Genomic DNA, 44,518 nt, shown 5'->3' with positions numbered 1-44,518 from the left:
CCATTATCAATCCGCCCTGCACTATAAGCCGGTGCTAAGAGAATTCCAGGTTCCACACCCAAATGCCCCCGCGCATGCGCTAAGGCATGCACACCGGTCAAGTGAGTATTGGATCCCACCATTTCGGTTTGTGTCTCAGCAATGGTTGACTTTTCTTCCACCCGCACAAGAATAATTTGTGCCTCAATCCCCTGCGCACACACGGCGTTAATCACATCAAGAGCTGTACCTCTTGTTCCAAGCTTTTGGATTTTCTCACCCTCATGCGTAAAGAGAAGGACAGGCTCGTCGAGGGGAAAAACTTGGTTATCAGCATCAGGGGCTGTAACAACCGCCCCAATAGCGGTCTGATCAAATGTTGCTAAAGGACGGGAATCCTCACCAGCCTCTACAATGCGAATCCCATGATTAAATTCTGTTGCCATCTTGCTCTCCAAATCAATGAAGAGACTATAACAACCATCATCATGCTCCATAAGACTGACACTGTCAGTCAAAAAGCTCTTTAAAGGGCTTTGAAAGAGCAATAAAAGGACTTAAAAACATATAAGCCTGCTCATACAAAAGCTATCCATTTGACTTGCGCTATTTTTGGTTTTGTATTTAATCTTTCCATAACCTTATAAGAACAGCGCCATCCGCTCCAGCACCACTTGGAGTCTCATGTCCATGAGCACCAGCACCGCCACCACCAAAACCACGCCCTGCTTTTCCTGAACTATAGGAACCTTTGCCGACTCCACCAGAGCCACCTCTTGATGTATCACCTCCAGCATCACCGCCATTACCGCTAGTCTCGCTCGTAATTCCGTTTGTCCCAGCATAACCATTTCCACCTTTGGAAAATCCTGGATGTTCATCTGTTGCCAAGCCAAAATTTCCCCCAACCCCTCCAATACCACCACGTCCTGAATAGTAGCCAGTAACATAACCGTTTCGTGAACTATAGTAACCAGCACTACCATAGTTTCCTCCTGTGGCGGTGATAAAATTATTGCCAATGATCGTTGTTCCTCCAGACTTACCGTTTACACACTGCTCTGAAACAGAAGCTCCTCCTTTACCAATTGTGATATTCTCATGTCCATTTAGACTGGCTTTGTAGCCATACCAGACTGAACAACTGGCACCACCACCACCTCCTCCTAATCCTGACGAATAAGCGCCACCACCACTGCCACCTCCACCCCAAGCTTGGATTTCGACTTTTGTGTTATCCGTGACCCAATCGGGCCATTGAATTTTTCCATCTTGCGTATAGAGCAATTCAGCATCAGCAAGTGCCGGCCAATTCGTGATTTTATCGGTCAAATCTTTTTTTAGCCTCTTTATTCCTGCCAAGATGGCTTCATCCACTTGCGCTTTCGTATAAACAAGATCTCCATCAACTTTTAAAGGTCCTTTCAAGGTGCTTCCGTTTGTGTTTAAATTGGTAACCACTTCACCATTATGGATAAGGTTAAACGACGAATTACCCAACAGTTCTAAGCCACCACTCATAGTGACTTTACTGGTAAATTTATTATAACTTTGCCATTCATTTGGGCTGGCTAAGCGACCATAGCTTGTGAGATCTTCATTGATCTTGGCTCTAAAATCATCAAGCCCCACGATATCTTCGGTTTTATGTTGATGTGCGCCTAACAGTGATATTGCACTGCCAAAAGTGAAGTTATTATTGCTTGATTTATAGAGAACATAATTGTTGGCAGCATCGTGTGCACCCTCGATATCGCTTAAATCAGCAAAAGTGAAGGTTTTATCCGCTGCCATCTTGGCTTCAAGAGCTGTTTTAAGACCATTAACATCACCTATTGTGTGTTTGTGCTGTAAAGGTGCCTTTTCGTCTATCTTTTCCTCAACAGCCAAAAGAGCTTGATCAATTTTGGTCAAGTTTTCCCGCAAGATTGGGAATTCAGAACTGATAAAACGCCCCTCTTTAGGCAATTCCATGTCGAGTTTTTTGGTTTTTGTCATCTCTCATTTTCCCATTATAATATGCCAGCGCCAAAATCACTCACCATGGACCGCGCAGCAGGTCCACCGGTAAGGGTCAATTTCAAACGTGCTTGTTTGGCTGTTTTATCGCTGCTCACAAATTTGCGCTCTGTCCAAAGGGGGTCGGATAACTGTTCTGTTTCGTCTAATGTGAGAGAGGTGAAACCACCGTTGCATCTCGAGTGTAAAGGTTGCACCGCCCGGTAAAAAGGTTTTGATATAGCTCGTTAACCTTGCCTTTTCCCCAAAGGCAAAAGCACGCGTGACATAAGTGGCTTCTTTATGGATCTTCCCCGCAATCAATTGAACAGGCGCAAACAAGACGGGTGAGAGCTTCTCTGTCCCTTTGAGAATAGCGCGGAGCTTTACCTTTTCACTGATATATTCAGTAAGACTGAGTAATTGAAAGGGAAGGAGTTGATAAACCGTGCCGTTGTTTCTTTCAATTTCAAAGATGACAGAACAATCGCTTGAAGGCAATTCAATGGCTGCGCGTATTTGTAAATCAGAGCAGTCCACAAGATCAAAAGTGCCAAGATCAATGGTTTTTTCTGTTTGTGTGTAGCGTGCCGCCAGCACCCTAAAAGCTAAAGCCTCATCTTGATGAGCGGTCCAGCTCCTAGCATTGACAGAAGAAAAGCGTGGACCGGTCACGTAAGGGTGGCTCGAGACGTATCTCTGGTGTTCTGCATCAAAATCTCCAAGCTTTGCTAAAGAGACGGAATGATCAGCATCATCGGTTTTAATGACAAAAGCCGTTAAACGGTCATCCATCACAAGGAGTGGTACATCATAGCGTGCCTCTGCCCACCCTAGCTTTGCGCCCTTCATAGAATAAAAGCTTTGCGCTTGAATATCGGCGGTCGGATAGCCATTTTCTGTGGTGACCAAATCAATCACCAGATCATGGTTCTGATTGCCGATTTTGCAAAGATGAAAGTCAATTCCGGTGATTTGCCGTGTTGCATCAGGGGTAAAGACTTGCGCTTGTGGGTCCACTTGCGTCCAGATCTTCACCGTGGTGGTGCGCCGCATCACTTTCACATCAATCACGCCTTGCCCTGTAAAAAGACCCGTAGCAATGGTTCTACCTTTTCCCCGTGCCACAACATTTTTTGTGCCAGCGGTGATATTTTGTGGAATCGTGAAAGTGCCTTCAAGGGTGCCTTTGCTATCTGCAACAAGCTTTGTTTTTGGTAAAACATTCACACCATCAAAGGTGAGGCTTGCTAATTGTTCTAACTTGCCAAAACCTTCAATTTTAAAGTGAAGAGTAATTTGTCTCAAAAAATCGATTTTCTCTTGGGTTGCACTCACCAAATCATCACTGATTTCTGTTTTACGAACGCTTCTCCCACGGTTCCAGCCCATATTGATTTGATTGGTCACGCTTGAGAGCCAATCAGTGCGCTGTTCATGCCAGAAGTCTGTCGCGGGTTCAAGGGTTACTGTACCAGGCAGGGGTGCAAAATTTTGATAAGGATTGATTTTTTCGCAAGCCGTTGTCAACTCTTGCGCAATGATCACTTCATTTGTCCAGTCAAGCGTAACAGGCGCTTTTAAAGGAGCTGTGTAAAAGGTTGGATCAATAGCGAGCTGCAAAATGCCGTTGCCTTATGCTGTTCTACAAGGATCTATTAACCTTGTCGCGCAGAAGGGAAAAATATCTACAACACATTTGGGTCTTGTCCGAACCTACGGGCAACTCTCTTTCACCCCCAAAGATATGCAAGACAGCAAGTAAGAGCATATTGAATAAATAGTCATTTCAACTCACCGCCGCCTATGGCAGTAAACAGCGTGACAATGGTTTCTATCTTGATACGCTTTTATCCTATGGGATAATAAAGGGAGATATCACCAATGCTCTCATTGGTAAAACTGCAAAATTGAAAAACGCCAAAATGTTGAGTATCTCCACCACTGTTGGCAAACAATTTGCAACGGGTATTCAAGCCGTAACATTCGAACCGCAGGCACAGCTTGCCTATCAACATTTGATGTTTGATACCATTAAAGATGCTGATAATCTGACCATTGAGATGCAAAATCCTTCTCAATGGATAATCCCGTGTTGGTGGACGTTTGACAAAAACCATTGCCACTGAAAACAGCCGTCCTATGTCTTTCTATGGAAAAGTAAACTTAATCAAAACCTTTGGTGATGATCAGACATTCCATATTGATAAGTATTATAAATGTGACCCCTCGGGAAGTTCCGTTGAAGGTGGGCTTGGTATTAGTGCATAATTGTCCGCTAACCTCTCCCTTCATGGTGATGTCAGCTATCAACAAAAGCTTCAAAAAACTGGTATAAGTGGTGCAAGCTTTTCAGGAGGAATACTCTATCAGTTTTAAATCAAAACTGTAAAAATAGCCTATTCAATTTAACAAAAAGGCAGCATATTGCTGCCTTTTTGGTTTATTATAAGCTGTTTTTAAGCGCTTTTTTAAATAGAGAACAGCGAAATATTTGAAGACATTCATTGACCATTGGATGTTTTTTACAAAAAATTCTTTTTATAAAGAATAAAATTGTAAAAAAGAGAACAACCAAAAACAAAATGATATTGTAAAATAATGAGAAGCTTTTCTAGAAAATACAACATTACTATCTTTTGTTATTTCTCACGAATTTAATGCTTAAAATGGTAAAATAACACTTTTGAACATAAAATGATAAGTAAAAAATAATGCAATAATATCAAACAAAGGGATGTATGTTATAAGTCACTCATATATTTCAAAATGGAAGTTCTAATAGGATTTAAAATATTACAGCTCAAACACTGCCCAGAAAATTCATACTGAAAAAATCCTATTATCCCCTTCCCTCTTAACAATGCCGCCAAACATCTCCAGAAACTTCAAAACAAATAAAATTACATTTTCTCTTCTGTAAAATTGATCATGCTCTTTGCTCTCTATGGACAATAGGCTCTATACTTGCTTCAAAAAACTCCTTTGTATAATCGTGTTGCGCATGTAAATTACGCAATTCATCATTGCTAAGCTCTTCAAGAATAATCCCTTTATGCATAATTCCAACACGTTCACAAATATGTGCAACAACAGCAAGATCATGGGATACCATTAAATAAGTAAGCTTTTTTCTCACGCGCAGTGATTTCAACAAGTTTAAAATTTCAGCCTGTACCGACACATCCAATGCAGATGTTGGCTCATCAAGCAACAACACCTCTGGCTCAATAATTAAAGCACGTGCAAGAGCAATACGCTGACGCTGCCCTCCAGACAACTCATGAGGATAACGATAAAGAAATGAAGAATCTAAACCAACGGAATCTAAAGCATCCTCCACCCGCTCTCTTTGATTATCCATTCCATGGATTTTGAGCGATTCAGAAAGAACCGTATGGACCATTTTTCTTGGATGCAGCGAAGCATAAGGATCTTGAAAAACCATTTGAATACAGCGTAAAAAATCCTTACTTCTTTTCTTTTCAACTTCTTGTCCAGCAAAAAGGAATTTTCCACTATAATCTGGAATAAGCCCCACCAATGTATTCAAAATAGTTGACTTTCCACATCCGGATTCACCAATCAAACCATAAGCTTCACCACGTTTAATATGAAAATTAACATTTTTAACAACTGTTACTGCCTTATGCCTGTGCCCAAAAGTTACAGATAAATTAGAAACATCAATAATATTCTCACAATTTGTCATGAGGAACCTCCTCAACGCCATTAACAATCGTAGGATTATACAACCAATCAGGATCACGCTCAGGAACAGCCAAAATATCAACTGGATTATCAAGCCGTGGCAAACTCGCGAGCAACGCCTTTGTATAAGGATGACAAGCGTGAGACAAATTAGAAGCAGGCAACTCTTCTAAGACACGGCCCGCATACATCACCAAAATACGATCACAAAAATCAGCAATCATATTTAAATCATGACTAATGAAAATAAGTCCGGTTCCAGATTTTGTCACAAGTTCATCTAATACAGATAAAACTTGTCGTCTGACCGTAATATCAAGTGCAGATGTTGGCTCATCAGCAATAATTAAATCAGGTTTTGGAATGAGCATCATTGCAATCATCACGCGCTGCCCCATCCCCCCAGATATTTCATGAGGAAAGAGACGCATCACATGTTCAGGATCACGAATATGAACAGATTCTAACATAGATATGGTGCGCTCCCTCGCTTCAGCTTTTGAAACACGGTAATGAATACGGTAAGCCTCCATAATCTGTTCCCCGATCCGTATTAATGGATTAAGTGAATATTTGGGATCCTGTAAAATCATTGAAATACGTTTCCCACGGATTTTTCGCATCTGAGGTTCACTTGTGGCCAATAAATCAACATCCTCAAAGCGCATTTTTTTAGCTTTAACAATGGCTGCTTTTGGACTCAACCTTAGTATTGCGCGCCCAGTCATCGATTTTCCAGATCCGGATTCACCAACAATTCCAATTTTTTCTTTTCCAACAGAAAAACTAACGCCACGCACAACTTCTGAAATGCCGCGCGTTGTAGGAAAAGAAATACGTAAATCTTCTACTTCTAATAATTTATTACCCATTGCGTGGATCCAATACATCACGAAGACCATCACCTAAAAGGTTGAAAGCAAGACTTGCAAATAATATTGCACAGCCTGGTATTGCCGCCAACCACCAATTTGTCATCATAAATTCCCGCCCTGAAGAAAGCATCGCACCCCATTCAGGACTTGGAAGTTGAGCTCCCAACCCTAAAAAACCAAGACCAGCAGCCGTTAAAATAATTCCAGACATATCCAAAGTTAATCGTACAATCACTGAAGGAATACACATGGGCGCAACATGAAACAAAATAATTCGCCAAGCAGAGGCCCCTTGCAAGCGAACTACAGAAACATAATCAGAAGAACGTATTGTCAAAGTCTCAGCACGTGCTAAACGTGCAATTGGTGGCCATGCTGCAATTGAAATTGCAATAGAAGCATTTTCAATCCCTGGTCCCAATGCGGCTGAAAATGCAAGAGCTAAAATCAAACCTGGAAAAGCAAGAAAAATATCGACAATGCGCATGAGCACAGTATCAACCCATCCGCCCATATAACCAGATACAGTTCCAACAATAAGCCCTATTGGACCTACAATAACTGTTGTAAGAAAAACAACATAAAGAGTAATACGGGAACCAAAAACAAGGCGACTAAAAATATCACGTCCCAATTCATCTGTTCCAAAATAATGCGCCATAGAGGGTGGCTGCAACCGATGCCCTAGATCATTGCTAAGAAAATCATGCGTAGCAATCCAAGGAGCAAAAAATGCACATATGATAATAATACAAATAATAAGCAGACCGAATACAGCCGAAAAGTTATGAAAAAACTTAGCCAGTGCGTGATAAATTCTTTGTATGTTCGCTTGAATTATGGAGTTTGGAACAGGATCGTTTAACCAACTACCTAAAGAAGATGATGATTGCGATTTATGATGATTACTTACTGTCATATTCAACGTGTCCTTGGATCAAAAATGCGATAAAGCAAATCAGAAAATAAATTAATGGCGACAAAGATAAATCCTACAAGTAAAGTACATCCTACAACTGCATTCATATCTCCGGCTAAAAGAGCATTTGTCAAGTAATGTCCAAAACCAGGCCAAGCAAAAACTGTCTCCGTTAAAACAGCCCCTTCTAATAAAAAAGCATAAGAAAGTGCAACAACAGTAATAATTTGAACAGCAGCATTTCGAAAGGCATGCCCCCAAACGGTTCGCGCCCACGATAACCCCTTTACACGTGCAGTAATGATATATTCCTGATTAAGCTGCTCAATCATAAACCCACGAGTCATACGGCTAATATAAGCCATAGCACCGAAAGCCAAGATCAAAGCAGGCATAATAACGTGACTAAAAACATTACCAAAAGCCTCCCATTGTCCTTGGCTTGCAGTATCCCAAAGGAAAAATCCTGTTTTTGGTTCAAAAGAATATTCATAAAGAAAATCAAGTCGTCCTGGGCCACCAACCCAGCCAAGCTTGGCGTAAAATATTAACAACGCCATTAATCCGAGCCAAAATGTTGGAGTAGAATAACTTACAAGTGTAAAAACACGGACAACATAATCAATAAATGAATCGCGATACATTGCTGCAAAAACACCAAATGGAATTCCAAGACTTGTGCCAATAACAATAGCAACGGTTGCAAGCTCTAATGTTGCAGGAAACACACGCATAATATCCGCTAGAACAGGTCGCCCAGAAGTTAAAGCATCTCCAAAATCAAACAAAAATACATTATGAAGATACTTCCAATATTGGACAATCAACGGCTTATCAAGACCCAGCTTATAATACATTGCATCATAAGCTTCCTGACTGATATTATCACCAAGAATAGACAGAACCGGATCTAGAGGAAGAAGATGACCAAGAAAAAAAGTGATCGTCACCAACCCAAGCAATGTGATAAAAACTGAAATAAGAAGTTTCAATCCTTTGCATAAAAAATCCCATAAAAATAATTTTTTCTGCTTTTCTGATACAGCTCTTTCAGTCTCTGAAAGTGGCAAAACCATTATAAAAATCCCCTCTGTAGCGACAAAACATAAAGCAAATACCTTTTTATATAACAAAACAATCTCTTATTAAGCATGTTCTACAATCCTTTTCTATAACATGCTTCTTTTTATTTTTCTGCTTCATTGTAATAAAGTCTATAACTGTTCCAAATCCATTTTTTGACATCAGGTCCCATACCAACGGTATAATATGTCTGAAATAAATAAACCATAGGACCATGCTCTAGCACATAATGCTGTAAAGTACGATATCGCACAATGCGCTTATTGGGATCTTGCTCAAACAAAGCATCCATCACCATGTTATTAATATTTTCATCATAATACCCAGCGCGCCAAGCTAAATACATATTGTGCTTTTTTGTAAATGTTGGATCAGGGTTAAACACGTGATTTAATGAAGCAGGATGTCCATCAGGATCGGCACTCCCCCACCCCATAATAGCAGTATCATAATTTCCACCACGTACACGGCTCAACAATTGATTTTGTGCCATTTTTTCAATTGTAAGCTCAACACCAATTTTGCGTGCATTGGCTTGAATAGACTGTGCAACAGACGACATATAACTAAGGCTTCCAACTAAAAGATTAGCTTTAAACCCATTAGGATAACCAGCTTCAGTAATCAGTTGTTTTGCTTTTTTCAAATCCAACTGAAAAGGCAAACCTTCTTTTTCATCTAAAGCACCTGGAACACCTAAAGACATATAAATTGCCCGTGGAATAGCAATCCCTTTCAAAACAGTTTTTCCAAGACCTTCATAATCAACCAAATAACGAAGTGCCAATCTGACCTTTTCATTCGCAAAAATTGCATTCTTATTATTTAACGATAGGTAAATAATCTGCGGACGCAAAACACGACTAATTTTGACTGGGCCTCCTTTTTTTTCAAGATCTAAAATATCCTCTGAAGAAAGATCACGCACTATATCCACATCGCCTTTTTCCAAAAGAAGTCTTTGACTTGATGAATCCGCTACATGCTGCACAACAATCTGCTTAATTTTAGGCACATCGCCCCAATAATGTTGTGTCGCCTCTAACACAACTTTATCTCCTGGAGACCAGCTCACCAATTTATAAGGTCCAACACAAGCTGTATGTGTTGCTAAATATTTATTCCCCATATCACCGTTAATACTCTGTGCTTCAATTGTTTTCCGATCAAGCAAAGCAGAAGCATAAGATTGTCCAATAACAGTCAATATGAGCTGAATAGGATAGGGTTTATCTAATTTTAATTGTAAAGTCTTATCATCAAGAGCCTGAATATTTGTTTCAATATTGTTTTTGGTAAACCCATAATCCATTAAAGATTGAGCATAGCTTAATCCTAATTTAATAATCCGTCGCATCGACCATACCAGATCTTGCGCTGTAGCCATCCTTCCATCATTAAACTTTAAATCATCACGAAGATGAAAGACTATTCTTTTGCCATTATCTAAAACGTCCCAAGATTTTGCCATAGCAGGGCGAATTTTTGTAGGATCATGCTCATCATATTTCACTAACGCGCTGCAAATATTCGTCAATAACTCACTCGTCACAACCTCAACAGTTTGCGCTGGATCAAAACTACTAATTGAATCAATATTCCATGCCATTACCAATATATCTTTAGATGAGGCACTGAATGCCGATGTTACAGCCCCATTAAAAAAAACGATTGAGCTTAATAAAATAGAAAATTTTTTCAATATTCTTTGTTTTCCCATTTTATCTCTTCCTTTTGTATTCTTCTACCTTTTCACACAAAGTGATTGTGATTTTGCTTAAATAGCATAGCATTAGACATCAATTTCATTTAATCAAACTAAGCATCTATAAAATAATTTTCTTATACATCAGTCTATATTCGGGATGCAGAGAATCTATAACCATAAACAAAGATCCTCCCCAATATAACTTTCTATATTCATCGCTCCCTATAAACGATCTTAATTATATACTGCTACTACACAAACATCCCTCACAGTTTTATCCTTAAAAAACTGAAGAGCTTTATATGGGAGAATACTTTCATCATGCAATTATGATTAAGCTCTTTTTAGCTTTGATAACACTAAAAAGACACACTTATTTTTCAATTTTACTATAAAAAATACGCGGCGCACTATTCCAAACCCACTTTTTGATATCAGGCGTCATCGCGACAACGCTATATTGTTGAAAGATAAACGCATAAGGTCCTTTTTGCATCAATTCACGTTGTAAATCAGCATAGAGTTGTGCCCGTTTTTGCGGATCTTTTTGAAATAACGCCTCTTCAACTTTTTGATTCATATTGGCATCAAAATACCCATGCTGCCAACTAGGATAGGCTGTATTTCTAGCCTCAAAACGATTATCTGGATTGAAAATAAGACGTGAAGCCATTGTATGAGGATCCACAGAATCATTATTCCATCCGATAAAAGCCGTATCAAAAGCCCGTGCATTAACTTTTGAAAACAACTGTGTACCTGCTACACGTTCAATTTTAAGACGCACGCCCGCCTGTGCAGCACTATCCTGGAGTGACTGAGCAAGTAACAAAGTATAAGGAGTGTTTGACACGAGAAAATTTGCCTCAAATCCGTTCGGATAACCAGCCTCTGCTAAAAGCTGTTTTGCTTTTTGAATATCAAGTTTAAAGGGTTGCCCCTCTTTTTCATCCAAAGCCCCAACATTGCCAAGAGGAATAAAACTTGCCCGTGGGATACCAATCCCTTTGAGAAGCTTCTTGCCAAGACCTTCATAATCTATGAGATAACGCATCGCCAAGCGCACTTTTTCCTTAGCAAAAATAGGATTCGTCGTATTGAATCCCCAGTACATCATAGTTGGCACTAACACTCTTTCAACTTTAACATCTGTTGTTTTTTGCAGATCTGCAAGATCTTCAGGTGTCAAATTACGAGCAACATCAATATCATGTTTTTGCAACAACAAACGTTGTGTTCCGGGCTCTGCAACATGGCGAATTAAAATCTGCTTCAGTTTAGGCGCTTGTCCCCAATAGTGAGAGCTTGCACGCAACAAAAGAGCTTCTCCAGGACGCCAACTTTTTAACTGATAAGGACCAACACAAGCAGCATGGCTTTTCAAATACTGATTTCCAAAATCGCCATCTTTTTCGTGTTTCATAATCGTCTTACGATCAAGCAAAGCTGTTGCACGACTCGCAACAATATTATTAAGAATAAGTTCTGCTGGATAAGGCTTATCAAATTTCATCACAACCGTTTTCTCATCGGGAGCTTGCAAAGCATCATCAACATTTTGTTCTGTAATTCCATATTCATTAAAAATTGCCGCATTACCCATCTTCAATTTGACAACCCGCTTCATACCCCAAACAAGATCATTGGCATTGGCTGATCTGCCATCATTAAACTTCAAACCATCACGTAAATGAAAAGTAATCACCGTACTGTGATCATCACCTGAAACATCCCAATGTGTTGCTAAAGCGGGAACCATTTTAGCAGGATCATCTGTCGCAGTACTCACCAAGTTATCACAAATATTGTAAATAATTTCACTTCCATAAACATCATTAAGTTGTGCGGGATCAAACGTACTGATTGCATCAAGATTCCAAGCCATCACAAGGGTATTAGCCGGTGTTTTTGCTGAAACTTGTTGTGCAACCATCGCCAATGCCATAAGAGCAGAAACAAGAGAGCTGCTACTTTTCAATATTGTTTTCTTCAAGTTCATAAACTTTTCCCTTTATTTATTTTTATCAATTAATGACGCTGAAATAATATAGCAAATTTATAATTATAGCATTGAATAAATACGTTCTAATCGCCTATATTTTTAATCACCTACACAGAGTCATCTACTTGATAAATTCATTGACTTACGTCTCAATAAACCACAGCGAACATGCAATATATGTTTTACTAACCAGTATTACATTCTTTTCATAACCTCTTTGCATATGATATATGCACTATATCAGTTCCCTATTAATCATCAATAAGCCTTGTCGCCCAAAAAAATAGTGAGCTTTAAAAAAATCATTACGCAAAAATTTATGAATTCATTATTCTATTCCTTTAGGCGACATTTAAAATAAAATATGCAAACTTTAAAAATAGTCATCCCCCTCAAACACTCAGTTTCAAGATGCGGCGCATCTTTACTACATGACCAAAACGGCACTGAAACAGGAGAAGGACATAAGAAAATATCTTTTCTAAAACGCTACCCCCTACAAAAATCTGCTTAATCTTTTGAAAACTAAGTGTCAAAAGTTTTACGTTTTTACCAACAAAACCAAACGCGTTAACAAAGATAAAGGAAAAATGAGAAGAATCATTCCTTCCACGCTTTATCTTTTGAAAAATAAAGCTTACAATAAAAGAATACACACTAAAATGCATTCTCTCATTGATAAAAATAAAATTCATTAGACGTTTCCCCCCTAAAGACATAACGAATATAAACCCTTCTAAACTTTAGTGTGCATCATTGCTTTACCACTATAAAAATAGAGCAGAAAACAACATACAGCAACAGAACTCTCGTTTCCAGCGGAAACATACAGAGATTCAACGAAGCAATGTAGTGGATACAAGTCTGCATGAGCTTAATCATCTTCCAAAAAATTGGAGCGCACACGCGGCAAGATCACTCTACTAATAGAGGAAAGCTATCAGATAATAAAACCCAACACAAGCAGCTTGAGTCATTTAACTTCAATTTTTCATCGCTGCATTTCATTTTATATTGCCTAGGTAAGCATTGGGCAATCAACCTACATATAAATAAACCAACAGTCATATAAGCAAAGAAAAACAATGCAACAACAGCACCCCATCTAACAACCACTTTGCATTCGTCAACAAACATGAATAAAATATTCAATTAATTATAACAGTCATGTTATTAACGGAAATAAAAAAACTCTTCTGAACCATTACAAATGCCAAAGACTGTTTCCCAACATTGAGAGCTAGTAAATGTGTGATGGTGCCGATTTGCTCCTTCATAAACCTAAAGATGGAGTGCATTATGGACTTATCTGTCATACCATTCACGGGCTGCGTCGCGAAATGGGCTTTGGTGTACTAAATGTTTCTTTAAAACATACAAGACATCACCATGATCTAACTTCAGATACATAACAGTTAAGATATCACTCCTTTTTGCGTCTGTTTTTTCATCCTCAAAATTATACCTTTATCGTTTTTAGTGCCAACAACAATAAAAAATCATTGATATTCTATAGTTTGTATATTTCAATTATCTTATACAGTGGAATTGTATAATTTATACATTTATTAAATAATTCAATTATTATCCTATTGATCATTACTCTTACAAAAGAAAATTTGCCAATTTATCGACAAAAACATCCTTCAAGATGATCATTAACAATCCCTACAGACTGCATAAAAGCATAACAAATTGTGGGGCCAACGAATGTCCAGCCACGTTTCTTCAAGTCTTGAGAAAGACGAAGAGAAGCAGGAGTTATGGGATGAGCCGACAGTGTTTGAAAGTCTATCTTTTCATAACGCTCTGATTGTGGTGGTTGAAAAGACCAAAAATAGTGGGACAAACTCCCCCACTCTGTTATAATTTCCTGTGCTCTCAATGCATTATTAAGCACCGATTGAATTTTTCCTTGATGGCGAACAATGTCTTTATTCTGCATTAACATTAGCACCTTTAGCTCATCATAATGAGCAATCTTTTCAAAGTCAAAGTGATCAAATGCAATGCGAAAAGAAGAGCGTTTTTTTAAAATTGTCAACCAAGAAAGCCCCGCTTGGAAACCTTCAAGACAAATTTTTTCAAACAAATGGATATCCTCAAAAACAGGCTTTCCCCATTCATTATCATGATAAGCACAATAAAGTGGATCCGTTCCAGCCCATGCGCAACGAACTTTTCCATCCACTCCCTTAAGAAGACCTTCCGCAAGCATGGCATTACCCCCCGTATTAAAAGAGCATTCCTTGATCATCGCTAGGCGATTTTATTTGCTTATGTTTTGAACGTTTAGCGGAAACAGGCTCTTGTGTTGCAACACGGATATCACCATCAAAAAAACGTAAATTTATGTGCCGCGTTTCAGGAAACTGAGCCAAGCGTTTAATGGGCTTATTCTCTTTCCCCAAAGCCAAAACAAAACCGCGCTCCAAAATATTCTGATATGAAGTGCTCCTTAAAAGCCTAGATACTACCTCTAACCCAGCACGTTGTTTTTCCACACTACGCACAAAAGCACGCTGAAGACGTGCCGTATATTCCTTTGTATTGCGTTGTGCTTTTTCAGTATTAAGCAAACGCGGTGAAAGACGCACACCAAGTGCATGAAAAGAAAAACGTTTTTTATCGTAGCTCACACAAAGAGCACGCTGTAATCGACTTGAAATTTCATCACAACCACGCCGTGGTAGAGCAAAAAGTTGATCGGCAGTCGGAAGAGCTCGTAGAGCAGCACGCAGTTTTTGTCGATAAAAATCAAAATAACGCGCAAGTCCCGTGCGCAAACGTGCACCAAGCGATGCCACCAGCACCTCGAGATCAAGCTTAACAGGAACAGCCCGTTCTGCTGCAGCAGTGGGAGTTGGAGCGCGCCAATCAGCCACATAATCAATCAAGGTCCAGTCCGTTTCATGCCCAACAGCAGAAATAACAGGAAGAGAAGATTCATAAACAGCACGAACAACAGCTTCGTCATTAAATCCCCACAAATCTTCTAAACTTCCCCCTCCCCGTGCAACAATAATAAGATCAGGTTTTGGAATAAGTCCACCTGGACCAAGAGCATTAAAACCTTCAACAGCAACAGCCACTTCCCTCCCACTTGTTTCCCCCTGAACACGTACAGGCCAAACCAAAATATGCAACGGAAAACGATCGGATATACGATGAATAATATCACGAATAACAGCACCTGTTGGTGATGTTACAACGCCTAAAATTCGAGGCATATAAGGCAAAGTTTTTTTCTTTTCTTCATCAAACAAGCCTTCTTCTAAAAACTTTTTCTTACGATTTTCAAGAAGTGTCATCAAAGCACCAACCCCCGTTGGTTCAAGAGCCTCAATGACAATTTGATATTTCGATGATCCTGGATACGTCGTAAGTCTACCAACAGCAACCACTTCCATCCCTTCTTCAGGAGGAAATTTGAGCTTTTCCATCACTCCACGCCAAATAACAGCTTCCAACCGCGCCTTATCATCTTTTAAAGCAAAATAAGCATGTCCTGAAGCATGAGCACCACGGTAACCTGATATCTCCCCACGCACCCGTACATAACCAAACTTTTCCTCAACAACACGCTTTAAAGCCCCTGCTATTTCGGAAACAGTAAATTCCGCAACATTCGTTGCACTTATTTTTTCATCAAACAAATTTGCCATTTTTCAATTCACGGAAATTGAAATATTCAGTCTTAACATTCACACAAACACATTTTTAATTTTAACGAAATTGATTTCCTCCCAACATCTCAAAGGATGGAGATTACTATCAGTCCACCGGACTAGCTTCTCTCGGTGGGGTTACACCTGCTGACCACTCCATGCGGTTTACTTCATAGGCGCGACAGCCAAGCCCTACCCTGAATACTGATCACGATATCTAAAAACACTTAATATGTAAAGCTTTTCATGCCTTATATCACCGCTCTAAACAACAGTATTTTATGGCGTAATAAGATAAAAGAGCTCTTTAAATAGCGTATCTTGAAATTACATTCTATACACAACATATCAATGCGCTACCGATAAGCTTCAACGTTTTGCAAAGTTCTTAACCCCCATACAAAACGCTGAAGTTATCATGATTTCATTCTTGTTGTATTTTACAGCATTAAAATCCACTTATTTTTCAATTGCACTATAAAAAATACGTGGAGCACTATTCCAAACCCATTTTTTGACATCAGGTGTCATCGCTATCGTGTGATACGTCTGATAAATAAAAGCATAAGGTCCTTTCTGCATAAATTCACGTTGCAAATCAGCATACATTTGCGCCCGTTTTTTGGGATCTTTTTGAAACAACGCATCTTGAACCTTTTGATTCATCGTTTCATCAAAATACCCATGGCACCAACTCGCATAGCCTGTATTTTTAGCCTCAAGCCGATTATCTGGATTATAAATAAGGCGTGAAGCCATTGTATGAGGATCCGCAGAATCATTATTCCATCCGAAAAAAATTGTATCAAAAGTACGTGCAGATAGTTTTGAAAATAACTGCGTGCCTACGAAGCGTTCAATTTTAAAACGCACTCCCACCTTTTTTGCATTGTCTTGGAGAGACTGAGCAATAGGCAACGCAAAAGGATAAGGAGAGGCACCGGCAAAAATACTGGCCTCAAAACCATCCGGATAACCTGCCTCTGTTAAAAGTTGCTTTGCTTTTTGGAGATCAAGTTTAAAGGGTTGTCCTTCTTTTTCATCCAAAGCTCCAAGATTACCAAGAGGAATAAAACTTGCACGTGGAATACCAACATCTTTGAGAAGCGTCTTACCGAGTCCTTCATAGTCAATAAGATAGCGCATCGCTAAACGCACTTTTTCATTGGCAAAAATAGGGTTTGTCACATTGAACCCCCATATGATCACGGATGGCTCTAACACTCTTTCAACTTTAATATCCGTTGTTGCTTGGAGATCTGCCAAATCCTCTGGCATCAGATTACGTGCAACATCGATATCGTGTTTTTGCAACAATAAACGTTGTGTTCCAGGTTCCGCAACATGGCGAATTAAAATCTTCTTCAATTTAGGCGCCTCCCCCCAATAATTGGAGCTTGCACGCAACAAAATTCCTTCTCCAGGGCGCCAACTCTCTAGCTGATAAGGACCAACGCAAGCAGAATGGCTTGCCAAATACCGGTTTCCCATATCACCATTTTTTTCGTGTTTCATGAGTGTCTCACGATCAAGCAAAGCAAGAGTACGACTAGTGGCAAAATGGCTAAGAATGAGCTCTGCTGGATAAGGTTTATCAAATTTCATCACCACCGTTTTGTCGTCCGGTGCTTGAAAAGCCTCATCAACGTTTTGTTCTGTGATACCATATTCATTAAATGTCGCCGCAGTAGCCATCTTCAATTGAACAACCCGCTTCATGCTCCAAATAAGATCATTAGCATTCGCAGGACGACCATCGTTGAACTTTAAACCATCACGCAAGTGAAAAGTAATCACCGTACTCTGATCATCACTTGAAACATCCCAACTCTTCGCTAAAGAAGGAACCATTTTAGCAGCATCATCTGTAGCAGAAACGACTAAATTATCACAAACATTAACAAGAACTTCATTACCATAACGGTCATTGATTTGTGCGGGATCAAATGTACTTATTGTATCAAGATTCCAAGCCATCACAAGCGTATCGGCAGGTGTTTTCGCTGAAACTTGTTGCACAAACATCCCCATTGCAAGAACAGCAGAAACAAAAGAACTGCCCTTTTTCAATATTTTTCTTTTCACGTTCATAGAATTTTCCTTTTAAGATTTAAGGTTATTGTATAACTTCCCATGAGACAACATGCAAAAATGATAAGATCATGATTAGAAAACACGCCTTCTAGAGGTAAAATATCAAAATCTCTAAAAGCAGCAGCCACTTTTCAAAAGCTCATTCCCTCCCAAACACGTATAGAACAAACGAACATATGCAACGCAAAACGATCTGATTAAAATGAAGCTATCACGCACGATAGCACACGACATCACGGCACTTATAATTCAGAGCATATCAGACCAAAATCCTCCCTTGCTTCATTAAAAAGATTTCTTTTTCAAGTTTCTCTTGCGATTTTCTAAAAAGTATCATCAAAGCGCTACTCTAATTGCTTCAAAAGCATCAAAACAATTTGATGTTTTGATGATCCTGAATAAATTTTTCGTAACCATTTTCACCCTTCTTCAGAAGAAAATTCGAACTTTGATTATAACTCCGTATCAAATAACAGCTTCGAACCTATAGATTATCATATTTTAAGTCATAAGGAATGTAACCTGAGGTATGAGAAGAGTAGCTTGATGTTTCCCCACGTACCCGCATACAACAGTTTTTCTCACCAAAACATTTTATAAAGTCCCCATTTTTTCAGAAACACTAAACTTTGCTTTATTCGTTACACCTGTCTTTTGCAACAAACAAATTTATTACTTTCTATACATATAAATTGAAATATCAAATATTAATATCTATACACGTAGAATTTATCGAGATAAATAACCTCTCTTCCCAATAGAATGTTTTGAAATAAAATTCTCTACACAACATAGTAATCCATTCCCGATAGAATTCAACGTATTGCAAAGTATTAAAGAGCTTTGCAATACATCAAATATATCATGACCATGTTTTTTATATTTTATAAACTTGATACCTTCTTATTTTTCAATTGCACTATAAAAAATACGTGGTGCACTATTCCAAACCCATTTTTTGACATCAGGTGTCATCGCTACAGAAACATATGTCTGATAGATAAAAGCATAAGGCCCTTTCTGCATAAAATCACGTTGTAAATCAGCATACATTTGCGCCCGTTTTTTGGGATCTTTTTGAAACAATGCATCTTGAACCTTTTGATTCATAGTTTCATCCAAATACCCATGGCACCAACTCGCATAGCCTGTATTTTTAGCCTCAAGCCGATTATCTGGATTATAAATAAGACGTGAAGCCATTGTATGGGGGTCCCCAGAGCCATTATTCCATCCGAAAAAAATCGTATCAAAACCACGCGCATAAAATTTTGAAAACAACTGCGTACCTACAAAACGTTCAATTTTAAAACGTACTCCAACTTTTTTTGCATTGTCTTGGAGAGACTGAGCAATAGGCAAAGCAAAAGGATAAGGAGAGGCACCGGCAAAAATACTGGCCTCAAAACCATCCGGATAACCTGCCTCTGTTAAAAGTTGCTTTGCTTTTTGGAGATCAAGTTTAAAGGGTTGTCCTTCTTTTTCATCCAAAGCTCCAAGATTACCAAGAGGAATAAAACTTGCACGTGGAATACCAACATCTTTGAGAAGCGTCTTACCGAGTCCTTCATAGTCAATAAGATAGCGCATCGCCAAACGCACTTTTTCATTGGCAAAAATAGGGTTTGTCGCATTAAATCCCCATATGATCATGGAGGGCGCCAACACTTTTTCAACTTTAATATCCGTTGTTGCTTGGAGATCTGCCAAATCCTCTGGCATCAGATTACGTGCAACATCGATATCATGTTTTTCCAATAATAAACGTTGCGTTCCAGGCTCCGCAACATGGCGAATTAAAATCTTCTTCAATTTAGGCGCCTCCCCCCAATAATTGGAGCTTGCACGCAACAAAATTCCTTCTCCAGGGCGCCAACTCTCTAGCTGATAAGGACCAACACAAGCAGAATGACTGGCCAAATATCGGTTTCCCATATCGCCATCTTGTTCGTTTTTCATGAGTGTCTCACGATCAAGCAAGGCAGTAGTGCGATTAGTGGAAATATTGCTAAGAATGAGCTCTGCTGGATAAGGTTTATCAAATTTCATCACCACCGTTTTGTCATCCGGTGCTTGAAAAGCCTCATCAACGTTTTGTTCTGTAATCCCATATTCATTAAATGTTGCTGCATTAGACAATTTCAATTTGACAACCCGCTTCATACCCCAAACAAGATCATTGGCATTTGCAGGACGACCATCATAAAACTTTAAACCATCACGCAAGTGAAAAGTAATCACCGTACTCTGATCATCACTTGAAACATCCCAACTCTTCGCTAACGAGGGAACCATTTTAGCCGCATCATCTGTAGCAGAAACGACTAAATTATCACAAATATTGTTAACCACTTCAATTCCATAACGGTCATTGAGTTGTGCAGGGTCAAATGTATTTATTGGATCGAGATTCCAAGCCATCACAAGCGTATCGGCGGGTGTTTTTGCTGAAACTTGTTGCACAAACATCCCCATTGCAAGAACAGCAGAAACAAAAGAACTGCCCTTTTTCAATATTTTTCTTTTCACGTTCATAGAATTTTCCTTTTAACGTTTATTGTATAAATTCTCCATGCAGCAAAACGTGCTTAATTTAAGTTTAGACGAACGATAGGCTCCTAAAGACCAAACTTTAAAATCTTCAAGAACAAGCACCTCTTGCCAATGACTCCTCTTGTCTACACTTATAAGCCAAACTAAAACATACAAATGAAAACACTCTGATATACAATGAACGCTCACCAACAACAGAGCTTAACCACGATATCATAACGCCTACTATTGAAGACTATAAAACCTGTATTTTTTCTATCTTGTTAAGCAAGCTTGTCTCGTATTTCTTCCGGCGTTTTCTATACCATCAAAGCACTACCCCTTTTAGCTCAAGTACCTTAATAACAACGAGCCTTCATAACAATTTGATGATTTGATAAAACAGAAAAATTCGTTAGTTTGCCAAATGCAACGACTTTTATTCCTTCTTCAAAAGAAAATTTAATTTTTTCATCACTCCCCGTAAAATAACACCCTCCAAATGACATCTCATCATCTTTCAAAGCAAAAGAAAATATAAACACCATAAAAAACTGATATCCCTTGTGTACCCCCATAACAAAACTTTCCTTCAACATCGCAAAACCTTTGCACCTTTAGCACCACTAAATTCCGCGATATTTGTTACACTTAGTTTTTTTATGTTACTCTCAGTTTTTTAACAAATAAATTGACCACTTTCTAATTCAGAAAAATTGAAATATCGATCTTAACATCCACTTAAATACACCTCTAATGAGAATGAAAAATATCTTTAAACGAATGTCTTGAAAAGACATTCAACAATATATCACGCATTACCTATGATCTTCGACGCATTGCAAAACTTGAAAATTTATACAATACGCCGAATATATCATGACGATGCCCTTTATCTATTGAACAGCATTGAAGACACTCTTATTTTTCAATTTTACTATAAAAAATATGTGGCGCACTATTCCAAACCCACTTTTTGATATCAGGCGTCATCGCGATAACAGTATATTTCTGAAAGATAAACGCATAAGGTCCTTTTTGCATCAATTCACGTTGTAAATCAGCATAGAGTTGTGCCCGTTTTTGCGGATCTTTTTGAAACAATGCATCCTGAACCTTTTGATTCATCGTTTCATCCAAATACCCATATTGCCAACTAGGATAGGCGGTATTTTTTGCCTCAAGCCGATTATCTGGATTATAAACAAGACGTGAAGCCATTGTATGAGGATCCGCAGAATCATTATTCCATCCGACAAAAATCGTATCAAAAGCCCGTGCATAAAGTTTAGAAAACAACTGTGTACCGGCCATCCGTTCAATTTTAAGACGCACCCCCGCCTTTGCGGCACTATCTTGGAGTGACTGAGCAACTAACACCCTATAAGGAGCATTTGATACGAGAAAATTTGCCTCAAATCCATTCGGATAACCAGCTTCTGCTAAAAGCTGCTTGGCTTTTGCAATATCAAGTTTAAAGGGTTGCCCTTCTTTTTCATCTAAAGCCCCAAAGTTGCCAAGAGGAATAAAACTGGCCCGTGGAACACCAACACCTTTGAGAAGCTTCTTGCCAAGACCTTCATAATCTATGAGATAACGCATCGCCAAGCGCACTTTTTCCTTAGCAAAAATAGGATTCGTCGTATTGAATCCCCAGTACATCATAGTTGGCACTAACACTCTTTCAACTTTAACATCTGTTGTTTTTTGCAGATCTGCAAGATCTTCAGGTGTCAAATTACGAGCAACATCAATATCATGTTTTTGCAACAACAAACGTTGTGTTCCGGGCTCTGCAACATGGCGAATTAAAATCTGCTTCAGTTTAGGCGCTTGTCCCCAATAGTGAGAGCTTGCACGCAACAAAAGAGCTTCTCCAGAGCGCCAACTTTTTAACTGATAAGGACCAACACAAGCAGCATGACTTTTCAAATACTGATTTCCAAAATCGCCATCTTTTTCATGCTTCATAATTGTCTGACGATCAAGCAAAGCTGTTGCCGGACTTGCAACAATATTATTAAGAATGAGCTCTGCTGGATAAGGCTTATCAAATTTCATCACCACTGTTTTCTTATCTGGGGCTTGCAAAGCATCATCAACATTTTGCTCTGTAATTCCATATTCATTAAAAATTGCCGCATTACCCATCTTCAATTTGACAATCCGCTTCATACTCCAAAGAAGATCATTGGCATTGGCTGATCGACCATCATTAAACTTCAAACCATCACGTAAATGAAAAGTAATCACCGTACTGTGATCATCACCTGAAACATCCCAATGTGTTGCTAAAGCGGGAACCATTTTAGCAGGATCATCTGTCGCAGTACTGACCAAATTATCACAAACATTGCGAACAATTTCACTTCCATAAACATCATTAAGTTGTGCCGGATCAAATGTACTAATTGCATCAAGATTCCAAGCCATCACAAGGGTATCAGCGGGTGTTTTTGCTGAAACTTGTTGTGCAACCATCGCCAAAGCTATAAAAGCAGAAACAAGAGAGCTGCTATTTTGTAATATTTTTTTCTTCAAGTTCATAGACTTTTCCTTTTAAAGTTTACTATATAAATTTCCCACACAACAAGCATATGCTTAATAATAAGGTTAGATGATCCATAAGCGCCTCAAACAAAGTATTATTAAAACCTTCAAACAACACCACTTACCAACCACGGACTTCTACCCATGGCTATAAGCCAAGACAAACCAAAACATGCAACAACAAACACTCTGACATACAATGAATGCTCCCCCCCATAACAGAGCCTATTCATGATGTCATAACGCCTACGATTGAAGACTATAAAACCACTATTTTCTCTCTTTTGTCGGGTAAGCTTGTCTCTTCTTTCCTCTCGCCTTTTTATGCCATCAAAAGACTCTTCTTTGTTAGCTTAAGCGCCTTAATAACAAAGAGCTCTACTAACAATTTGACATTTTAACAAAACAGGAAAATTCACCCATCAACCGACATGACCTCCTCCCCCTACAAGAGGAATTTTGAATTTTTCCATAATCCTCTGCCAAATAACAGCTTTTAAATTATATTTTATTTCTAAATAAAAGGAGCATAGGCTCCCCCTGATATTCCTTTACGCACCCACACATAACAAAACTTTTTTCCACATCGTATTTTTAATATCTTTGCTCCTTTAACAACACTCAATTCATTGCTTACATTTTTTCAGAAAAAAAGATCTTTTCAATGCACTAAGGTTGAAATATCTAAATATAATACCTATATAAGCATACCCTTATTAGAATAGATAGTCTTTTTTTAAGTAAACTGTCTTGAAATATTATTTCTATACACGACAATAATAAGTTCGTTACAAAATCTTCAATATACTAGAACTCTCACTCTGATAAGAAATGCTGAAACGTTATAAAATTTCTCTACAAATTCTCGAGACGAAAGGATATCCCTTCATTTAATAAAAGAAGCGCCATGAAAATATCGCAAAAAATGCAATAAAACATGTGTATATTTCAAAAACCAGCACCGTTAACCAGACTAAGGTGATAAACTCAAAAAGTAAGAAAAAATAAAAAAATGTTTTTCCTTTATGATAATAACATCGCTGTACCATGATAATACAATAAAAAACACGATCTTTGAAAGTATATTAAAATGAAGCGAAAAAAAAAATTATTAGATTCTTTTCATGCGTTTCTTGGAGGAAAATCACGCCGCGTTAGTCTAAAATTGCTTATCCTTTCATTCTTCATTGGTATCGTAATGAATTTTTTGGGATGGACACCTCGAAACCTCATACAAAAAATAGTCGATTTTTTTCAATCACTATGGGAAGCAGGATTTATAACGCTTACAAATTTCTTCCATATAACTATGACAGGAGCTATTGTTGTTGTGCCTATTTTTCTTATCTTACGAATTTTTCATAAAAAATAAAAGCCTTAACATTTTCCTTGCGTTAATCTTTTCGAAAAATCAAACGACACAAAAATCCTGTAGTAATAGCAATAATCACTGCAACAATACCGTATAAAAAACGATACTTGTGAGCTGCATAAAAAATTGTATAGGTGATATGTGCTTTAACAATTTCAAGAGTCGTTGTTGCACTATCAATAAACTGTCCATCACGAAAAAGATAAGCACGAACTTTATAATGTCCAACTGGGATATTTGCTGGCAAACGAAAATGCGCTGTGAAAAGTGTGTCAGAACCAAAACGAACCCCACCCACTTCCTCATAATAAAGGCTTTTAGCTTTTTGCAATTTTATAAGTTCATCGCGAAAGATTTGTATTTTTTTCTGATCTTGTTCATCCGTCTGCAATGGCAAATAGAGTAATCCTAACCCTAAGCGTTTATAATCTTCAATGCTCGTAATATCGTCAATTTCACGTGTTGTGACCATAGAGTAAAAAAGAGGAACCTTTTTAAAAATAAGAGAATCTGTATTGACCCATACACCGGCATTGCGTTTTTTTTCTCGCATCACCATTGTCCGATCTTGTCCCTCCAAGCTTACAACAATATCATAACGGTTCTGTCGAGAATATAAAGGATCAATATTTTCTAAAACACCAGCAATATAAAGATCACGACCAGCAAAATTTGCATCCACAGTAATCGTATTCGTTGTTACAATAATTTGGACAGTTTCGTGGTCAACTTGATCAATGAATGTAGCTGGCGTCCCAACATGTGACCATGTAGAAAAAGAAATAAAACAAAAGCAACCTGTAATGATGTATAAAGAAAATAATCTACCCATTTTTATCTCATAAGAATATCCAGAGAGAAAAGATTATCAGGGCGTATAAATAATTGAAAAGCAAGACGCATACACACAATCAACACTAAAAATGCAAGTGCCATACGCAATTGTTCAGCCTTTAACTTCCGTCCAACCCGTGTTCCATATTGCGCACCAATACTTCCTCCAAGCATTAACAAAAAAGCCAAGACAATATCAACGGACTGATTAGTCATACTTTGCAAAACTGTCGTGAAAGAAGACACAAATGTAATCTGAAAAAGTGAAGTCCCAATCACCACACTGGTTGGAACACGCAGAAGATAAATCAATGCTGGTATCATAAAGAACCCCCCACCAATTCCCATAATAGAAGACAACAATCCCACAATGAGACCAATCCCTAAAACTGGAATAATGCTAACATATATCATAGATGTCCGAAAACGCATTTTTAAGGGTAAGCGATGAATCCAATTATGTCGACCAGCAAGACGAATATTGGCTTTTCCTTCCTTACGCTTGCGCATCATATCATACCAACTTTCAACGATCATCAAGCTTCCTACACTTCCAAGAAGAATCACATAAAGAAGCGAAATCATTAAGTCTAATTGACCTAACTTTTTCAAAACAGAGAAAACCTGAATCCCGATTAAAGAACCAATCCCTCCTCCAATCGCCAAAAGAATACCAAGTTTAATATCGAGCGTACGTCTTCTAAAATGTGTAATTGCTCCTGTTACAGATGAAGCAATCATCTGGTTAGCACCTGTTCCAACAGCAATAGCAGGAGGAATATTATAAAAAATCAATAACGGCGTGATGAGAAACCCACCACCGATTCCAAAAAGTCCTGAAAAAAAACCAGCAACGACTCCCATACCAATCAAGATCAGCATATTGAGTGACATTTCAGCAATTGGTAAATAAATACTCACTTACAGAACCTTCAAGATAATTTGAGTTTTTTTTTACAATTAGAGAATCCTTCTCCAATTATCCTCTTTTCCAATAATCTCTGTTGCGTGTTTAAAAAGATAATTTTAGTTGCTATAGCTTCCGCACAAACATGAATGCGCAATACATTTCACATCTATTAACATCAACATCATAAAAATTAAAAAAAACGAGCTCCTTTTAAAAAGCTATAAAAACATAACGTTATCGCTACCACAAATGCAACGGTTAAAAAACAAAGAACACCTTTTTTTACCAAATAAGATAAAAACGAGACATGTTCCCGAGACTGCGTCCTTAAAGAAGAAAAATCATTCTCAATGCAATGATTAGATGCCTGAGCACCCATCATCCCCTTTTCTTTTATCACAGCATGCTTCACTACTCCCTCAACCTTTTTAAAAGAAGATTGCAGAGCATCACTGGGCAAAGGGCTTCTATTTTCTTGCTGCAACGTATTTTCAACATTTGTTTGGAGTGAAATTATGCTGTTTTCTTTCGAATAATTTTGCACCTTTTGAAGTAATAAGCGTTCTTGATTTCCCTCACATTCCATGTGAGCAAGTTTTTGTACAACAGAATCAGGTGATTTTGAACGAGACACCCGTCGTGTTACCACTGCTTCTTCTAAGCTTTTTTTTTCACTCTGCAAACTTTGAACAATTGTTTTAATTTGCTCTAAAGACTGGAAAAGCTTTTTTTCTCTTTGACGACGTATATAATGTTCAGCCAAAATGGCCCGACTAATATCATCTAAGTAAGATTTAAAATGCTCTTCTACAGAACTCTGCTGCATTAAAGAACGAGGCGAATGCTTCATTTGCATTTGCGCATAAACGGTGCGTAATTTTTGAGCAATATCCGACATCGTTACTTCTACAGAAGTATCCATTCTCTCTTTCTGTTCAACAAAAGAAAAGACTTTATCGTTCCTAACCTGTTTGGTCGCTTGGTCGATCGTATGACCCTTCGTATTCACAAACGCCTACCCCTCATTAACCTTTTTGAAAAGAATCGCAACAAATGATGAGAAAGTGTGCTCTATTTTAGTAAATAGAGCTTTAAGAACTCCCAAAAACTTTTTTGTTAGAAATATTTTCCCCAATCTTTATCTAAAATATTTGAAAGAAAGATCTTTAATTTTTCTGTCTTCAAGATTTGAAGAGCAAAATCATTCCCCCATTTTTATCTTTTTCACTTAATTTTTCATTGCATAAAGGACCTATTGCACCATCATAAATAAAGCATAAGAAACTAAAAAAGAATATTCTCACAAGACAGATTGATTTTTTTACTTTTTATTCAAGCAAATAAGGCAATTATGGCAATGCAAAAATATGAAGATTGAAAATAACGACAAGAAAGTACAAGTAAACATAAAAAAGCTTATACGAAAGAGAACACAAGTTATAAATTGAGACTTCATTCTAAACAATTTGGTTTCTTATGAGTATTGCTATAAACTTGTAACATACAAACAAAGAGGATCATTATGAAGATAATTGTCGCTGTCAAACGTGTTGTTGATTATAACATCAAGATACGCGTCAAACCGGATAGTACAGGCGTTGATCTGTCTCACGTAAAAATGTCTATGAATCCTTTTGATGAGATAGCCGTGGAGGAGGCCATTCGCCAAAAAGAATCCGGTAAAATTTCAGAAGTTCTTCTTGTTTCAATTGGCCCAGAAGCAGCTCAAGAAACTCTACGAACAGGACTTGCAATGGGAGCTGATCGCGCACTTCTTGTCACAACGGATCAAACACTTGAACCCTTAGCAATTGCTAAGATTCTCAAAACCATTGTTGATGAAGAAAAACCCGACATGGTCTTTTTAGGAAAACAAGCAATTGATGACGATAGCAACCAAACAGGACAAATGCTCGCTGCTCTTCTTGGGTGGGGACAAGCAACTTTTGCCTCACATCTTAACATAGAAAATGGGCATGCTACAGTTACTCGTGAAGTTGATAATGGAACACAAACCCTTTGTCTTCCCCTTCCCATGGTTATGACCGCCGATCTACGGCTCAATGAACCGCGTTACACCTCTCTCCCTAATATCATGAAAGCAAAAAAGAAAATCATTGAACAAAAATCTCTTACTGATCTTGGCGTCGATACGAAAGCACGCTTAACAATTTTAAGCGTTGAAGAGCCAAAACCCCGTCAATCCGGTATAAAAGTGGCAAATGTAGTAGAACTTGTCAGAGCCTTAAAACAGAAGAACTGCATTTAATATTCTCACCACTAGAGTAAAAGCAACACTCACATAAAAGGGCAAAAACTTATGGCAATTCTTTTATTGGCCGATCATAATACAGAAGAAACAGCAAAAGCACTCACCGCTGCACGCGTACTCAGTAATGATATCGATATTCTGGTTTGCGGAGAAAAAATTCAAACGATAGCGGAAAATAGTGCTAAACTTAATGGTGTGCGGCAAGTTCTTATTGCAAAAGCAGACTATTTAGCCCATCAACTTGCCGAGCCTATGGCAGATACAATTCTCATGTTAGCAAAGGATTATGATGTGATCATGGCAGCATCCAGCAGTACTGGGAAAAATGTGATGCCGCGCGTAGCAGCTCTTCTTGATCTTATGCAAATTTCAGATATTACCGCCATTCTTTCACCCAACACCTTCAAACGACCAATTTATGCAGGTAATGCATTTGAAACTGTACGCACCAATGATTATAAAAAGATTATAACAGTTCGCACCGCTTCTTTCACCCCAACGCCTTCCCAAAATAATTCTGCTCCCATTAAAACAATAACACCAGCTTCCAATCCAAATCTTTCTTCTTTCGTAAAAGCAGAAACAAACAAAAGTGATCGTCCTGAGCTCACCTCAGCACGTGTTATTATATCAGGCGGGCGTGGTCTTGGTTCTCAAGAGAAATTTATGGCCCTGCTTCTTCCTCTTGCAAACAAATTAAATGCTGCTTTAGGTGCCAGCCGCGCAGCAGTGGATGCAGGCTATGCTCCCAATGATTGGCAAATCGGACAAACAGGAAAAGTCGTTGCCCCTGAACTTTATATCGCCGTTGGCATTTCCGGTGCAATCCAGCATGTAGCCGGTATAATGGATGCACAAATTATTATTGCCATTAATAAAGATGAAGAAGCTCCCATCATGCAAATTGCCGATTACACCCTTGTAGGTGATCTCCACCAAATTATTCCAGAATTGGAGAAAGCTTTATAAGCCATGAAAGCACTTCTGCATGACCAACGTGAAAGCATGGAGTTTGACATAGTCATTGTCGGAGCAGGACCAGCAGGGCTTTCTGCCGCAATTCGTTTTAAACAAATTAATCCTGAGCTTTCTGTCACAATTGTTGAAAAAGGGACCGAAGTTGGTGCACATATTCTCTCTGGCGCAGTTGTTGACCCCATTGGTATCGATACACTCTTACCAGAATGGCGAAATGATAACGACCATCCCTTCACAACCCCTGTCACACAAGACCAATTTTTTTTTCTAAAGCCTCAAAAGTCCACAGTATTTCCCAATATTTTGCACCCTAAAATCTTATCAAATAACGGATGTTATATCGTTTCGCTTGGGAGCGTCTGCCGCTGGCTAAGCAAAAAAGCTGAAGCGTTGGGTGTTGAAATCTATCCTGGTTTTGCAGCAACAGAACCCATCATCCAAAAAGATAACGGAGCTATCATTGGTGTTCTCACCGGTGATATGGGGCTTAACAAAGATGGAACCCCTGGAAAAAATTATATGCCTGGGATGGCTTTATTGGCAAAATATACTCTGATTGCGGAAGGAGCACGCGGCTCAATTGCAAAACAACTGATACAACATTTTAATCTTAGCAAAAATCGAGAACCACAAAAATTTGGTCTTGGTCTCAAGGAGCTCTGGGAAATTGCCCCCAACAAACACCAACGCGGTTTAGTACAACATTTCACTGGTTGGCCCTTAGACAATAATACCGGTGGCGGTGGCTTTATTTATCACCAAGAAAACAATATCATTTCTGTCGGTTTTGTTGTGCACTTAGATTACAAAAATCCTTATCTTTCTCCCTTTGAAGAATTTCAACGTTTTAAAACACATCCAAAACTCTATAAAATCTTTAAAGGCGCAAAACGTCTTTCCTATGGTGCACGTGTTATCAGCGAAGGAGGTTGGCAATCTGTACCAAAACTCACCTTTCCTGGTGGAGCGCTTATTGGCTGCTCTGCTGGATTTGTCAATGTTCCTCGTATCAAAGGATCACACAATGCCATCTTATCTGGCATATTAGCTGCCGATAAAATGGCTACCGCTCTTGCACAAGGGCGTGCCCATGATGAGGTTAAAGAAATCGAAGAACAGTGGCGAAAAGGGCTCATTGGCAAAGATCTTTATAAAGTGCGAAATGCCAAACCGCTCTGGGCAAAATATGGGACAAAATATGGAATTAAACTTGCTGGTTTTGATATGTGGTGGCAACAACTGTTCGGATTTTCCTTATTTAAAACACTCTCCCACGGAAAGGAAGATTATGCATGCCTTGAACCAGCAGAAAAATTTCAACCCATTTCTTACCCAAAACCAGATGGCGTTGTAACCTTTGATCGCCTTTCAAGTGTTGCCCTTTCCAATACGCATCATGAAGAAAATCAACCTTGTCATTTAAAAATAGCCTCATTAAAAAAGCAAAAGGACTCTGAATATGCAATCTATGGAGGACCCTCTACACGCTATTGTCCCGCCGCTGTCTACGAGTGGCTAGAGGATAATGATCATCTGACTTATATGATAAACGCTTCAAATTGCATACATTGTAAAACATGCGATATCAAAGATCCAAACCAAAATATCACTTGGATCTGTCCGCAAGGCAATGAGGGCCCCTTCTATCCCAATATGTAATTCCCCAATGTATAATCATTGTTCATTTTCCTAAAATTGAAATATACAAAACGCAATGGATAAAAATATTTCCCTCAGATCAGAAATCTATCAATCACCTTCCTGCATACGTTCTTTCACAATGTAAAAAGAACTCTATTCTCATATAAAATACTCTCTTCACCGCATGAATTTTTTCAATAGAAAAACATAACATATTTTTATCAAAATTTTTTTATTTAAATGACAAAACAATAATAAATATATTCTTGACAATTCTGCGATAAAGGAACAGCCGCGGTTCTCGAAAACCTGAAGGAAAATAAGCCCGTTCTACTTTACCCCCTCTCCCATATGATCCAAAATGCTTTTAGCCCTCTCATAAGAAACATCAATCGTTTTAACTAGCCAAGAGCCCCCTGAAGATGCGCTTCACATTTATTTTTTCTCCTACACTTTGCCAAGTAATGCTCACTCAAGAAAACCACGAATGAATGTAGAAAAAACATCGTGAGATAAAGAGATAAAGAGCATGCTCGTTCAAGCCCTTTATAATGTTTCTACTGATAATGACACGAAAAAATCTTTAATCTCACATTAACCTTTTATTTTTGCATTAAAGATAATCGCCTTGCATCTAACCTTTACCAATATACTGCCCTTTACCAATATACTGCAATGAATGTGTACAAATACCGTAAAAATAAGCAGATGCCAAGCCATGGAGACTATCGCTATTAGCAAAACACCTGATAAAAAACAAAATAGCTTTCATGACCACTCTATGACGCGTTTTATAGAGTTGTTTTTTTATAAAGCTTGTGCTTTCGCTATTGCTTGTAAATCAACATCCAAATTGAACACAAGTGGTATATTTAAAAGAAAGATTAAGGTGAATGAAAGCTCTGCACGCCGTTCCAGCTTTTGTAGCTAGAGCAAAAATATTGCATATTCTATTTGAGTAATCTCTGAAACGAAAATACAGCTTCATTTAGCAAGAACATCAAATCTGAAAGGAAAAAACTGTTTTCCTCTTTACTATCATCTGTCCATTCGGTTTTAAAACTTTCAAAAGCATCACAATATCCTCTAAAAAGAAGAGATAACGTATTGTCCCCGCTTTTATTACTTACGTTTTTTTATGGGAGCATATCCTTCAGAAAAAATAAGGTATCCAAAATTAAAGCAGACTTGTGTTGTTCAGTCATGGGCTTGTTTTTAAGAGATAGCTCTCATATCAAACAATAATTTTGCGACACTATTCGAAAAAGGTATAACGCAATCCTGTGAACGAACAGTTCCATATTTATGAAATAAAAAGTACAAGCTAACAGCATTATTTTCTCTGCGATCTCCAATGAGGCGATAATCTTTGTTTTAAGGAGGTTTCAAGATGCACAAAAATGATTTTGATTAATTGACTATAAGAAGAGCTGAGATAATGTTACGATATTTAAAGCTCCTAATTAATAGGCAAAATAATAAATTTTCCATTATAAATCAAATCTTTAAGATAAAATTTAGCCTTAAACTTTTCTAAGGTACTCATTATACTGTTAAAGCTGTAGAGAATATGAAAAAATAAAGTATTTTGCTGATAAGAGCTTATATTTGATCAATAACAATACAGTCAGCTGCCAGTTAACTGTATGTGTTTCAAAAGGGGCTGTTTACATTTGCTCAGAAAAACAGTTTGGATATCAATAGATATATTTGAAAAATCGGCGTTATGGAAATAATCTAAAAAGCTTAGCTTTTCAAAGAGCACAAAGAAGCATGAGATTATAACATGAGTAAAGTTGTTTTTTGGTTCTCGAAGGAAAAACTTTATAGAAAATCATGGAGCTGATAGAATATTGGTTACATTTGGAATTTGTTTTACTGGAAAAAATAACGCGGATCAAAATAGATAATAATGTTAAATTAAGACGTTAAATATGAAATTATCTTATTGTAGTGTAATTGATTATTCGAGTAAGGTAAGCCTTTGTAATGATAAAAAATGTGCTGGTAAAAAATGAGCCAAAATGGCTTATGAGTATGGATAAAAATCTTGTGGTGAGGAGAATTTAATGAAAAGAAAAGAGCATGTGTGAAAAAGCATATTTTATAGGTGCGCATGCTTATTCTGCACCCGTTATAGAATCAGGGCTTTATCTTGTGGCAACACCTATCGGAAATCTTGCAGATATTACGCTTCGTGCTTTGCAAGTGCTTGCAGGAATTGATATTTTAGCGTGTGAGGATACGCGAGTAACACGTGTTTTGTTGGAACGTTACGGCATTCAAAAAAAACCTTTTCTCTATCATGAATATAATGCGCAAAAAGCGGGTCCGAAGCTCTTAGCGGCTTTAGCAGAAAACAAAACAGTAGCACTTGTTTCAGATGCCGGAACACCACTTATTTCTGATCCTGGATTTCGATTGGTAGAAGAGGCCCGTAAAGCTGGTCATAAAATTATTCCTATTCCTGGAGCATCCGCTCTTTTAGCCGCTCTTATACCGACAGGGCTTCCTACGGATAGCTTTTTTTTTGCAGGTTTTTTGAGTGCACGAAAGCTACAGCGCCGAAAACGGTTGGAACAATTAAAAGAGATTCCAGCAACTTTGATTTTTTATGAATCACCGCATCGTCTTGTTGAAACTTTACAGGATATGGTCACACTTTTTTCGGCTAATCGACCTGCTGCCATTTGTCGTGAATTAACAAAAAAGTTTGAAACAGTAGATGTTTCCAATTTGGGAAATTTGTTAGAAAATTACAGAAAACAAGCACATACTCGTGGGGAAATTGTTGTACTTGTTGGAGAATCATCTTCTTCTTTAAATGTGATAAGTGATCAAGAAATTGATGAAATGCTATTAGAACGCGCACGGACACATTCTGCTGCTCAAGCGGCAGCTTTTGTTGCAAAAAAAACCGGTTTAAAAAAGCAAGAACTTTTTCAGCGATTAATCTTTTTAAAAAATGCGTAAAATAATACAAAAAAAACGCAGACAAAAGTCTTTTTATCGAGGGATTCGTGCAGAAAAATTGGCAGCTTGGTGGCTACGTTGCAAAGGGTTTCACATTGCCGAAAGGCGTTTTAAAACAAAATGTGGAGAAATTGATTTAATTGCACGACGCGGAAATCTTGTGTTAATCGTTGAAGTTAAAGCACGTTCAACGTTGGCTGAAGCAATGGAAGCGGTTTCCCGAATGAATGAAAAGCGAATTGAGGCAGCTGCCGATATTTGGCTCGCACGGCAAAAAGATTATGCCCTTTTGTCTGTACGCTTTGATTTAATTGCAATTTTACCTTGGCGTTGGCCACAGCATATCCCTGCATTTTTTACATCTGATCAATAAAAGGCCTCCCCGTTTTAACCATATTCAATAAAAAACATTTCGTTTTTATGTGCATATGCGTTAAAAAGTGTGTAATAATTGAGCGCTATAAGGAGCGAAATATGGATGATTATGAAAAGTTTGCAACAGGTTTGCTCATCATTTTTGGAGCGCTAATTATTGGTGGGTTAATGGCAATGCATATTGTGCTTATGAATAAACCAGGTTTTTTATTTGCATTAGCCGCAGCTGTTGTTGGTTGGTTTTCTGCTTTTGCCGTTCTCTTTGACAAGCCCAAAATCTATTTGGTTTTGATTATTCTTGCTATGTTATGTGTTGCTTCTTCAATTAGCGTTTATGTTAGTTAAAACACCTGAGATGTTGATTGAAATTCCTTTTAAAATATGAAACTGAGAAATAGATAATGAGACTTGGCTTTTTGGGAACGGGTACAATCAGTGCTTCAATGGTGAATGGCTTAATGACAAGCAACTTTGATGTTTCTTCCATTATTGTTTCGCCTCGCAATGCACAAACAGCAAAGCGCCTTTCACGTACTTATGATAAAGTTATGATTGCTGAAAATAACCAAGCGTTGCTCGATGTTAGTGATTGTGTTTTTCTTTGCTTGCCCAACCAAATTGCAGAAGACGTTTTGTGCTCTCTTCGTTTTCGTCCAGAACAGCTGGTTATTTCCGTACTTGCTATGGCAAAAGCAGCAGAAATAGAAGAGTGGATTAATCATAAAGTTTATCGTGCTGTTCCATTACCTTTTGTTGCAGAATGCAAAAATTTGACACCAATCTATCCCAATCATCCCTTTTTACGCACTTTATTTGATGCATTGGGGGGCACATTGGTGCTGGATAAGGAAGAGCAGTTTAATCTTTTTATGACAGCTGGTTCACTTATGGGAGTATATTTTAATTTTATAGAAACTGCCCATCAATGGTTTATAATACAAGGGTTAAAAAAACAACAATCAGCAGAATTCCTTACCATGATGTTTGGAAATCTTACAGATGAAATGCGTAAAACTATAGCAACGGATCGTTCTGTATCTCTCGATTTTTCACTGCTTGAAAAAGAGTTTTCAACAAAGGGTGGAACAAATGAATTTTTGTCAAATTACTTTTCTCAACAAGGGGGAAGGAATGCTTTAACAATGGCTCTTGAAGCTACTTTGCAAAAAATGAATGCTTCTAAAAAGAAATTTTAAGATTTATATCAAGAAAACTCGTATCAAAAAATGATTTTTAAAATATTTTTTACAACCTTTTACAATTTTTCTAAATTATTTTTATTTTCGGTCTTCTTCTTTTTGCCTCAAGTCCAATATTTTTTCTACCTCACGGCTCTAGCTCTTCAATTTTGTTCCCCTTCAGGTTATCCAAACGCATGAATAATTTTTTGTTTATTTAACCTATATATTCCATTCACACATTAAAACTTCCTCTTACAAAGAAGCGACTATTTTTATGTCTTTCATGATTGTGTTTTAATAAACGCTCTTAAACACCCCCCCATTCATAAGAGTTGATTTTTTATTTGATCAACAATTTTACGATATAGTTTAGCATGCTCTTCACTAGGCTTAGCAACAAAAATAGGGATTCCCTCATCTGAAGAAAATCGTAAAGCTGCATCAAGCGGTATTTCCCCTAAGAAAGGGAGTTCTCGACGTTCCGCTTCTGCCCGTGCACCACCATAGCCAAAAATATCATAGCGTTTTCCCGTATCAGGAGCGATAAAATAACTCATATTCTCAATGAGTCCTAAAATAGGAACATTAACTTTCATGAACATTTCTATTGCTTTACGTGCATCCACTAAAGCAAGATCTTGGGGCGTAGAGACAACCAACGCACCTGTTAATTGTACCTGTTGGGCAAGCGTTAATTGTGCATCCCCTGTACCGGGCGGCATATCCACGACTAAAACGTCCATAGGGCCCCATACAACATCTCGTAACAATTGCGTTACAGCTGCCATAACCATAGGACCACGCCATACTACCGGCTTTTCTTCCTCAACCAAAAACCCCATCGACATCAATTTAAGTCCAAATTTTTCAAGAGGTTGAATCTTTTTTTCTCCAATAAGCTGTGGTTTTTGATTAACAAGTCCTGTCAAACGTGGCAACGAAGGACCATAAATATCAGCATCCATCACCCCCGTTTTGAAACCAGAATCTTGTAAAGCTAAGGCGATATTTATTGCCATCGTAGATTTTCCGACCCCTCCTTTTCCAGAAGCAACAGCAATCACATGCCGCACACCTTCTATGGGCATTTTGATCGGTAAGAGATTTGCTCTCCGACTAGGTGCTGTCTTTGTTATTTTTTCTGCTGTAAGTGTAACAACAGCAGATTTCACTCCCTCCAAAGCACATACCACCTTTTCAGCAGAACGACGCAATGATTCCCATTTTTGCACACCTCCATCAGGAACTGTAATGGAAAAGAAAACCTTACCATCAGCAATCAATATTTCTGAAAGAAGACCCAACGACACAATATCGCTTTCAAGATCTGGTCCTTTGATTGTACGTAATACGTTGCGGACAGCCTCACTTGTGATAAGATCCATGTTCTTTCCTCTCTATAAAAATACCAGCAAATATAAGCATAAGAACGAAAAATACTTACAAGGTTCATCACCTGATAATTTTGTTCATCACTTGATAATTTTCTACTTTACTCAGCATTATAAAGTATACATCTCTTATCTCTTTAAAAATATGAAACCATCCTTAAAATAAAGAAGCTCAAACATAAAATCTGCTATAAAATCCTATCAATCACGTTTGTGTTACAACCACTTTAATGAATATTCTGATAAAAATTTTGTAAAAACAAAAACTGAAAAAAACTCTTAATCTTAAAGGATATTTTAAATTGAGCATAGCAGTAATCAGTCACACCTTCTTTAATTATTTAAGGCCCTAGCCATTTATGTTCTGTAGATTCAATCGTTATTTTCTAACACTCCTACAGTATTGTAAAAAGCGTTACAGATAGTTATAAGGTGTTTTGTATTCTTTCAAGAGAGAGAAAAACAATCTAAGATTGACTTTTTTTATATTTTTCCTTATGGGTTAACAGCCGTATGATAGGATAAAATTGTTTATCTCGCGCATAACTACTCATAAAACGAAGATTAAGAAGGGCCGCACTCCGCGGTATTTAAATAAATGAAACGTACTTACCAACCCTCTAAACTTGTCCGTAAACGCCGCCATGGGTTTCGTGCACGCATGGCCACAGCTGGAGGACGTAAAGTTATTGCTGCAAGACGTGCTCGTGGACGTAAACGGCTTTCTGCTTAACCATTTAAATTTTCACAACCGTTGAGGATTGCTCATCGTTTCTTCGTTGTGAAACTTTTATTATGAACCTACAATGTCTGCTTGCAGGCATTTAATGAAATTGCGAAATATTCTTTTATGAAGAAAAAACATCCCTGCCGTATTCGCAAAAGAGCAGACTTTTTGGCTGTCCGTACAGGAGAAAAACGACGTGGTCCTTTATTTTTGCTCGAAGTTAAATCTCGTGAACAAACAACAGAAAGAAAAGATTCTCTTTTTGCACGTGTAGGCTTCACTGTTACCCGTAAAAACGGTAACGCTGTGAAACGTAATCGTATCAAAAGGCGCTTGCGTGAGGCCGTGAGAGTTGGTGTAACAAACCACATGGAAGCAGGAACAGACTATGTCATTGTAGCGTACCGTGATGTGTTACATGCACCTTTTACATCCTTGATTAGTGAATTAAATCGGCGAATAAAACCAAAAATAAAACATCAGCAACAACAACAAGGGTGTACGGATGGAATATAATCGCAATTTCTTTATCGCTATTGGCTTATCTTTCGTAGTGCTCATCGCATGGCAATTTCTTCATGTTGCTCCCAAACAAGCAAAGTTACAAAAACAACAAGTCATCGCACAGCAATTGTCAAAACAACAATCAGCCCTTTCTACTACCACGACAGATTTTTCTGATGATACCTCAACGTATCAAGCTACATCTATCATCGAACAGCCCATGACACCTGAAATCCGGAAAGCTGTATTGGACAAAACAGAGCGTATTGCAATCAAAACCAATGAACTGGAAGGCTCTATTAATCTTGTTGGTGCACAATTTGATGATCTTCACCTCAAAAAATATCGTTTAACAGTCGATAAAAAATCACCGGAAATCGATTTGCTAAATCCTAAAGGTTTCAAAACAACCTACCTTGCTGAATTTGGTTTTGCAAGTGCGTCTTTGCCAGCAAAAGCCTTGCCACAATCGGATACAAAATGGCAAATAGAGGGAAACAATACAATCCTGACTCCTTCAACACCCATCACTTTAATTTATAATAATGGACAGGGACAAATCTTCCGGCGGACCCTTTCTGTTGATAATCATTTCATGTTTACCATTGAGGATTCTATCAGCAATGAAAGTGATCAACCAATACATCTCTCGTCCTATGCCCGCGTTGCACGTGCAGCACCACCAGAACATACAAATGCAACCTATTTACTTCATGAAGGTATGATAGGTATTGCAGGAGATTCGCTCAAAACTGAAAAATATAAAACCTTAGCAGAGCTTGACCCAAATCCTGATAATGGGCAAAAAAGCATGACTTTTTCCAAAGTAACAGGAGGTTGGATTGGTATTACCGATAAATATTGGGCTGTAGCAGTTATTCCCCCGCAAAATAAAGAATATACAAGCCGTTTTATTTATTTTGATCGTTTGCAAACGCATTATCAGTCTGACTTGCTAGGGTCGCTTTTAACGATTGCCCCAAATGAAACAAAAACTGTTACAAATCGTCTTTTTGCTGGTGCAAAACAAGTTGAAATTATTAATAATTATCAAAATGACCTAAAAATAAAAAAGTTTGCTCTTTTAATTGATTGGGGCTGGTTTGATTTCATCACCAAACCAATGTTTTCTCTCATTGATATTCTTTATAAACAAACAGGGAATTTTGGTATCGCCATCCTTCTTGTCACAGTTCTCTTAAAAACTCTTCTTTTCCCTCTGGCCAATAAATCTTATAAATCTATGGCACGCATGAAGCTTTTACAACCGCGGTTGCTAGAAATAAAAGAAAAGTATCCCGATGACCAAACCAAACAACAAAAGGCAATAATAGATCTATATAAAACCGAAAAAATAAATCCCCTTGCAGGCTGTTGGCCAATGTTGGTTCAATTCCCAATATTCTTTGCTCTTTATAAAGTTCTCTATATCACTATTGAAATGCGCCATGCCCCTTTCTTTGGCTGGATTAAAGATTTAGCGGCACCCGATCCAACTTCTCTTTTTAACTTGTTTGGTCTCTTGCCATATACAACGCCAACATTTCTTATGATTGGTGCATGGCCTTTGATTATGGGAATAACGATGTTTTTACAAATGCGTATGAATCCTGCTCCTCAAGACCAAACCCAAGCGATGATATTCACATGGATGCCTGTTGTCTTTACTTTTATGCTCGCCTCTTTCCCTGTAGGTCTCGTCATCTATTGGGCATGGAACAATATATTATCAATCATTCAGCAAGGTATCATGATGAAGCGCCAAGGAGTTAAAATTGAGCTTTTTGATAATCTGAAAGCCATCTGGAGAAGATCACCCAAAAAAGAAGTGCATGAATGACAAGAGATTCTTCCCTTTCTGGAATTTTTTCTCGCAATTGGATTTTTATTCGTGGTGTACCAGAAATACGCTTTCTCCCCCCTGAAGGACCACCAGAAATTGCATTTGCAGGTCGTTCCAATGTTGGAAAATCATCTTTAATCAACGCACTCGTCCAACAAAAAAGCTTAGCACGTACCTCAAATACACCAGGACGAACTCAAGAGCTTAATTATTTTGTCCCCGATGGATTCAGTGGGCAACTAGGAGACCTTCCCCCTCTAGCATTAGTAGATATGCCTGGTTATGGTTTTGCTGCTGCTCCTAAAAATCTTGTTGATGCGTGGACAAATTTGATTTTTAGCTATTTACGGGGGCGCACAACGTTAAAACGTGTATATATCTTGATTGATTCACGGCACGGAATCAAAAATAATGATGAAGATGTTCTTGCTCTCCTTGATAAAGCAGCTGTTTCTTATCACATTGTTTTAACAAAAAGCGATAAAATCAAATCAAATGCTTTGGAAAAATTAATTATGAGCACACAAACAAAGCTTCTTAAACGCCCAGCAGCTTATCCTGAGCTTCTTGTAACCTCTTCAGAAAAAGCTATCGGTTTAGAAGAATTACGTGCTGCCATTTTGCAAACCATCGCATAAGAGAACAATTCCTAGTCATTAACAATTTATTAATTATAATTACTAGCAACTACTAATGATCTTGTACTTCTAGTCAAGCATCTTTATAAAAATGATTACTTGAAAGAATTCTCTTCAACTCTATTTGATAGTGTAAATTATGCTGACACTTTTTCACTCTCCCCTATCCTCTGCCTCGCGCTTCATACGCCTCATTCTTGGGGAATATGGTGTAACCACTCAACTGATTGAAGAATATGAATGGGCAAGAAGACACGAATTTCTAGCCCTCAATCCCGCTGGTCATGTTCCTGTTTTTCTCGATGAACACGAGGTTCCATTATCAGGTCCTCTTGTTATCTGCGAATATTTAGACGAAACACATGGAAGTTTACGACAAGAAAATAAGCTCTTTCCAGAAAATCCTTTAGATCGTGCGGAAGTACGCCGTCTCAATGACTGGTTCTTAAATAAATTCGAAAATGAAGCAACGCGCCATATCGTACGAGAACGAATCCATAAACGTGAAATGCCACTTGCCATTGGCGGTGGTGCTCCTAATTCACAAATTTTACGCAATGCACGTGCCAATATTTTACCACATATGAACTATCTCAATTGGCTCTGTGCCTCTCGCGATAGCTTAGTCGGTTCTGCCTTGTCCTATGCAGATCTAGCAGCAGCAGCCTCTATTTCTGTACTTGACTTTCTAGGGGAAATTGACTGGGAACAATCTCCTGCTGCCAAAGACTGGTATATGAGAATTAAATCACGCCCTTCTTTTCGTTCTCTTTTAACAGATCGCGTCCGCGGAATTGTTGCAAGTGCTCACTATGCAGATCTTGATTTCTAGCCTTCTCTCACAAACAAAAATAAAAGTGATATTTTATCTAAAGGATATTTATAGGTTTATGAATTTTTATGCATGCGTATAAACAATATAATAATATATTGATTTATGATCGTATTAAACAGAGAATAAAACCCATTATAATTGAATCACAAAAATCACTTTCTTATCGTGTCACAAAAAAGATCAGCACAGGGATAAAAAATACTTAAGAAAGGATTTTAAAGACTCTCTTTAAATACAAGAGCTGTAGCATCATTGGAAGCTAGGCAAATAAAATAACAATACTTAACGCATGTTATACTCCATTCTCCCCAATATATGAAAAAACGCATTGCATAATATATCCTATTTTCTCTATAATAAACAAAGCCTCATCATGCGTTTTTACAACATAACAATTTTTTCAACTGACTTTCCTAAAAGATGAAGAATCCGCCCAACTCTCGTGTGTAAACAATCCAACTTCTTGTTAGCCCTTGCTCCCCTTTTACGTGATTTTATTTATGGATAACGTATTGATATACAATGATAAATAATCGTTTTCTTATGCGTCACAAATGGAATTGATGAGTGAAAATGACTAAGTTAAAACATTAAAGGCTAACAAAACGTATGATAATGTTGATTTGCTCTATTTATGAAGCATAAAGATAGTGGCGCAGAATAGATTTTATATTATTCATGGATATTCTCTCGTGATACCACTCACGAGCACTATCATAAAATAAGTTTAGAAGAATTGATAAATATTTCTTTAAGAAAAGCGCATGAATTGACAACATAGGTCTATTTTGTTTGGGAGATCTTATTTTGCATGAAGAACGCTCCCCTTTAAAGAACGAAAAAAAAGCGTAAAGTAATACACAATCTTCATAAGGTTTCATAAGCAAACCTTACTTAAGAATATTCATCACACACTCTAACGAAAAACATCTCTATTTAAATTTGTAGATCTTATATCACTTGCTCTAAACAACAGTGTTTTACAGCACAACAAGATAAATTAAAGAAGGAAAAAAATTCTATAAAGAAAAAGAACCATTGGAAAGAAGGCAAGAATTTGCCTATACTGCACAGTAAAGTATCATAAGGAGATAAAAATGCGCCTTACAGTTGTTGGTGCAAATGGAAGAATGGGACGTGAACTCATTACAGCAATCCAGCAGAGGAAAGATGTAGAGCTTTGTGCTGTTCTTGTACGTAAAGGCTCACCGTTCGTAGGAAAAGATGCCAGTGCATTAATTGGTTCAGATTCTCTTGGGATTAGTATCACTGACAATCCCGAAAATGCCTTTTCTAATACAGAAGGTATTTTAGATTTTTCACAACCAGAAGCCAGTATTCTTTATGCTAACTACGCTGCTCAAAAAAGCCTTGTCCATATTATTGGCACCACAGGATTTAGCAAAACAGAAGAAGAAAAAATTGCAAATTTTGCGAAATATACAACTATTGTCAAATCCGGGAATATGAGCCTTGGAATAAATCTTTTAGCCAACCTTGTAAAGAAAGCCGCTAAAGCATTAGAAGCCGATGATTTTGATATCGAAGTTTATGAAATGCATCACGCTAACAAAGTTGATGCTCCTTCTGGAACAGCCCTTCTTCTTGGCCAAGCAGCAGCTGAAGGGCGCAATGTTATGCTTAAAAATGTGCGTGTCAACGAACGCAATGGTCATATAGGTAAACGCAAAAAAGGCACCATTGGCTTTTCCTGTTCACGTGGTGGGACAGTTGTTGGAGAACACAGTGTCATTTTTGCCGGCTCCAATGAGCGCATTGTTCTTTCACATACAGCGCAAGAACGCTCTATCTTTGCCAATGGCGCATTAAAAGCAGCTTTATGGGCACAAAATCATGAAAGCGGTCTTTATTCAATGTTCGATGTTTTGGGATTGAACGATGAATTTTAAACAATCAATAGAATAGAGGCAATTTATAATGGGACGCATACTTACACTAATTCGTCATGGACAAAGTGAATGGAATCTCAAAAACCTTTTTACCGGTTGGAAAGATCCCGATTTAACAGAAAAAGGTCATGCAGAAGCGATAGCAGCAGGAAAAAAACTGAAAGAATATGGTTTGAGGTTTGATATCGCTTATACATCAGCCTTACAGCGAGCTCAAAAAACCGCTCAGCACATTTTAGAGCAAATGGGACAATCAGATTTAGAAGTGATAAAAAATCCCGCATTAAATGAACGTAATTATGGTGATCTTTCTGGTTTAAATAAAGATGAAGTACGCCAACAATGGGGGCAGGAGAAAGTGCAAATGTGGCGCCGCTCCTATACGATTGCGCCGCCGAATGGAGAAAGCCTACGCGATACCGGTGCACGCATCTGGCCTTATTATCTTTACCATATCCAGCCTTATATTTTGCGCTCCCAAACTGTTTTGATCGCAGCACATGGAAATTCTCTTCGTGCTCTTATTATGGCGCTTGAAGGTCTCTCCGGTGAGGAAATTATATCTCAAGAATTAGCGACCGGCATTCCTATTATTTACACATTTAATCCGGATTCAACAATTTTATCAAAGACAGTCCTCACACCTTAAACTTCTAAAATCATGATCTCCCTCAAAAGTTCAATGCTATCGTTTTAAGCTGAAAAAATAAATTCTATAATTTTATTGACAGAGTTGCTTCATGCGCTTAGATGAATTTTATAAGCCCAAATGGCGGAATTGGTAGACGCGCAGGTTTCAGGTACCCGTGCCGTAAGGCGTGGAGGTTCGAGTCCTCTTTTGGGCACCATACTCTTTTTTATCCAAAATAATTTATTGATTTTCCATATATTTTTTACAGTGAGGGACGCGTAAATAAAAGTGAGGGAATAGGATTTTCTAACATTTCTCTATAAAGCACGCTTCGCACAATGTTTCTAATGTTTCTTTGAAGTCTGCTAACGCTTCTTGATGTAA

34 protein-coding genes, 1 tRNA gene and 3 pseudogenes are annotated in these 44,518 nt (G+C 38.0%); 18 read left to right on the top strand and 20 right to left on the bottom strand.

Annotated features, from left to right (window positions below):
• The 3 genes and pseudogenes from ACFINI_RS07250 to ACFINI_RS07240 form a co-directional block, all read right to left on the bottom strand.
• Nucleotides 1–425, bottom strand: a pseudogene (locus ACFINI_RS07250) (phage tail protein); the annotation flags it as partial.
• A 178-nt stretch (nt 426–603) separates the two neighbouring features.
• Nucleotides 604–1,977, bottom strand: a complete 1,374-nt coding sequence (locus ACFINI_RS07245) for a Bgr_08870 family protein (protein ID WP_375647237.1) — start codon at nt 1,975–1,977, stop codon at nt 604–606.
• 14 nt (nt 1,978–1,991) lie between these two features.
• A pseudogene (locus ACFINI_RS07240) lies at nt 1,992–3,612 on the bottom strand (DUF4815 domain-containing protein); the annotation flags it as partial.
• 1 nt (nt 3,613) lies between these two features.
• On the opposite strand from ACFINI_RS07240, the pseudogene ACFINI_RS07235 reads away from it, so the two are divergent.
• Nucleotides 3,614–4,356, top strand: a pseudogene (locus tag ACFINI_RS07235) (autotransporter outer membrane beta-barrel domain-containing protein); the annotation flags it as partial.
• Between the two features lie 550 nt (nt 4,357–4,906).
• Here the strand turns inward: ACFINI_RS07235 and ACFINI_RS07230 are convergent.
• The 6 genes from ACFINI_RS07230 to ACFINI_RS07205 all read right to left on the bottom strand — a co-directional run bounded on the left by ACFINI_RS07230 (nt 4,907) and on the right by ACFINI_RS07205 (nt 12,272).
• The gene (locus ACFINI_RS07230) at nt 4,907–5,689 is read right to left on the bottom strand and encodes an ABC transporter ATP-binding protein (RefSeq protein WP_273790734.1); all 783 of its coding nucleotides are present in this window, start codon (nt 5,687–5,689) and stop codon (nt 4,907–4,909) included.
• On the bottom strand, nt 5,676–6,560 hold the full coding sequence (locus tag ACFINI_RS07225; RefSeq protein ID WP_375647233.1) for an ABC transporter ATP-binding protein: 885 nt from the start codon (nt 6,558–6,560) through the stop codon (nt 5,676–5,678). Before ACFINI_RS07225 ends, ACFINI_RS07230 begins: the two co-directional genes overlap by 14 nt.
• Nucleotides 6,553–7,482: an ABC transporter permease gene (locus ACFINI_RS07220; protein ID WP_273790732.1), complete on the bottom strand. Its 930-nt coding sequence runs from the start codon at nt 7,480–7,482 to the stop codon at nt 6,553–6,555. The genes ACFINI_RS07225 and ACFINI_RS07220 overlap by 8 nt, the downstream gene beginning before the upstream one ends.
• Before the next feature lie 2 nt (nt 7,483–7,484).
• A complete protein-coding gene (locus ACFINI_RS07215) occupies nt 7,485–8,558 on the bottom strand; it encodes an ABC transporter permease (RefSeq protein ID WP_375613823.1) in 1,074 nt (357 codons plus the stop codon).
• 110 nt (nt 8,559–8,668) lie between these two features.
• Nucleotides 8,669–10,285, bottom strand: coding sequence for an ABC transporter substrate-binding protein (locus ACFINI_RS07210; protein WP_375647229.1), 1,617 nt, complete (start codon nt 10,283–10,285; stop codon nt 8,669–8,671).
• 361 nt (nt 10,286–10,646) lie between these two features.
• The gene (locus ACFINI_RS07205) at nt 10,647–12,272 is read right to left on the bottom strand and encodes an ABC transporter substrate-binding protein (RefSeq protein ID WP_375647223.1); all 1,626 of its coding nucleotides are present in this window, start codon (nt 12,270–12,272) and stop codon (nt 10,647–10,649) included.
• Nucleotides 12,273–13,522: 1,250 nt separating this feature from the next.
• Here ACFINI_RS07205 and ACFINI_RS07200 point away from each other — a divergent pair.
• Complete coding sequence (locus ACFINI_RS07200) at nt 13,523–13,687, top strand: DUF4102 domain-containing protein (protein ID WP_375623850.1); 165 nt, start codon at nt 13,523–13,525, stop codon at nt 13,685–13,687.
• Nucleotides 13,688–13,902: 215 nt separating this feature from the next.
• Here the strand turns inward: ACFINI_RS07200 and ACFINI_RS07195 are convergent, their stop codons facing one another.
• From ACFINI_RS07195 to ACFINI_RS07165, 7 genes are all read right to left on the bottom strand, one after another.
• Entirely contained in the window at nt 13,903–14,532 is a 630-nt protein-coding gene (locus tag ACFINI_RS07195) for a DNA-3-methyladenine glycosylase I (protein WP_375647216.1), read from the bottom strand.
• On the bottom strand, nt 14,510–15,940 hold the full coding sequence (xseA, locus tag ACFINI_RS07190; RefSeq protein ID WP_375647211.1) for an exodeoxyribonuclease VII large subunit: 1,431 nt from the start codon (nt 15,938–15,940) through the stop codon (nt 14,510–14,512). Before xseA ends, ACFINI_RS07195 begins: the two co-directional genes overlap by 23 nt.
• Before the next feature lie 462 nt (nt 15,941–16,402).
• Entirely contained in the window at nt 16,403–18,034 is a 1,632-nt protein-coding gene (locus tag ACFINI_RS07185) for an ABC transporter substrate-binding protein (protein WP_375623844.1), read from the bottom strand.
• Nucleotides 18,035–18,940: 906 nt separating this feature from the next.
• Nucleotides 18,941–20,572 carry an ABC transporter substrate-binding protein gene (locus ACFINI_RS07180; RefSeq protein ID WP_375628237.1) on the bottom strand — a complete coding sequence of 544 codons (1,632 nt, stop codon included), beginning with the start codon at nt 20,570–20,572 and terminating at the stop codon, nt 18,941–18,943.
• Between the two features lie 356 nt (nt 20,573–20,928).
• Nucleotides 20,929–21,147, bottom strand: a complete 219-nt coding sequence (locus ACFINI_RS07175) for a hypothetical protein (RefSeq protein ID WP_375647202.1) — start codon at nt 21,145–21,147, stop codon at nt 20,929–20,931.
• A gap of 343 nt (nt 21,148–21,490) precedes the next feature.
• Nucleotides 21,491–23,116, bottom strand: coding sequence for an ABC transporter substrate-binding protein (locus ACFINI_RS07170; RefSeq protein WP_375647199.1), 1,626 nt, complete (start codon nt 23,114–23,116; stop codon nt 21,491–21,493).
• 110 nt (nt 23,117–23,226) lie between these two features.
• Entirely contained in the window at nt 23,227–23,352 is a 126-nt protein-coding gene (locus ACFINI_RS07165; RefSeq protein ID WP_375647195.1) for a hypothetical protein, read from the bottom strand.
• A gap of 857 nt (nt 23,353–24,209) precedes the next feature.
• Here ACFINI_RS07165 and ACFINI_RS07160 point away from each other — a divergent pair.
• A complete protein-coding gene (locus tag ACFINI_RS07160; protein ID WP_375621636.1) occupies nt 24,210–24,491 on the top strand; it encodes a DUF6460 domain-containing protein in 282 nt (93 codons plus the stop codon).
• A 22-nt stretch (nt 24,492–24,513) separates the two neighbouring features.
• On the opposite strand, the gene ACFINI_RS07155 is transcribed toward ACFINI_RS07160, so the two are convergent.
• The 3 genes from ACFINI_RS07155 to ACFINI_RS07145 form a co-directional block, all read right to left on the bottom strand.
• On the bottom strand, nt 24,514–25,323 hold the full coding sequence (locus ACFINI_RS07155) for a TIGR02186 family protein (protein ID WP_273790722.1): 810 nt from the start codon (nt 25,321–25,323) through the stop codon (nt 24,514–24,516).
• A gap of 2 nt (nt 25,324–25,325) precedes the next feature.
• Nucleotides 25,326–26,246 carry a sulfite exporter TauE/SafE family protein gene (locus ACFINI_RS07150; protein WP_375612267.1) on the bottom strand — a complete coding sequence of 307 codons (921 nt, stop codon included), beginning with the start codon at nt 26,244–26,246 and terminating at the stop codon, nt 25,326–25,328.
• Between the two features lie 179 nt (nt 26,247–26,425).
• On the bottom strand, nt 26,426–27,244 hold the full coding sequence (locus ACFINI_RS07145) for a hypothetical protein (RefSeq protein WP_375647191.1): 819 nt from the start codon (nt 27,242–27,244) through the stop codon (nt 26,426–26,428).
• Between the two features lie 513 nt (nt 27,245–27,757).
• On the opposite strand from ACFINI_RS07145, the gene ACFINI_RS07140 reads away from it, so the two are divergent.
• From ACFINI_RS07140 to ACFINI_RS07110, 7 genes are all read left to right on the top strand, one after another.
• A complete protein-coding gene (locus tag ACFINI_RS07140) occupies nt 27,758–28,504 on the top strand; it encodes an electron transfer flavoprotein subunit beta/FixA family protein (RefSeq protein ID WP_375621633.1) in 747 nt (248 codons plus the stop codon).
• Between the two features lie 51 nt (nt 28,505–28,555).
• The gene (locus tag ACFINI_RS07135; protein WP_375647187.1) at nt 28,556–29,476 is read left to right on the top strand and encodes an electron transfer flavoprotein subunit alpha/FixB family protein; all 921 of its coding nucleotides are present in this window, start codon (nt 28,556–28,558) and stop codon (nt 29,474–29,476) included.
• A 3-nt stretch (nt 29,477–29,479) separates the two neighbouring features.
• Nucleotides 29,480–31,144, top strand: coding sequence for a 4Fe-4S dicluster domain-containing protein (locus tag ACFINI_RS07130; protein WP_375647183.1), 1,665 nt, complete (start codon nt 29,480–29,482; stop codon nt 31,142–31,144).
• Nucleotides 31,145–33,211: 2,067 nt separating this feature from the next.
• Nucleotides 33,212–34,099 carry a 16S rRNA (cytidine(1402)-2'-O)-methyltransferase gene (gene rsmI / locus ACFINI_RS07125; RefSeq protein WP_375647179.1) on the top strand — a complete coding sequence of 296 codons (888 nt, stop codon included), beginning with the start codon at nt 33,212–33,214 and terminating at the stop codon, nt 34,097–34,099.
• A gap of 4 nt (nt 34,100–34,103) precedes the next feature.
• Nucleotides 34,104–34,472: a YraN family protein gene (locus ACFINI_RS07120; RefSeq protein WP_375612280.1), complete on the top strand. Its 369-nt coding sequence runs from the start codon at nt 34,104–34,106 to the stop codon at nt 34,470–34,472.
• 101 nt (nt 34,473–34,573) lie between these two features.
• Entirely contained in the window at nt 34,574–34,819 is a 246-nt protein-coding gene (locus ACFINI_RS07115; protein WP_375612261.1) for a hypothetical protein, read from the top strand.
• A 56-nt stretch (nt 34,820–34,875) separates the two neighbouring features.
• On the top strand, nt 34,876–35,670 hold the full coding sequence (locus ACFINI_RS07110) for a pyrroline-5-carboxylate reductase (protein ID WP_375612260.1): 795 nt from the start codon (nt 34,876–34,878) through the stop codon (nt 35,668–35,670).
• Nucleotides 35,671–35,978: 308 nt separating this feature from the next.
• Here ACFINI_RS07110 and ACFINI_RS07105 read toward each other — a convergent pair whose 3' ends face one another.
• Nucleotides 35,979–37,040 carry an Mrp/NBP35 family ATP-binding protein gene (locus ACFINI_RS07105; RefSeq protein WP_375647175.1) on the bottom strand — a complete coding sequence of 354 codons (1,062 nt, stop codon included), beginning with the start codon at nt 37,038–37,040 and terminating at the stop codon, nt 35,979–35,981.
• 604 nt (nt 37,041–37,644) lie between these two features.
• On the opposite strand from ACFINI_RS07105, the gene rpmH reads away from it, so the two are divergent.
• The 8 genes from rpmH to ACFINI_RS07065 all read left to right on the top strand — a co-directional run bounded on the left by rpmH (nt 37,645) and on the right by ACFINI_RS07065 (nt 44,351).
• Entirely contained in the window at nt 37,645–37,779 is a 135-nt protein-coding gene (gene rpmH, locus ACFINI_RS07100) for a 50S ribosomal protein L34 (protein WP_005864709.1), read from the top strand.
• A gap of 117 nt (nt 37,780–37,896) precedes the next feature.
• Nucleotides 37,897–38,289 (top strand): ribonuclease P protein component, encoded by a 393-nt coding sequence (rnpA, locus tag ACFINI_RS07095; RefSeq protein WP_375612257.1) that lies wholly within the window; start codon nt 37,897–37,899, stop codon nt 38,287–38,289.
• On the top strand, nt 38,279–40,117 hold the full coding sequence (yidC, locus tag ACFINI_RS07090) for a membrane protein insertase YidC (RefSeq protein WP_375612256.1): 1,839 nt from the start codon (nt 38,279–38,281) through the stop codon (nt 40,115–40,117). Before rnpA ends, yidC begins: the two co-directional genes overlap by 11 nt.
• On the top strand, nt 40,114–40,758 hold the full coding sequence (yihA, locus tag ACFINI_RS07085; protein ID WP_375612255.1) for a ribosome biogenesis GTP-binding protein YihA/YsxC: 645 nt from the start codon (nt 40,114–40,116) through the stop codon (nt 40,756–40,758). Before yidC ends, yihA begins: the two co-directional genes overlap by 4 nt.
• A 139-nt stretch (nt 40,759–40,897) precedes the next feature.
• On the top strand, nt 40,898–41,590 hold the full coding sequence (locus ACFINI_RS07080; RefSeq protein ID WP_375612254.1) for a glutathione S-transferase family protein: 693 nt from the start codon (nt 40,898–40,900) through the stop codon (nt 41,588–41,590).
• A gap of 1,100 nt (nt 41,591–42,690) precedes the next feature.
• Nucleotides 42,691–43,503, top strand: a complete 813-nt coding sequence (dapB, locus tag ACFINI_RS07075) for a 4-hydroxy-tetrahydrodipicolinate reductase (RefSeq protein ID WP_375647171.1) — start codon at nt 42,691–42,693, stop codon at nt 43,501–43,503.
• Between the two features lie 28 nt (nt 43,504–43,531).
• Entirely contained in the window at nt 43,532–44,152 is a 621-nt protein-coding gene (locus tag ACFINI_RS07070) for a 2,3-bisphosphoglycerate-dependent phosphoglycerate mutase (RefSeq protein WP_375630331.1), read from the top strand.
• Nucleotides 44,153–44,266: 114 nt separating this feature from the next.
• Nucleotides 44,267–44,351 (top strand) — tRNA-Leu (locus ACFINI_RS07065).
• Nucleotides 44,352–44,518: the final 167 nt, after the last annotated feature.

The sequence above is a fragment of the Bartonella sp. AA56HLJMS genome (assembly GCF_042197145.1).
GTDB lineage: Bacteria > Pseudomonadota > Alphaproteobacteria > Rhizobiales > Rhizobiaceae > Bartonella.
The sequence above is the reverse complement of the archived record's forward strand: the minus strand, read 5'-3'. Positions and strand labels throughout refer to the sequence as shown.

Bases quoted from the DNA above. Each gene is read 5' to 3' on its own strand.
- ACFINI_RS07210 (WP_375647229.1), bottom strand. From the start codon at position 10,285: ATGGGAAAACAAAGAATATTGAAAAAATTTTCTATTTTATTAAGCTCA.
- ACFINI_RS07135 (WP_375647187.1), top strand. From the start codon at position 28,556: ATGGCAATTCTTTTATTGGCCGATCATAATACAGAAGAAACAGCAAAA.
- dapB (WP_375647171.1), top strand. From the start codon at position 42,691: ATGCGCCTTACAGTTGTTGGTGCAAATGGAAGAATGGGACGTGAACTC.
- ACFINI_RS07175 (WP_375647202.1), bottom strand. From the start codon at position 21,147: ATGGGGGTACACAAGGGATATCAGTTTTTTATGGTGTTTATATTTTCT.
- yihA (WP_375612255.1), top strand. From the start codon at position 40,114: ATGACAAGAGATTCTTCCCTTTCTGGAATTTTTTCTCGCAATTGGATT.
- rnpA (WP_375612257.1), top strand. From the start codon at position 37,897: ATGAAGAAAAAACATCCCTGCCGTATTCGCAAAAGAGCAGACTTTTTG.
- ACFINI_RS07140 (WP_375621633.1), top strand. From the start codon at position 27,758: ATGAAGATAATTGTCGCTGTCAAACGTGTTGTTGATTATAACATCAAG.
- yidC (WP_375612256.1), top strand. From the start codon at position 38,279: ATGGAATATAATCGCAATTTCTTTATCGCTATTGGCTTATCTTTCGTA.
- ACFINI_RS07185 (WP_375623844.1), bottom strand. From the start codon at position 18,034: ATGAACGTGAAAAGAAAAATATTGAAAAAGGGCAGTTCTTTTGTTTCT.
- ACFINI_RS07080 (WP_375612254.1), top strand. From the start codon at position 40,898: ATGCTGACACTTTTTCACTCTCCCCTATCCTCTGCCTCGCGCTTCATA.
- ACFINI_RS07200 (WP_375623850.1), top strand. From the start codon at position 13,523: ATGTGTGATGGTGCCGATTTGCTCCTTCATAAACCTAAAGATGGAGTG.
- ACFINI_RS07130 (WP_375647183.1), top strand. From the start codon at position 29,480: ATGAAAGCACTTCTGCATGACCAACGTGAAAGCATGGAGTTTGACATA.
- ACFINI_RS07220 (WP_273790732.1), bottom strand. From the start codon at position 7,482: ATGACAGTAAGTAATCATCATAAATCGCAATCATCATCTTCTTTAGGT.
- ACFINI_RS07170 (WP_375647199.1), bottom strand. From the start codon at position 23,116: ATGAACTTGAAGAAAAAAATATTACAAAATAGCAGCTCTCTTGTTTCT.
- xseA (WP_375647211.1), bottom strand. From the start codon at position 15,940: ATGGCAAATTTGTTTGATGAAAAAATAAGTGCAACGAATGTTGCGGAA.
- ACFINI_RS07215 (WP_375613823.1), bottom strand. From the start codon at position 8,558: ATGGTTTTGCCACTTTCAGAGACTGAAAGAGCTGTATCAGAAAAGCAG.
- rsmI (WP_375647179.1), top strand. From the start codon at position 33,212: ATGTGTGAAAAAGCATATTTTATAGGTGCGCATGCTTATTCTGCACCC.
- ACFINI_RS07195 (WP_375647216.1), bottom strand. From the start codon at position 14,532: ATGATCAAGGAATGCTCTTTTAATACGGGGGGTAATGCCATGCTTGCG.
- ACFINI_RS07155 (WP_273790722.1), bottom strand. From the start codon at position 25,323: ATGGGTAGATTATTTTCTTTATACATCATTACAGGTTGCTTTTGTTTT.
- rpmH (WP_005864709.1), top strand. From the start codon at position 37,645: ATGAAACGTACTTACCAACCCTCTAAACTTGTCCGTAAACGCCGCCAT.
- ACFINI_RS07205 (WP_375647223.1), bottom strand. From the start codon at position 12,272: ATGAACTTGAAGAAAACAATATTGAAAAGTAGCAGCTCTCTTGTTTCT.
- ACFINI_RS07165 (WP_375647195.1), bottom strand. From the start codon at position 23,352: ATGAATAGGCTCTGTTATGGGGGGGAGCATTCATTGTATGTCAGAGTG.
- ACFINI_RS07115 (WP_375612261.1), top strand. From the start codon at position 34,574: ATGGATGATTATGAAAAGTTTGCAACAGGTTTGCTCATCATTTTTGGA.
- ACFINI_RS07230 (WP_273790734.1), bottom strand. From the start codon at position 5,689: ATGACAAATTGTGAGAATATTATTGATGTTTCTAATTTATCTGTAACT.
- ACFINI_RS07245 (WP_375647237.1), bottom strand. From the start codon at position 1,977: ATGACAAAAACCAAAAAACTCGACATGGAATTGCCTAAAGAGGGGCGT.
- ACFINI_RS07110 (WP_375612260.1), top strand. From the start codon at position 34,876: ATGAGACTTGGCTTTTTGGGAACGGGTACAATCAGTGCTTCAATGGTG.
- ACFINI_RS07225 (WP_375647233.1), bottom strand. From the start codon at position 6,560: ATGGGTAATAAATTATTAGAAGTAGAAGATTTACGTATTTCTTTTCCT.
- ACFINI_RS07105 (WP_375647175.1), bottom strand. From the start codon at position 37,040: ATGGATCTTATCACAAGTGAGGCTGTCCGCAACGTATTACGTACAATC.
- ACFINI_RS07180 (WP_375628237.1), bottom strand. From the start codon at position 20,572: ATGAACGTGAAAAGAAAAATATTGAAAAAGGGCAGTTCTTTTGTTTCT.
- ACFINI_RS07160 (WP_375621636.1), top strand. From the start codon at position 24,210: ATGAAGCGAAAAAAAAAATTATTAGATTCTTTTCATGCGTTTCTTGGA.
- ACFINI_RS07070 (WP_375630331.1), top strand. From the start codon at position 43,532: ATGGGACGCATACTTACACTAATTCGTCATGGACAAAGTGAATGGAAT.